Source organism: Dactylosporangium sp. NPDC051485, assembly GCF_040682015.1.
Lineage (GTDB): Bacteria > Actinomycetota > Actinomycetes > Mycobacteriales > Micromonosporaceae > Dactylosporangium.
In genome coordinates, this window is sequence record NZ_JBFAZW010000078.1 from 1 (window position 1) to 55,358 (window position 55,358).

General features: G+C 72.6%; 49 protein-coding genes and 2 pseudogenes. 25 read left to right on the forward strand and 26 right to left on the reverse strand.

From position 1 onward, the window contains the following. The 5 genes from AB0M46_RS35025 to AB0M46_RS35045 all read right to left on the reverse strand — a co-directional run. Positions 1-1,491, reverse strand: a 1,491-nt coding sequence (locus AB0M46_RS35025) for an Hsp70 family protein (protein WP_363343237.1), incomplete at its 3' end; no start/stop codon positions are given. 41 nt (positions 1,492-1,532) lie between these two features. Beyond that, the gene (locus AB0M46_RS35030; RefSeq protein ID WP_363343239.1) at positions 1,533-2,411 is read right to left on the reverse strand and encodes an amino acid ABC transporter permease; all 879 of its coding nucleotides are present in this window, start codon (positions 2,409-2,411) and stop codon (positions 1,533-1,535) included. Next, on the reverse strand, positions 2,408-3,064 hold the full coding sequence (locus AB0M46_RS35035) for an amino acid ABC transporter permease (RefSeq protein WP_363343241.1): 657 nt from the start codon (positions 3,062-3,064) through the stop codon (positions 2,408-2,410). The genes AB0M46_RS35030 and AB0M46_RS35035 overlap by 4 nt, the downstream gene beginning before the upstream one ends. Positions 3,065-3,155: 91 nt before the next feature. Continuing rightward, positions 3,156-4,124, reverse strand: a complete 969-nt coding sequence (locus tag AB0M46_RS35040; RefSeq protein ID WP_363343243.1) for a glutamate ABC transporter substrate-binding protein — start codon at positions 4,122-4,124, stop codon at positions 3,156-3,158. Between the two features lie 117 nt (positions 4,125-4,241). Next, entirely contained in the window at positions 4,242-4,985 is a 744-nt protein-coding gene (locus tag AB0M46_RS35045; protein WP_363343245.1) for an amino acid ABC transporter ATP-binding protein, read from the reverse strand. A 251-nt stretch (positions 4,986-5,236) separates the two neighbouring features. Between AB0M46_RS35045 and miaB the strand changes: the two genes are divergently transcribed. Then, a complete protein-coding gene (gene miaB / locus AB0M46_RS35050; protein WP_363343247.1) occupies positions 5,237-6,700 on the forward strand; it encodes a tRNA (N6-isopentenyl adenosine(37)-C2)-methylthiotransferase MiaB in 1,464 nt (487 codons plus the stop codon). 356 nt (positions 6,701-7,056) lie between these two features. On the opposite strand, the gene AB0M46_RS35055 is transcribed toward miaB, so the two are convergent. Next, positions 7,057-8,265, reverse strand: coding sequence for a DUF349 domain-containing protein (locus AB0M46_RS35055; RefSeq protein ID WP_363343249.1), 1,209 nt, complete (start codon positions 8,263-8,265; stop codon positions 7,057-7,059). Positions 8,266-8,461: 196 nt separating this feature from the next. Between AB0M46_RS35055 and AB0M46_RS35060 the strand changes: the two genes are divergently transcribed. The 3 genes from AB0M46_RS35060 to dapF are packed head-to-tail and all read left to right on the forward strand — an operon-like array spanning position 8,462 to position 10,926. Then, positions 8,462-9,154: a class III extradiol dioxygenase subunit B-like domain-containing protein gene (locus AB0M46_RS35060; RefSeq protein ID WP_363343251.1), complete on the forward strand. Its 693-nt coding sequence runs from the start codon at positions 8,462-8,464 to the stop codon at positions 9,152-9,154. 10 nt (positions 9,155-9,164) lie between these two features. Further along, complete coding sequence (miaA, locus tag AB0M46_RS35065) at positions 9,165-10,067, forward strand: tRNA (adenosine(37)-N6)-dimethylallyltransferase MiaA (protein ID WP_363343253.1); 903 nt, start codon at positions 9,165-9,167, stop codon at positions 10,065-10,067. 4 nt (positions 10,068-10,071) lie between these two features. Beyond that, positions 10,072-10,926 carry a diaminopimelate epimerase gene (dapF, locus tag AB0M46_RS35070; RefSeq protein WP_363343255.1) on the forward strand — a complete coding sequence of 285 codons (855 nt, stop codon included), beginning with the start codon at positions 10,072-10,074 and terminating at the stop codon, positions 10,924-10,926. Here dapF and AB0M46_RS35075 read toward each other — a convergent pair. Continuing rightward, positions 10,917-12,362 carry an NAD-dependent malic enzyme gene (locus AB0M46_RS35075; RefSeq protein ID WP_363343257.1) on the reverse strand — a complete coding sequence of 482 codons (1,446 nt, stop codon included), beginning with the start codon at positions 12,360-12,362 and terminating at the stop codon, positions 10,917-10,919. The genes dapF and AB0M46_RS35075 overlap by 10 nt on opposite strands. A gap of 84 nt (positions 12,363-12,446) precedes the next feature. On the opposite strand from AB0M46_RS35075, the gene hflX reads away from it, so the two are divergent. Together hflX and AB0M46_RS35085 are read left to right on the forward strand one after the other, a co-directional pair. Continuing rightward, positions 12,447-13,895 carry a GTPase HflX gene (gene hflX, locus AB0M46_RS35080; RefSeq protein ID WP_363343259.1) on the forward strand — a complete coding sequence of 483 codons (1,449 nt, stop codon included), beginning with the start codon at positions 12,447-12,449 and terminating at the stop codon, positions 13,893-13,895. A gap of 87 nt (positions 13,896-13,982) precedes the next feature. Next, the gene (locus AB0M46_RS35085; protein ID WP_363343261.1) at positions 13,983-15,743 is read left to right on the forward strand and encodes a hypothetical protein; all 1,761 of its coding nucleotides are present in this window, start codon (positions 13,983-13,985) and stop codon (positions 15,741-15,743) included. Between the two features lie 785 nt (positions 15,744-16,528). Here AB0M46_RS35085 and lexA read toward each other — a convergent pair. Continuing rightward, positions 16,529-17,209 (reverse strand): transcriptional repressor LexA, encoded by a 681-nt coding sequence (gene lexA, locus AB0M46_RS35090; protein ID WP_363343329.1) that lies wholly within the window; start codon positions 17,207-17,209, stop codon positions 16,529-16,531. 441 nt (positions 17,210-17,650) lie between these two features. On the opposite strand from lexA, the gene AB0M46_RS35095 reads away from it, so the two are divergent. The 6 genes and pseudogenes from AB0M46_RS35095 to AB0M46_RS35120 all read left to right on the forward strand — a co-directional run bounded on the left by AB0M46_RS35095 (position 17,651) and on the right by AB0M46_RS35120 (position 24,347). Beyond that, positions 17,651-17,950 carry a LysM peptidoglycan-binding domain-containing protein gene (locus AB0M46_RS35095; RefSeq protein ID WP_363343263.1) on the forward strand — a complete coding sequence of 100 codons (300 nt, stop codon included), beginning with the start codon at positions 17,651-17,653 and terminating at the stop codon, positions 17,948-17,950. Positions 17,951-18,230: 280 nt separating this feature from the next. Continuing rightward, positions 18,231-18,653, forward strand: a pseudogene (gene nrdR, locus AB0M46_RS35100) (transcriptional regulator NrdR); the annotation flags it as partial. A 456-nt stretch (positions 18,654-19,109) separates the two neighbouring features. Next, on the forward strand, positions 19,110-21,968 hold the full coding sequence (locus tag AB0M46_RS35105) for a vitamin B12-dependent ribonucleotide reductase (protein ID WP_363343265.1): 2,859 nt from the start codon (positions 19,110-19,112) through the stop codon (positions 21,966-21,968). A 68-nt stretch (positions 21,969-22,036) separates the two neighbouring features. Then, entirely contained in the window at positions 22,037-23,020 is a 984-nt protein-coding gene (locus AB0M46_RS35110; RefSeq protein WP_363343267.1) for a hypothetical protein, read from the forward strand. Next, positions 22,993-23,505: an AAA family ATPase gene (locus AB0M46_RS35115; protein WP_363343269.1), complete on the forward strand. Its 513-nt coding sequence runs from the start codon at positions 22,993-22,995 to the stop codon at positions 23,503-23,505. The genes AB0M46_RS35110 and AB0M46_RS35115 overlap by 28 nt, the downstream gene beginning before the upstream one ends. Next, positions 23,505-24,347 (forward strand): HNH endonuclease signature motif containing protein, encoded by an 843-nt coding sequence (locus tag AB0M46_RS35120; protein ID WP_363343271.1) that lies wholly within the window; start codon positions 23,505-23,507, stop codon positions 24,345-24,347. Before AB0M46_RS35115 ends, AB0M46_RS35120 begins: the two co-directional genes overlap by 1 nt. On the opposite strand, the gene AB0M46_RS35125 is transcribed toward AB0M46_RS35120, so the two are convergent. Then, a complete protein-coding gene (locus tag AB0M46_RS35125) occupies positions 24,326-25,324 on the reverse strand; it encodes an ADP-ribosylglycohydrolase family protein (protein WP_363343273.1) in 999 nt (332 codons plus the stop codon). The genes AB0M46_RS35120 and AB0M46_RS35125 overlap by 22 nt on opposite strands. 8 nt (positions 25,325-25,332) lie before the next feature. Then, entirely contained in the window at positions 25,333-27,213 is a 1,881-nt protein-coding gene (locus AB0M46_RS35130; protein ID WP_363343275.1) for a hypothetical protein, read from the reverse strand. Between AB0M46_RS35130 and AB0M46_RS35135 the strand changes: the two genes are divergently transcribed. The 3 genes from AB0M46_RS35135 (at position 27,214) to AB0M46_RS35145 (ending at position 31,615) form a co-directional block, all read left to right on the forward strand. Continuing rightward, the gene (locus AB0M46_RS35135; RefSeq protein ID WP_363343277.1) at positions 27,214-28,488 is read left to right on the forward strand and encodes an acyltransferase; all 1,275 of its coding nucleotides are present in this window, start codon (positions 27,214-27,216) and stop codon (positions 28,486-28,488) included. Between the two features lie 1,885 nt (positions 28,489-30,373). Continuing rightward, positions 30,374-30,751 (forward strand): GNAT family N-acetyltransferase, encoded by a 378-nt coding sequence (locus tag AB0M46_RS35140; RefSeq protein WP_363343279.1) that lies wholly within the window; start codon positions 30,374-30,376, stop codon positions 30,749-30,751. 144 nt (positions 30,752-30,895) lie between these two features. Next, positions 30,896-31,615 carry an NAD(P)H-binding protein gene (locus AB0M46_RS35145; RefSeq protein WP_363343281.1) on the forward strand — a complete coding sequence of 240 codons (720 nt, stop codon included), beginning with the start codon at positions 30,896-30,898 and terminating at the stop codon, positions 31,613-31,615. A 62-nt stretch (positions 31,616-31,677) separates the two neighbouring features. On the opposite strand, the gene AB0M46_RS35150 is transcribed toward AB0M46_RS35145, so the two are convergent. Next, positions 31,678-32,706 (reverse strand): lysylphosphatidylglycerol synthase transmembrane domain-containing protein, encoded by a 1,029-nt coding sequence (locus AB0M46_RS35150; protein WP_363343283.1) that lies wholly within the window; start codon positions 32,704-32,706, stop codon positions 31,678-31,680. A 115-nt stretch (positions 32,707-32,821) separates the two neighbouring features. On the opposite strand from AB0M46_RS35150, the gene lhgO reads away from it, so the two are divergent. Together lhgO and AB0M46_RS35160 are read left to right on the forward strand one after the other, a co-directional pair. Beyond that, the gene (gene lhgO / locus AB0M46_RS35155; protein ID WP_363343285.1) at positions 32,822-34,003 is read left to right on the forward strand and encodes an L-2-hydroxyglutarate oxidase; all 1,182 of its coding nucleotides are present in this window, start codon (positions 32,822-32,824) and stop codon (positions 34,001-34,003) included. Positions 34,004-34,013: 10 nt separating this feature from the next. Continuing rightward, on the forward strand, positions 34,014-34,550 hold the full coding sequence (locus AB0M46_RS35160) for a hypothetical protein (protein ID WP_363343287.1): 537 nt from the start codon (positions 34,014-34,016) through the stop codon (positions 34,548-34,550). A gap of 4 nt (positions 34,551-34,554) precedes the next feature. Here the strand turns inward: AB0M46_RS35160 and AB0M46_RS35165 are convergent, their stop codons facing one another. Genes AB0M46_RS35165 through AB0M46_RS35175 form a run of 3 tightly spaced genes read right to left on the reverse strand, consistent with a single transcriptional unit; the run spans position 34,555 to position 36,603 of the window. Next, entirely contained in the window at positions 34,555-35,514 is a 960-nt protein-coding gene (locus tag AB0M46_RS35165) for a hypothetical protein (protein ID WP_363343289.1), read from the reverse strand. Positions 35,515-35,524: 10 nt separating this feature from the next. Next, the gene (locus tag AB0M46_RS35170) at positions 35,525-35,926 is read right to left on the reverse strand and encodes a helix-turn-helix domain-containing protein (protein WP_363343291.1); all 402 of its coding nucleotides are present in this window, start codon (positions 35,924-35,926) and stop codon (positions 35,525-35,527) included. Further along, positions 35,923-36,603: a metal-dependent transcriptional regulator gene (locus AB0M46_RS35175; RefSeq protein ID WP_363343293.1), complete on the reverse strand. Its 681-nt coding sequence runs from the start codon at positions 36,601-36,603 to the stop codon at positions 35,923-35,925. The genes AB0M46_RS35170 and AB0M46_RS35175 overlap by 4 nt, the downstream gene beginning before the upstream one ends. Positions 36,604-36,674: 71 nt before the next feature. On the opposite strand from AB0M46_RS35175, the gene AB0M46_RS35180 reads away from it, so the two are divergent. Continuing rightward, positions 36,675-37,460 (forward strand): sulfurtransferase, encoded by a 786-nt coding sequence (locus AB0M46_RS35180; RefSeq protein WP_363343331.1) that lies wholly within the window; start codon positions 36,675-36,677, stop codon positions 37,458-37,460. After that, entirely contained in the window at positions 37,461-38,636 is a 1,176-nt protein-coding gene (locus AB0M46_RS35185; protein WP_363343295.1) for an acetoin utilization protein AcuC, read from the forward strand. Positions 38,637-38,644: 8 nt separating this feature from the next. Here the strand turns inward: AB0M46_RS35185 and AB0M46_RS35190 are convergent, their stop codons facing one another. Further along, positions 38,645-38,914 (reverse strand): DivIVA domain-containing protein, encoded by a 270-nt coding sequence (locus tag AB0M46_RS35190; RefSeq protein ID WP_363343297.1) that lies wholly within the window; start codon positions 38,912-38,914, stop codon positions 38,645-38,647. A 39-nt stretch (positions 38,915-38,953) separates the two neighbouring features. Here AB0M46_RS35190 and AB0M46_RS35195 point away from each other — a divergent pair, with 39 nt between their 5' ends. Further along, the gene (locus tag AB0M46_RS35195) at positions 38,954-41,563 is read left to right on the forward strand and encodes a GNAT family N-acetyltransferase (RefSeq protein ID WP_363343299.1); all 2,610 of its coding nucleotides are present in this window, start codon (positions 38,954-38,956) and stop codon (positions 41,561-41,563) included. Positions 41,564-41,569: 6 nt separating this feature from the next. Here the strand turns inward: AB0M46_RS35195 and AB0M46_RS35200 are convergent, their stop codons facing one another. The 9 genes from AB0M46_RS35200 to AB0M46_RS35240 all read right to left on the reverse strand — a co-directional run bounded on the left by AB0M46_RS35200 (position 41,570) and on the right by AB0M46_RS35240 (position 48,252). After that, the gene (locus tag AB0M46_RS35200) at positions 41,570-42,541 is read right to left on the reverse strand and encodes an aldo/keto reductase (RefSeq protein ID WP_363343301.1); all 972 of its coding nucleotides are present in this window, start codon (positions 42,539-42,541) and stop codon (positions 41,570-41,572) included. A 62-nt stretch (positions 42,542-42,603) separates the two neighbouring features. Next, positions 42,604-43,602 carry an RNA polymerase sigma factor SigB gene (gene sigB, locus AB0M46_RS35205; protein WP_363343303.1) on the reverse strand — a complete coding sequence of 333 codons (999 nt, stop codon included), beginning with the start codon at positions 43,600-43,602 and terminating at the stop codon, positions 42,604-42,606. A gap of 118 nt (positions 43,603-43,720) precedes the next feature. Next, complete coding sequence (gene dtd / locus AB0M46_RS35210) at positions 43,721-44,143, reverse strand: D-aminoacyl-tRNA deacylase (protein ID WP_363343305.1); 423 nt, start codon at positions 44,141-44,143, stop codon at positions 43,721-43,723. Beyond that, positions 44,143-45,606 carry a methyltransferase gene (locus AB0M46_RS35215; protein WP_363343307.1) on the reverse strand — a complete coding sequence of 488 codons (1,464 nt, stop codon included), beginning with the start codon at positions 45,604-45,606 and terminating at the stop codon, positions 44,143-44,145. The genes dtd and AB0M46_RS35215 overlap by 1 nt, the downstream gene beginning before the upstream one ends. 17 nt (positions 45,607-45,623) lie before the next feature. Then, positions 45,624-45,965 (reverse strand): hypothetical protein, encoded by a 342-nt coding sequence (locus AB0M46_RS35220; protein WP_363343308.1) that lies wholly within the window; start codon positions 45,963-45,965, stop codon positions 45,624-45,626. Positions 45,966-46,027: 62 nt separating this feature from the next. Then, positions 46,028-46,450, reverse strand: a complete 423-nt coding sequence (locus AB0M46_RS35225; RefSeq protein WP_363343310.1) for a hypothetical protein — start codon at positions 46,448-46,450, stop codon at positions 46,028-46,030. A gap of 27 nt (positions 46,451-46,477) precedes the next feature. Further along, positions 46,478-46,960 carry a hypothetical protein gene (locus AB0M46_RS35230; protein ID WP_363343312.1) on the reverse strand — a complete coding sequence of 161 codons (483 nt, stop codon included), beginning with the start codon at positions 46,958-46,960 and terminating at the stop codon, positions 46,478-46,480. A 43-nt stretch (positions 46,961-47,003) separates the two neighbouring features. After that, the gene (locus AB0M46_RS35235; protein ID WP_363343314.1) at positions 47,004-47,480 is read right to left on the reverse strand and encodes a heme-degrading domain-containing protein; all 477 of its coding nucleotides are present in this window, start codon (positions 47,478-47,480) and stop codon (positions 47,004-47,006) included. Between the two features lie 193 nt (positions 47,481-47,673). After that, positions 47,674-48,252, reverse strand: coding sequence for an HhH-GPD-type base excision DNA repair protein (locus AB0M46_RS35240; RefSeq protein ID WP_363343316.1), 579 nt, complete (start codon positions 48,250-48,252; stop codon positions 47,674-47,676). 191 nt (positions 48,253-48,443) lie between these two features. Between AB0M46_RS35240 and AB0M46_RS35245 the strand changes: the two genes are divergently transcribed. The 3 genes and pseudogenes from AB0M46_RS35245 to AB0M46_RS35255 all read left to right on the forward strand — a co-directional run bounded on the left by AB0M46_RS35245 (position 48,444) and on the right by AB0M46_RS35255 (position 52,724). Beyond that, a complete protein-coding gene (locus AB0M46_RS35245) occupies positions 48,444-50,117 on the forward strand; it encodes a methyl-accepting chemotaxis protein (protein ID WP_363343318.1) in 1,674 nt (557 codons plus the stop codon). A gap of 1,019 nt (positions 50,118-51,136) precedes the next feature. Beyond that, a pseudogene (locus AB0M46_RS35250) lies at positions 51,137-51,727 on the forward strand (DUF262 domain-containing protein); the annotation flags it as partial. Positions 51,728-51,833: 106 nt separating this feature from the next. Further along, on the forward strand, positions 51,834-52,724 hold the full coding sequence (locus tag AB0M46_RS35255) for a hypothetical protein (protein ID WP_363343320.1): 891 nt from the start codon (positions 51,834-51,836) through the stop codon (positions 52,722-52,724). A gap of 181 nt (positions 52,725-52,905) precedes the next feature. On the opposite strand, the gene AB0M46_RS35260 is transcribed toward AB0M46_RS35255, so the two are convergent. Further along, the gene (locus AB0M46_RS35260) at positions 52,906-53,958 is read right to left on the reverse strand and encodes a thiamine pyrophosphate-dependent dehydrogenase E1 component subunit alpha (protein ID WP_363343322.1); all 1,053 of its coding nucleotides are present in this window, start codon (positions 53,956-53,958) and stop codon (positions 52,906-52,908) included. A 265-nt stretch (positions 53,959-54,223) separates the two neighbouring features. Between AB0M46_RS35260 and mscL the strand changes: the two genes are divergently transcribed. Both mscL and AB0M46_RS35270 read left to right on the forward strand, forming a co-directional pair. Then, on the forward strand, positions 54,224-54,670 hold the full coding sequence (mscL, locus tag AB0M46_RS35265) for a large conductance mechanosensitive channel protein MscL (protein WP_363343324.1): 447 nt from the start codon (positions 54,224-54,226) through the stop codon (positions 54,668-54,670). A 38-nt stretch (positions 54,671-54,708) separates the two neighbouring features. Continuing rightward, entirely contained in the window at positions 54,709-55,056 is a 348-nt protein-coding gene (locus tag AB0M46_RS35270) for a DUF3099 domain-containing protein (protein ID WP_363343326.1), read from the forward strand. A 58-nt stretch (positions 55,057-55,114) separates the two neighbouring features. Here AB0M46_RS35270 and AB0M46_RS35275 read toward each other — a convergent pair. After that, a partial coding sequence (locus AB0M46_RS35275) for a PfkB family carbohydrate kinase (protein ID WP_363343327.1) occupies positions 55,115-55,358 on the reverse strand: 244 nt, incomplete at its 5' end.

Sequence of the window (55,358 nt, forward strand, 5' to 3'; positions counted from 1 at the left end):
ATGCTGCGGGTAGCCGTCGGGCTGGGCCACGGGCTGCGGCGGCCGGGCCACGGGCGGCGCGACGACGGGCTGCGCCGGCCGGGCCACGGGCTGGGCGACCGGCTGCATCGGCTGGGCGACCGGCGGCCGCTGCTGCGGCGGGTACCCGGCGGGCCGCTGCGCGGGCGGCGGCGTCACCGGACCGGCCCCGTAGGGCGAGGCCGGCTGCGACGGCACCGCCGGCATCGAGCCGGTCTGCAGCAGCGGCGGCAGGTGCGGCGACTCCTCCGGCATCGTGAACGCCGGCGAGACCGGCTGCCCAGAGACCGGCGCGGCCGAGACGGGCGCGTTGCCCGCCGAGCCGCCCGACGTCGGTGCGCCCGAGATCGGCGACGGGGGACCGCCGGCCGCCCCGGCCACCGCGGCGCGCCCGGTCGGCGGGGCCAGGTGCAGGGCGCCCTCGGCGACGACCAGTTCGGGCTGCTCGATCGCGGTCGGGGCCAGCCCCATGGCCCGGTGCAGCAGCGTGGCCGCGAGCGGGATCCGGCTCGACCCGCCGACCAGGAACAGGGCCGACACCTTGTGCTCGCCCAGCGCCGACGCGGTCACCGCGATCTGCGTCGCCGTGACCGTGCGGTCGAGGATCGGGCGGGCCAGCTGCTCCAGCTGCTCGCGGCCGATCGGCACGCTCTCGTCGAAGAGGGGCACGTGGACGTATGTGGTGGCGGCCCGGCTCAGCATCTCTTTGGCCAGCCGGGCGTCCTCCCAGAGCTGCCAGGCGGCCCGCCGGTCGGCCTCGGTCTCCGGGTTGGTGAGCCGCTGCCAGGAGTCGCCCTCGCGGCCGATGAAGTGCCGGCCCAGGTAGGCGACCACGGCCGCGTCGACGTCCAGGCCGCCGGCGTCGGGGAGGCCCTCGCTGGCCAGCACGTCGAAGCCGCCGCCGGCGTTGCGGCGCACCACGCTCGCGTCGAAGGTGCCGGCGCCGAAGTCGTAGACGACCGCGATGCCGCCGACGGGCACGTGGGTGCCGACGGTGGAGACGAAGTACGAGGCCGCGGCGACCGGCTCGGAGGACAGCAGCGGCGCCGCGAGCCCCGCGGCGACGGCCGCCTGGGTGAGCGTCTGGCGCCGCTGGGGCGGCCAGGCCGCCGGATGGGTGATCATCACGTTGGCCGGCTTGGCCCCGGCGACCCGCTCGGCCTCGAGCGCCACCCGGCGCAGCACGCTCGTCACGAGCTCGCCGACGGGCACGTCCCGCTCGCCGAGCCAGACGACGCCCTCCTCGATCCGGCGCTTCGGGTAGGGCTCGAACCGGTGCGGCTGCAGCCGCGCGGAGTGGACCGCGTCCCGGCCGGTCAGGATGCTGCCGTCGGCGTTGACGTACACCGCCGACGGCAGCAGGGGAGATCCGTCGAAGAGCAGGGGCTTGGTTCGCCCGTCCGGCCACCGCAGGACGGCGACCGTGTTCGAGGTGCCGAAATCGATGCCCAGCCTGAAGCCCGTGTCCGCCACTCGCGCAGCGTACGCATCGGCCGCAAGCTTGCCAATCGGCCTCAGGCGTTCGGTGCGCTGCCGGTCCCGGCGCCCGTTTCCAGAACCGGCACGGTGTCCACCGTGGTCTTGCGCCTGCGGCCGCGGGTCAGCCGCTTCTGCAGCCAGAAGGCGAGCCAGGACAGCAGGCCGCACGTCGTGATGTAGATCGCCGCGACGACGAGGTAGCTCGGGACGTACGGCAGGCCGAAGGGCAGCCGGCCGCCGATCTGCTTGCCGACGTACAGCAGCTCCGGCAGCTGGATGATGAAGCCCAGCGCCGTGTCCTTGAGCAGCACCACGAGCTGGCTGACGATGGCCGGCAGCATGGCCCGGACCGCCTGCGGCAGCAGGATCAACGACATCACCTGGGTCTTGCGCATGCCCAGCGCGTACGCCGCCTCGGACTGGCCCCTGGCCACCGCGAGGATGCCGGCCCGGAAGATCTCGGCCAGCACCGCGCCGTTGTAGATCGTGAGGCCGATCACCAGCGGCCAGAACGGCCCGACCTTGTAGCCCAGCTGGATCGGCCCGTAGTAGGCGAAGAAGATCAGCACGAGCAGCGGGATGGCCCGGAACAGCTCCACGAGGAACGAGGCCGGGGCCCGGAAGTAGGCGTGGTCGCTCAGGCGGGCCGCGGCCAGCAGCGTGCCGAGCACCAGCGCCAGGACCGCCGCGGTGCCGGCCGCGCGCAGCGTGGTGAGGTAGCCGTCGACCAGTTGCTGCTGGATGGCGGCATACTCGAACTGCTGCCACTTGATGGAGTCGAACTGGCCGGTGTCGTTGAAGCGCATGACGATGTACGCCAGCAGCGCCACGATCCCGATAATGCTCACGCCGCCGAGGAGCCGGTTGCGCAGCCGCGCCTTCGGCCCGGGCAGGTCGTACAGGACGTTGCTCATCGCGCGACCCCCCAGCGTCGCTCCAGCATCCGCTGCGTGACGACCAGCGGCGCCACCAGGATCAGGAACCCGATCGTGACCCACAGCAGCACGTAGATCTGGTTCTCGCCGCGCTCGGACAGGTACGCCTGGATCGCGCCCGCCTCGGCCACCGAGAAGCCGGCCGCGATCGTGGTGTTCTTCAGCATCGCGTTGAAGACGCTGATCATCGGCGGGACCACCGTGCGGAAGGCCTGCGGCAGCACGACGTTGCCCAGCACCTGGGTGAAGGTCATGCCCAGCGCGCGGGCCGCCTCGGCCTGCCCGACCGGCACCGTGTTGATGCCCGAGCGCAGCGCCTCACAGACGAACGCGCTGGTGTAGGCGGTCAGCGCCACGCAGGCGCTGGGGAAGTAGTCGAGGTTGACGTCGAGCTTCGGCACCGCGAAGACCAGCAGCGCGAAGACCAGCGTCAGCGGGCAGTTGCGCAGCAGCAGCACGTAGCCGGTGCCGAAGCCGCGCAGGGCCGGGACCGGCGAGACGCGCATCGCGGTCAGCAGGGTGCCGAGGACCAATGAGCACACCCCGGCGATCAGGAACAGCTCGATCGTGGCCAGGAAGTGCGACCCGATGACGTCCCAGTTGTCCGTGAGGACGTGAAGAAACTCGTTCATCCGCTGCCCATCTTCATCCGCTGCCCATCGCAAGACGGTTGCTCAATGGAAGGGACGCCGCCCCGGGCGTGGGGCGGCGTCCCGTGTCAGGTCAGTACTTCTCGAGGGCCGGGGCCGTGGCCGCCGAGCCGGACTTGCCCAGCGTGCCGTCGTAGATCTTCTGCCAGGTGCCGTCCTGCTCGGCCTTCTCCAGCGCGGCGTTGACGAAGTCGCGCAGCGCCTTGTCGTCGTGGGCCAGGCCGATGCCGTACTTCTCCGGGTACGGCCTGCCGGTCGCCGGGTCGGTGAACGGGCTGCCGACGACCTTGAGCAGGCTCTGGTTCTGCGCCGCGTAGCCCTTGAGGATCGCGTCGTCGGTGGTGACGGCGTCGACCTTCTTGTCGATCAGCTGGGAGACGCACTCGGAGTAGGTCTTGAACTCCACGATGTTGCCGGCGTCGGTGAGCTTCTGGTCGCGCACCCGCTGGATCGGCGTCGAGCCGGTGGCGGAGCAGACCTTCTTGCCCTGCAGCGAGGACGAGCCGGTGATGGACGTGTCGTCCTTGCGCACCAGCAGGTCCTGCGCGGCGACGAAGTACGGGCCGGCGAACGAGACGTCGGCCTTGCGCTTCTCGGTGATCGAGTAGGTGCCGACGTAGTAGTCGACCTCGCCGCCCTTGATCGCCGTCTCGCGGTTGGCCGAGGCGATCTCCTTGTACTCGATCTTCGCCGGGTCGACGCCGAGCTTCGACGCGATCAGCTGGGCGATCTCGATGTCGAAGCCGCAGCGCTTGCCCGAGGCGTCCTTGTAGCCCAGGTTCGGCTGGTCGAACTTGACGCCGATGACGACCTTGCCGGCCGACTTGATCTTCTCGAACGTCGGGCTGCCGGCGATCGCGACGCCGCTGGCCGGCGCGAACGAGGTGCCCGACGAGGTGCACGCGTCGCTGGCCGCCTGCGGCGCGGCGCCCGAGCCCGCGGGGGTCTCCGGGGTCGGGGTGCCCTCCTTGCCGCAAGCGGCGAGGCCGAGCGAAAGCGTGGCGACGGCGGCCGTCATGGCCACAATCCGCGTGATACGCATGGTGTGCGGTGCTCCTTCCATAACCTCATGGCCGTCCGGTGTGGGGCCGGCGGCCGGGCTGGCGCACCGGGGCCGATGCGCCTGATTCAGGTACCGAGGTGTGCGAAAAGTCCGATTTCAGTGGGTCAGGATCTTCGACAGGAAGTCCTTGGCCCGCTCCGAGCGCGGGCTGGCGAAGAACTCGGCCGGCGAGGCCTCCTCGACGAGCTGGCCGTCCGCCATGAACACGACCCGGTTGGCCGCGTGCCGGGCGAAGCCCATCTCGTGGGTGACGACGACCATCGTCATGCCCTCGCCCGCCAGGGTGGTCATCACGTCGAGCACCTCGCCGACCATCTCCGGGTCGAGCGCGCTCGTGGGCTCGTCGAAGAGCATCGCCTTGGGCTGCATGGCCAGGGCGCGCGCGATCGCCGCGCGCTGCTGCTGGCCGCCGGACATCTGCGCCGGATACTTGTCCGCCTGCTTGGCGATGCCGACCCGCTCCAGCAGGCCCATCGCCCGCTCGCGGACGGCCGCGGGCTTCTCCTTGCGTACCTTGACCGGGCCGAGCATCACGTTCTCGAGGACGGTCTTGTGCGCGAACAGGTTGAACGACTGGAACACCATGCCGACCTCGCTGCGCAGGCGCGCCAGCGGCCGGCCCTCCTCGGGCAGCCGCACGCCGTCGAACACGATCTCGCCCTGGCTGATCGGCTCGAGCCGGTTGATGGCCCGGCAGAGCGTCGACTTGCCGGAGCCGGACGGCCCGATCACCACGACGACCTCGCCCCGCCCGATCGACAGGTTGATGTCGCGCAACACGTGCAGCTCGCCGAACCACTTGTTCACGCCGCTGAGCACGATCAATGGCTGGTCCGTCATCTTCCGCCCCACTACATAGACGATGCCCGTCTCCCTCTCCGGTGCGAACGACGTTAGCGAGGCAAAGGGTCATGATCTGCCGCGTAGTGGTCACGGGCCGATAACGACGGACGTTTTGCCCCGACCTGTGGCCGACCGGCCGGGTTCGATCGCGCCGGGCAGCCACGTGCATTGGGCAACGTGGCCGCATCAGGCTGCCGGGGCTCGTGGATACGGCCGGTGAGCACGTGGGGGGCTAGTATTTCCGTGCCATGACTGAGACCCGTACGTTTCGCGTGATCACCTACGGCTGCCAGATGAACGCTCACGACTCCGAGCGCATCTCCGGGCTGCTGGAGGAGGCCGGCTACGTGCCGGCGGCCGGCGACGGCGAGCCCGACGTCGTCGTGTTCAACACGTGCGCGGTGCGGGAGAACGCCGACAACCGGCTGTACGGCAACCTCGGCCACCTGCGTCCCACGAAGCTCGCCCACCCGGGCATGCAGATCGCCGTCGGCGGCTGCCTGGCCCAGAAGGATCGCGGCGACATCGTGAAGAAGGCCCCCTGGGTGGACGTGGTCTTCGGCACCCACAACATCGGCTCGCTGCCGGTGCTGCTGGAGCGGGCCCGGCACAACGCCGCCGCCGAGGTGGAGATCCTCGAGTCGCTCGAGGTGTTCCCGTCCACGCTGCCGACCCGCCGCGAGTCGACCTACGCCGGCTGGGTGTCGATCTCCGTCGGCTGCAACAACACGTGCACGTTCTGCATCGTGCCGGCCCTGCGCGGCAAGGAGAAGGACCGCCGGCCGGGCGACATCCTGGCCGAGGTGCGCGCCCTGGCCGCCGAGGGCGTGCTCGAGGTGACCCTGCTGGGCCAGAACGTGAACTCCTACGGCGTCGAGTTCGGCGACCGCTACGCCTTCGGCAAGCTCCTGCGCGCGTGCGGCGACGTCGAGGGCCTGGAGCGGGTGCGCTTCACCAGCCCGCACCCGAAGGACTTCACCGACGACGTGATCGCCGCGATGGCCGAGACCCCGAACGTCTGCCACTCGCTGCACATGCCACTGCAGTCGGGCTCCGACACGGTCCTGCGCGCGATGCGCCGGTCGTACCGGTCGGAGAAGTACCTCGGGATCATCGACAAGGTGCGCGCCGCGATGCCGGACGCCGCCATCACCACCGACATCATCGTCGGCTTCCCGGGCGAGACGGACGCCGACTTCGAGCAGACCCTCGAGGTGGTCCGCGCGGCCCGCTACTCCAGCGCCTTCACGTTCCAGTACTCCAAGCGCCCCGGCACGCCGGCGGCCACGATGGAGTCGCAGATCCCGAAGGCGGTCGTGCAGGAGCGCTACGACCGGCTGATCGCCACCCTCGAGGACATCTCGTGGGCGGAGAACAAGAACCTGGTCGGCTCGACGCTCGAGGTGCTGGTCGCCGTGGGTGAGGGACGCAAGGACGGGTCCACCGGGCGGCTCTCGGGCCGGGCCCGGGACGGCCGGCTGGTGCACTTCGCGGCCGACCCCGCCGCCGGCATCCGGCCGGGCGACATCGTGCACACGACCGTCACGTACGCGGCGCCGCACCACCTCAACGCCGACGGCCCGCTCGTCTCGCACCGCCGCACGCGGGCCGGCGACGCCTGGGAATCGGGCCAGGTGACCCGCACCCCGGGCGTGAAGCTGGGCATGCCGACGATCGGCACCCCGCCCGCGCAGCCCGCCTCCCACTGCTGACACGGGCTGCCGCCGAGCTCGCCCGTTCCGGCAGATCGACGCCTCGGCAGTCGGGCCGAAGCGGCGCGGAACCCGGCTGACTGAAACCCGAGACGGTGGGCTCAGTCCCGATGGGTGCCGCCTCCGTCGCTGTCGCGTCCCGGATTCCCGGCGTGTTCAGTCGGCGTGGACGTGGGAGGACCGAGAAGCGACCGGTGAACCGGCCGAGGGCCGCGATGCAGGTCTTGAGGGGGTTCGGGTGGAGCGGAGCTCCCCCGGCATTTGGGTAGAAAAGCGTTGACCACTACACGCAGGCGGCGTGTAGTGGTCAACTTTTCTATGTCGGACGGGTCAGGGCCCGCCACTGGAGAAGTCCGTCAGCTGGTGTGCTCCGCCATCGCCAGGAACTTGCGCTTCGACTCCAGGGCCTTCTCGGCCTCCTTGATGCGGCGCTGGTCGCCGGCGGCCTGGGCGCTGGCCAGCTGCTGCTCGGCGCGGGCCACCTGCTCGCGCATCTGGGCCAGCAGCGGGCTGGCCTCCGGCGGGGTGCGCCGCCAGGCGGCGTCCATGGCCGCCTTGACCTTGTCCTCGACGGTGCGGAGCCGGCGGTCCAGGCCCGCCTGGGCCTCGCGCGGGACGCGCCCGACGTCGTGCCAGGTGCCCTGGATCTCGCGGAGCCGGTTCTGGGCGCCCTTCGGGTCGGCGTCGATGTCGAGGGCCTCGGCCTGGGCGAGGAGCTCCTGCTTGCGCTCCAGGTTGCCCTTGAACTCGGCGTCGCGCGCCGAGAACACCTCGCTGCGCCGCTTGAAGAAGGCGTCCTGAGCGCCCCGGAAGCGCTCCCAGAGCTTCTGCTCGGTGTCCTTCGCGGCGCGCGGGGCGGCCTTCCACTCGGTCATGAGCTCCTTGAGCCGGGCGGCGGTCGCGTTCCACTCGGTGGACTCGGACAGCTGCTCGGCCTCGACGACGAGCTCCTCCTTGCGGCCCTGCGCCTGCTTGCGGTTGGAGTCGAGGGTGGCGAAGTGGGCGCCCCGGCGGCGGGTGAAGGCGTCACGCGCGGCGGCGTAGCGCTTCCACAGCTCGCTCTCGGCCTTCTTCTCGACGCCGTGGATCGACTTCCACTCGTCGAGGATCTCCTTGAGCCGGTCGCCGGCCGTCTTCCAGCCGGTCGCCTCGGCCGCGATGACCTCGGCCTCCTCGACCAGGGCGGTCTTGCGGGCGAGCGACTCGGCGCGGGCCGCGTCGCGGGCGGCCCGGGCGGCGCCGGCCTTCTCCTCGGCGACCAGGACAAGCTTGTCGAGGCGGGCGGAGAGCCCGTCGATGTCGCCGACCACGTGCGCCTCGTCGAGGCCGCTGCGCAGGCGCCGGATGGTGGACAGTGACTGGCCGGCATCTGCGGCGCCGCTGCCGAGACGGGCCTCGATCAGGTCGACCTCGGTCACCAGGTCGGCATACCGGCGGGCGAAATGGGCCAGGCCTTCCTCGGGCGTGCCCGCCTGCCATGACCCGATGGGGCGCTCACCTGCGGCCGTCTTCACGAAGACATTGCCGTCGGCGTCGATCCGTCCAAACTCCGTAGGGTCGCTCATCAGCCCATCCTCGCTCCCGGCGCCCGTAGGATCGGGTATCCCACCGTCACGCCGCCATCGCACAGCAAAGTTCCCCAGGGCATTCTCACAGGTGTGCCCCGGGGCCGGTCGAGTGCCTGCGGCCGAACCGTGACCATTCCGGTGCCATTCACGGGTCGAACGACCGCGCAGAGACCGTCCCCGATAACGTTAGGTCGTGTCACTCGTCGTCGCCGCGGTCTGTCCACATCCACCACTACTCGTGCCGGAGGTGGCCGCCGGGGCGGCGAGCGAGCTGGACGACCTGAGGGCTGCCTGCCGCGCCGCGGTGGCGCACCTGGCGAATGCCTCGGTCGACTCGCTCATCGTTGTCGGTTCCGATACGAGAACGGTACGCCGTGTCGCGCCGTTCGGGGGAACCCTGTCCCCGTGGGGCATCGATCTGCCGGTGGGTGATCCCTCGGGGGAGCAGCTCCCGCTGAGCCTGCTCATCGGGGCGTGGCTCGCCCCGGGGGCCGGAAACTTCCAGAGCGTGGCCGCCGACGCGACCCCGCGGCAGTGTGCCGAGCTGGGCCGGGAGCTGGCCGGCGAGGCCGATCGGGTCGCCCTGCTGGTGCTCGGCGACGGGTCTGCGTGCCGTACCGAGAAGGCTCCCGGCTTCTTCGACGAGCGCGCCGAAGGCTTCGACGCCGCCGTCGCGTCCGCCCTGGCCGGGGCCGACGCGGACGCGCTGGCCGCGCTCGACCCCGCGACGGCGGCGCAGCTGTGGGCCGCGGGCCGGGCGCCGTGGCAGGTGCTGGCCGGGGCGGCCGACCGCCAGATGGCCGGTGAGCTGCTGTACGACGCGGCCCCGTACGGTGTCGGCTACTTCGTCGCCACATGGAGTGAACGGTTGGCTACCACCGAATGAGCATCGCCGCATGAACCGTGTCATCGCGATCGTCGGGCCCACCGCGGCGGGCAAGTCGGCCCTGAGCCTGCGGCTGGCCGAGGAGCTCGGCGGGGAGGTCGTCAACGCCGATTCCATGCAGCTGTACCGCGGGATGGACATCGGCACCGCGAAGCTCACCCCGGCCGAGCGCCGCGGCGTGCCCCACCACGTCCTGGACATCTGGGACGTCACCGAGCCGGCCAGCGTGGCCGTCTACCAGGGGCTGGCCCGCGAGGCCATCGACGACATCGCCGCCCGCGGCCGGGTGCCGCTGCTCGTGGGCGGCTCCGGCCTGTACGTGCGGGCCGTCCTGGAGGACTTCGACTTCCCGGGCACCGACCCGGACCTGCGCGCGGAGCTGGAGCGGGAGCTGGCCGAGGCCGGGCCGGCGCCGCTGTACGCCCGGCTGCTGGCGGCCGACCCGGTCGCGGCCGGGCGCATCCTGCCCAGCAACGGGCGGCGGATCGTGCGCGCCCTGGAGGTCAACGCGCTGACCGGCACCGCGTTCACGGCCCAGCTGCCGCCGCCGCGGCCGGTGTACGACGCGCTGCAGCTCGGCGTCGACGTGGACACGGCCGTCCTCGACGAGCGGATCGCGGCCCGGGTCGACGCGATGTGGGCGGCGGGCCTCGTCGAGGAGGTGCGCGTGCTGGCCGGCCACGGGCTGCGGGACGGTCGCACGGCCGGCGGCGCGCTGGGGTACCGCCAGATCCTGAACCATCTCGACGGGCTGTGTTCCGACGAGGAGGCCCGGGCCGAGACCGTGCGCGCCACCCGGCGGTTCGTGCGCCGGCAGCGCTCCTGGTTCCGCCGGGACGGGCGGATCGTCTGGCTCGACGGCGCGGCGGCGGACATCACCGAGGCGGCGCTGCGGGCCGTGCGGCAAGATTGACGCCATGCGCTTCGCGAAAGGCCACGGCACGGGCAACGACTTCGTCATCCTGCCCGACCCGGACGGCACCCTGCCGCTGACCCCGGCCCTCGTCGCCGCCCTGTGCGACCGGCGCCGCGGCATCGGCGCCGACGGCGTGCTGCGCGTGGTGCGCAGCGCGGCCCACCCGGAGGCCGAGGCGTCCGCGGCCGGCGCCGAGTGGTTCATGGACTACTGGAACGCCGACGGCTCGCAGTCGGAGATGTGCGGCAACGGGGTGCGGGTCTACGCGCGGTACCTCGCCGAGGCCGGCCTGGTCGACCCCGAGGGCTCGTTCGACCTGGTCACCCGCGCGGGGGTGGTGCCGGTCACCATGGGCGAGGAGATCTCGGCCGGGATGCCGGTGCCGCGGGTCTACGTGCAGAGCGAGGCGGCCTCGTTCGGCGCGAGCTTCATCGGCACGGCGGTGGACGTGGGCAACCCGCACCTGGTCTGCGCGGTCGACGAGCCGACCCTGGAGGGGCTCGACCTGACCCGCGCGCCGTCGATCGACCCGCTGATCTTCCCGGCCGGGGTGAACGTCGAGTTCGCCGCGGCAGGCCCGGCCCCGACCGGCTCCGACCTGTATCGGCGGATGCGCGTGTACGAGCGCGGCTCCGGCGAGACCCAGTCGTGCGGCTCCGGCGCCTGCGCGGTGGCCGCGGTCGCCCTGCACCATGCGGGCCTGGACAGCGGCGTGGTCGTGATCGACCTGCCCGGCGGCCGGCTGACCGTGACGTCGACGCCGACCGAGTGCCTGCTGCGGGGGCCTGCGGTCGTCGTCGCGCATGGCGACGTCGACGCGCAGGCCATCCGCCAGCTGGCGCCGACCTACTCCTGAGCCTCCCCGGCGCTGCCGTCGGGGGTCGAGTCGAGCTGCGGTCCCTTCGCCGCGGCCCGCACGGCGGCGGCGACGGCCGGGGCCACCCGCGCGTCGAACACGCTCGGCACGATCACCGTCGGGTTGAGCTTGTCCTCGCCGACGGTGTCGGCGATCGCCCGCGCCGCGGCCAGGGCCATCGCGTCGGTGAACTCGCGGGCCTGGGCGTCGAGCATGCCGCGGAACACGCCCGGGAACGCGAGCACGTTGTTGATCTGGTTCGGCTGGTCGGAGCGGCCGGTGGCGACGATCGCGGCGTGCTCGCGGGCCTCCCGCGGGTCGACCTCCGGGTCGGGGTTGGCCAGGGCGAACACGATCGAGTTGGGCGCCATCGTGGCGATGTCGGCGCCGGTGAGCAGGTTGGGTGCGCTCACCCCGATGAAGACGTCGGCGCCGGCCAGGGCGCCGCGCAGGTCGCCGCGGTAGTCGCCCTTGTTGGTGTTCTCGACCAGCCACTGCCAGCTGCCCGACAGCCCGGTCATGCCCCGATGCAGGGCGCCCGGCCGGTCGGTGGCGATGACGTCGCCGACGCCCTGGCGCAGCAGCAGTTTCATGATCGCGGTGCCGGCCGCGCCCGCCCCGCTGACCACGACCTTCACCTTGCTGATCGGCTTGCCGACCACCCGCAGGGCGTTGGTGAGGGCGGCCAGCACGCAGATCGCGGTGCCGTGCTGGTCGTCGTGGAACACCGGGATGTCCAGCTGCTCGCGCAGCCGCTCCTCGATCTCGAAGCAGCGCGGGGCGGCGATGTCCTCGAGGTTGATCCCGCCGTAGGCCGGGGCGATCGCCTTGACGATCGCGATGATCTCCTCGGTGTTCTGGGTGTCGAGCACGACCGGCCAGGCGTCCACCCCGCCGAAGCGTTTGAACAGGGCGGCCTTGCCCTCCATGACGGGCATGGCGGCGTACGGCCCGATGTTGCCCAGCCCGAGCACGGCGGAGCCGTCGGTGACCACGGCGACGGTGTTGCGCTTGATCGTGAGCCGGCGGGCGTCGTCGGGGTTCTCGGCGATGGCCAGGCAGACCCGGGCCACGCCCGGGGTGTAGGCGCGGGACAGCTCGTCGCGGTTGCGCAGGGCGACCTTCGGCGCGACCTCGATCTTGCCGCCGAGATGGAGCAGGAAGGTGCGGTCCGACACTTTGCGCACGTCGACCCCGTCGAGCTTCTCCAAGCAGGCCACGACCTGCTCGGCGTGCGCGGAGTCGGCGGTGTCGCAGGTGAGGTCGACCACGACGTTGAGGTTGTCGGAGTCGACGACGTCGACCGCGGTGACGATCCCGCCGGCTTCGCCGACGGCAGTGGTGAGGCGGCCGATCGCGGAGGCATCGGCGATGACGGAGACACGGATGGTGAGGGAGAACCCGGCGCTGGGTAGTCTGTGTGTGGCAGGTGTCACCAGCCCATTCTCACCCTCCGCGTCGCCCCGGCCTGGCGCCGGGGTGTGGATATCAAGTGCCGTCGCGCCCTCGAGGTGTCAGGATTGACGGGTTATCCGCACACGGAGGAGATCATCTTGCGCGCACAGACGACCTATTCCGCAGACGAGTTCGACGCGGACGAGGTCTTCGACGACGGAGATCTCGCCCTCCAGGAGCGTCATGCCCTGCGCCGCGTCGCCGGGCTGTCCACCGAACTCGCCGACGTCACCGAGGTCGAGTACCGCCAGCTGCGCCTCGAGCGCGTCGTGCTGGTCGGGGTCTGGACCGAAGGCACCGTCACCGACGCCGAGAACTCGCTGACCGAGCTGGCGGCGCTCGCCGAGACGGCCGGCAGCCAGGTGCTCGACGGCCTCATCCAGCGCCGCGGCCGGCCCGACCCGTCCACCTTCATCGGCCGGGGCAAGGTCGACGAGCTGCGCGCCGTGGTGCACAGCAGCGGCGCCGACACCGTCATCTGCGACGGCGAGCTCTCCCCGTCGCAGCTGCGCACGCTGGAGTCGCAGGTCAACGTCAAGGTCATCGACCGCACGGCGCTGATCCTGGACATCTTCGCCCAGCACGCCAAGAGCAAGGAGGGCAAGGCCCAGGTCGAGCTGGCGCAGCTGCAGTACTTCCTGCCGCGCCTGCGAGGCTGGGGTGAGGCGCTCAGCCGCCAGGCCGGTGGCTCGGCCAGCGGCAACGGCGGCGTGGGCCTGCGTGGCCCCGGTGAGACCAAGCTGGAGATCGACCGGCGGCGCATCCGCACCCGGATCGCGCGGCTCAAGCGGGAGATCGCCGCCATGGCCACCATCCGCGACACCAAGCGGGCCACGCGGCGGCGCAACCGGGTGCCGGCCGTGGCGATCGCCGGCTACACCAACGCCGGCAAGTCCAGCCTGCTCAACCGGCTGACCGGTGCGGGCGTGCTGGTGGAGGATGCGCTGTTCGCCACCCTGGACACCACCACGCGGCGGGCCCGGGCGGCCGACGGGCGGGTCTACACGCTGTCGGACACCGTCGGGTTCGTCCGTCACCTGCCCCACCAGCTCATCGAGGCCTTCCGGTCGACCTTGGAGGAAGTTGCCGAGGCAGATCTGGTACTGCACGTCGTCGACGGTTCGCACGCGGACCCCGAGGCCCAGGTCCGGGCCGTCCGCGAGGTGCTCGCCGAGGTCGGCGCCGACGCCGTGCCGGAGCTGCTCGTCATCAACAAGGTCGACGCGGCCGACGAGGAGACGCAGCTGCGGCTCAAGCGGCTGTGGCCGGACGCGGTCTTCGCCTCCGCCCGCACCGGGGCCGGCCTGGACGACGTCCGGGACGCGGTCGAGCGCAAGCTGCCGTGGCCGCCGCTGGAGCTGACGGCGGTGGTGCCGTACGAGCGCGGCGACCTGGTGGCCCGCGTGCACTCGATCGGCGAGGTGCTCGAGACCTCGCACCTGGCCGAGGGCACCCGCCTGCGGGCCCGCGTCACGGAGGGCCTCGCGGCTGAGCTCGCGCCCTTCGTCGTCTGACTACGCAGCGTTGCGCTGCCCGATCACCGCGAGTGACAGCCGGACCGGGCACCCCCAATCCCGGTCCGGCTCTGCCAGACTTGCGGGATGCGACTCCGGGTGGTGCTCAGTGCGGCTGCGGTGATCTGCGCATCGGCGAGTGTGTCGGCCCCAGCCGCGGCACACGCGCCGTCGGCCGGAGCCTCGGCCGCCGCGGGCACTACGGTGTGCACCCCGAACGGTAAGGAAGTCAACGAGATCTCGGGCCTGGTAGCCATCGAAGGCGGCTACTACGCGATCCAGGACAGTCAGACGGCGCCGGCCAAGCCCCGGATCTTCCAGCTCGACGCCTCCTGCAAGCTCGTCAAGACCATCGACTACCCGACCCGGGCGATTGACCCCGAAGACGCCGCGATGGACAAGAACGGGACGCTGTATATCGCCGACATCGGCGACAACGACGCGGCCAGCGGCGGCTCCGACACCCCACGCGCGAAGGTGGCCATCTGGACCTTGGCGCCGGGCGCGAAGTCGCCCACGATCAGCCGGATGGCGTATCCGGACGGCCTGAAGCACGACGCCGAGGCCCTCCTCATCAACGGCGACGGCCTGCCGGTCATCATCACGAAGTCCCCGCCGAGCGAGGTGTACATCCCCGAGAGCCCGCTCGTGCCCGACAACGTGGTGAAGCTCAAGAAGGTCGGCACCTTCACCGCCCAGGAGACCAAGACCCCCAACCCGCTGGGCATGCTCGGCTGGAAGCTGGTGACCGGCGCCGCGGGGTCCCCGGACGGCTCGAAGGTCGTGGTCCGCACCTACTCCGACGCCTACGAGTTCGACGTCGCGGGCGGCGACGTGGTGAAGGCCATCACGACGGGCAAGCCGCGCATCACCCCGCTGCCGAACGAGGCGCAGGGCGAGGCCATCACCTACACGCTGGACGGCAAGTTCTTCATCACCGCCTCCGACCAGGAGTCCTCGAAGAAGACGCCGTCTCTGCTCAAGTACACGCCGTCGACCGCCGCGGCGGGCGGCACCGGCGACACCACGAAGCCGGACGAGGCCAAGAAGCCCGACAAGTCCTTCCTGAAGTCCCTGAGCCTGCAGGACATCACCTACGCGGTCGGCGCCATCGGCGTGATCGGCCTGGGCCTGGTCGTCGCGGGCGTGATCGGCATCCGCCGCTCCCGGGCGGCCCGCCGCGCCGCGGGCCTGACCGGCGGCTCGGGACGCCCCGACGCCGACGACCTCGCCGCGGTGGGCCCGCCCGGCAGCGTCTACGGCGGCGGCCCGGATCGCGGCGACAACGTGTACGGCGGCGGCCCGGATCGCAGCGACAACGTGTACGGCGGCGGCAACGCCTACGGCGGCCAGGGCCGCGACGACCGGGGCGGGCCGGGCGGCGGCAACGTCTACGGCGGTGGCGGCTCGGACCGCGGCGGCCCGGGTGGCGGCAACGTCTATGGCGGCGGCCCGGACCGCGGCGATGTTTACGGCGGCGGCCAGGATCGCGGCGACGCCTACGGCGGCCGCGGGGGTCCGGATCGCGGCGACAACGTGTACGGCGGCGGCAACGTCTACGGCGCCGGCGGCGGTGGCGGGGACCGCGGCGGCCGGGGTGGCGCCGGCGGTGGCGGCGGGGACCGCGGCGGCCGAGGCGGCCCCAGTGGCCCCGGCGGTGGCGGTGGCGGCGTCTACGGCGGTGGCGGCGGTGGCGACCGCGGCGGCTACGGCCCGTCGTCCGGCTACGACCAGGAGTCCCCGAGGGGCTTCTCCCAAGGCCCACCCCCGCCCGCGTACGGTCAACGCGGCGGTTACGGCCCGGGGGACCAGGACGGCTACGACCGCGGCTACGCCCCGCACCGCTGACCCGGCCCGCCTCACCACCGCGTCGGGCGGAGCTTCACGGCCGCGCCTACGCCCCGGCGCCGCTGACCGGCCCGCCTCGGCGCCGCGCCGAGCGGCGTGTTTGCGCCGCGGCCGTGCCTTTGCGCCGCTGATCGGATCGGGTCGGGCGCGGCCGTGGCTGGGCTCTCGCATCGCTGATCGGGTCGGGCGCGATGCTGCGCCCGGTGGAGTGTGACGGTCGCGGCTGCGCTCTTACGTCGCGTCGCTGATCGGGGTCGGGCGCGGGGCTGCGCCGGGTGGAGTGTCGCGGTTGCGCTCTCGCGTCGCGGATCGGGCCCGCTCAGCGCGGTGGCGGATGGGGCGCTGCGGCGCGGTTAGGCCCTCGCGCTCGTGATCGGGTCGGCTCGACGCTGCGGCGGTTGGGTGGCCACGGTTGCGGTTGCGCTCTCGAGTCGCTGATCGGGCGTCTCGGCGCTGTGGTGGATAGGGGCGCGGCGGTGTCCTGGCGTCCGGTGCTGGTTGGTGCGGTGCGGCTGGCCGGTGCGATCAAGGACGGTGGGATGCGGCTGGCCTGCGGGCGTGTCCGCGTGCCGATCCGCCCCAGTGCCGACCGGCTGCCCCTGACCCGCCGGGCGTCGTCCTGCACGGTTCGTGACCGGTCTCGGGGACGTCGGAGGGCGCGGGGCTGCCGGTCCGGCGGGCGTGATCCCCGCAGGTGGCGCGGCGGGGCGAACGGCTGCCGGGAAGCGCCGCGGGGTTGGCGGGTGGAGGCCGGGGGGCGTAGGTGGGCCCCCCGGGCGGGAGGGTCAGATGCGGCGTACCACCGTGACCACGCGGCCCAGGATGGTGGCGTGGTCGCCCGGGATGGGGTCGAAGGCGGCGTTCTGGGGCATCAGCCAGACGTGGCCGTCGCGGTTGCGGTAGGTCTTCACCGTGGCCTCGCCCTCCAGCATGGCGGCGACGATCTCGCCGTTGTTGGCGTTGGGCTGCTGGCGCACGACGACCCAGTCGCCGTCGCAGATGGCGGCGTCGAGCATCGAGTCGCCCTTGACCTGGAGCATGAAGAGGGTGCCCTCGCCGACGAGCTCGCGGGGGAGGGGGAAGACGTCCTCGACGGCCTGCTCGGCGAGGATGGGGCCGCCGGCGGCGATGCGGCCGAGGACCGGGACGTAGGCGGGGGCCGGGCGGGCGGCGCGGGCGGCTTCCTCGTCGACGGAGACGAGCTCGCTCGGGGGGCGGACGTCCACGGCGCGCGGGCGGTTGGGGTCGCGGCGCAGGTAGCCCTTGCGCTCGAGCTCCTTGAGCTGGTAGGCGACGCTGGACGGGGAGACCAGGCCGACGGCCTCGCCGATCTCGCGGACGCTCGGCGGGTAGCCGTTGCGCTCCACGGCGGCGCGGATGAACTCCAGGATGCGGCGCTGGCGGACGGTCAGGTCGGCGGCGAAGAGGTCGGGGAAGGCGCTGACCACCGCGGTGACGGCGCGCATCTCCGGCTCGCCGCCGCGGCGGCGGGTGGCGCGCCTCGCGCCGGCGCGGGCACCGATGGCGGTGACCTCGGCGCCGGGGGCCGCGTCGAGCTCGGCGGGCTCGCTGGCGGGTGCGTCGGTGCGGTCGTCGGCTGACACGTCGTCCTCCCTCGTGTTGGCAGGTGCGGGCTGGCGCCGCGCCTGCGACGGGCCGTGGGGTGGTCCGTCACCCGGGCTTCCCGCGGGTGCGGGGGAGCCGGTTGTCGCATGGGTCCGGTGATCCCGATCAAGCGCCTTGATCGTGTGTGGATCACCGTATCGCCGAGGTACCACAGTTTCAAACATCTGTACTACGTGGCGCGCCGATTTTTCGGTGTGTCTTCTCGACATCGGGCTTCCGGCTCTGATAAACCCATCGTACGGTTGTTCTATAGAACGCATGTACGTACGAAAGGAGCCGACATGGGACGACGGGCGCCGATCCGGCTCACGCGGCGTGGGCGGGTCGTCCTGTTCTGCTTCCTGCTCGCCCTCGCCGGCGGCGCGGTCGCCCTGATCTCCGCGCCGGGGCAGGCGGCCGACCCGCCGGGGCCGGCGCCGACGGTCATCGTGCAGCCGGGGGACACGCTCTGGCGCATCGCGACCGAGCACAAGGGCTCGCGCGGGCGGGACGCGACGGTGGAGGACATCCGGCGTCTCAACCACCTGGACGGCTACAGTGTCGACGCCGGACAGCGGCTGGTCCTGCCGCGCACCCGCTGAGCTGCGCGGATTTCCCGGCGGTGGCGTCCAGCGGGCTGAGATGCGCGACACAAACGTGTCGGGATCCGCGTTTGACTTGCGTCGGCGTAGGCGTCGGCATAGCGTCTACCCCTAGATGTAGTAGTTACAGGGGTGTAAGTCGTCCACAGGTTGTGGAAATGGCAGGCACCTCTCACCGAACGTAGTCATTGGGGCGGGGCTCGCGGCATGGAGCACCGTCGAGACTGGCGTGCCCTTTTATCCGGATTTTTCCGGCGTACCATGAGAGAGGTCCATCGACATGCGGTGCCCGTACTGCCGGCACGCCGACTCCCGGGTGGTCGACTCGCGGGAGGCCGAGGATGGCCAGATCATCCGGCGGCGGCGGTCCTGCCCCGAGTGCGGGCGGCGGTTCACCACCGTCGAGGAGGCGGTGCTCGCCGTGGTCAAGCGCAGCGGGGTGACCGAGCCGTTCAGCCGGTCGAAGATCATCGCTGGGGTGCGCAAGGCCTGCCAGGGGCGGCCGGTCGACGAGGACGCCATCGCGCTGCTGGCGCAGAAGGTCGAGGAGACGGTCCGCGCGCGGGGCGCCGCCGAGCTGCCGAGCCACGAGGTGGGGCTGGCCATCCTGACGCCGCTGCGCGACCTGGACGAGGTCGCGTATCTGCGATTCGCCAGCGTGTACCGGTCGTTCGACTCGCTCAACGACTTCGAACGCGAGATCGCCGCGCTGCGGGCGGGCCAGGGCCGGCAGCAGGAACAGGGACATCGGCACCATGAGCAGCACGCCCAGGGGGAGGGTCCGCCGGCCCCGGCGGCCCGGACGGGGGCCGAGCCCGGCGACGGGGCGCTCAGCGCCACCGGCGCGGGCCGAGCCGCCACCCGCGCCACGGGCTGAACGCACGGCACGCCGGCGAGCAGGAGCACGGCAAGGATCACCCGCGCGACGGGCAAAAGTCACCCGTGGAGCTCACCCGGCCGGCGACGAGAGTCGCGCCGGGCCTCTCCGTGGGGACGGGGGAGTCCGGCCCGGAGAGCGGACAAAACGGGATAGCGCCCGCCGAAAGCACAGTACCGCCACAAAGCACCGTAACGAACTGCGCCGATCGGCACGCTCATGCGGTACCGATGGCAAACACCACGACGAACGAGGACACACACGCTGATGAGGGGGCCGCGGATGGCGGGGGAGACGAAGACGAAGACGTCGTCGGCACGCAAGGACCTGCGGGAGGGGCTGCGGGTCGAGCGGGTCTGGACGACCGACGGGGTGCACCCGTACGACGAGGTGGCGTGGGAGCGCCGCGACGTCGTCATGACGAACTGGCGGGACGGCTCGATCAACTTCGAGCAGCGGGGGGTCGAGTTCCCGACGACGTGGAGCGTCAACGCCGCGAACATCGTCACCACGAAGTACTTCCGCGGCGCGGTCGGCACCCCGCAGCGCGAGCAGTCGCTGCGCCAGCTGATCGACCGCGTGGTCTCCACCTACACCAAGGCCGGCCAGGAGCACGGCTACTTCGCCACCGACAAGGACGCCGAGATCTTCGGCCACGAGCTGACCTGGATGCTGCTGCACCAGGTGTTCAGCTTCAACTCGCCGGTCTGGTTCAACGTCGGCACGTCCTCGCCGCAGCAGGTCAGCGCCTGCTTCATCCTCGCCGTCGACGACTCGATGGACTCGATCCTCGACTGGTACAAGGAGGAGGGGCTGATCTTCAAGGGCGGCTCCGGCTCCGGCGTGAACCTGTCCCGGATCCGCTCGTCCAAGGAGCTGCTCACCAGCGGCGGCACCGCCAGCGGGCCGGTCTCGTTCATGCGCGGCGCCGACGCGTCGGCCGGCACGATCAAGAGCGGCGGGGCGACCCGGCGCGCGGCCAAGATGGTCATCCTCGACGTGGACCACCCCGACGTGGAGGAGTTCATCGAGACCAAGGCCCGCGAGGAGGACAAGATCCGGGCCCTGCGCGACGCGGGCTTCGACATGGACCTCGGCGGCGCCGACATCGTCAGCGTGCAGTACCAGAACGCCAACAACTCGGTCCGCGTCTCCGCCGAGTTCATGCGCTCGGTCGAGGACGACACCGAGTTCGGGCTGCGGGCCCGGCTCGACGGCAGCGTCGTGTCCACGGTCAAGGGCAAGGAGCTGTTCCACAAGATCGCTCAGGCGGCGTGGGAGTGCGCCGACCCCGGCATCCAGTACGACGACACGATCAACGACTGGCACACCTGCCCGGAGACCGGGCGGATCACCGCGTCGAACCCGTGCAGCGAGTACATGCACCTCGACAACTCCAGCTGCAACCTCGCGTCGCTGAACCTCCTCAAGTACCTCAACGCGGACGGCTCCTTCGCGGTCGAGCGGTTCGTGAAGTCGGTCGAGCTGGTCATCACGTCGATGGACATCTCGATCTCCTTCGCCGACTTCCCGACCGAGAAGATCGGCGAGACCAGCCGCGCGTACCGTCAGCTGGGCATCGGCTACGCCAACCTCGGCGCGCTGCTCATGGCCAGCGGCCTGGCCTACGACTCCGACGGCGGCCGGGCCGTCGCCGCGGCGATCAGCAGCCTCATGACGGGCACCGCCTACCGCCGCTCGGCCGAGCTCGCCGGCGTGGTCGGCGCCTACGACGGCTACGCCCGCAACGCCACCGCGCACACCCGGGTCATGCACAACCACGCCGCGGCCAACGGCGAGATCGCCATCGTCGGCGCCGTCGACGCCGCGATCAAGGAGGCGGCCACCGCGCAGTGGGCGCTGGGCAACGAGATCGGCGCCAAGAACGGCTGGCGCAACTCGCAGGCCAGCGTGCTCGCCCCGACCGGCACCATCGGCCTGATGATGGACTGCGACACCACCGGCGTCGAGCCCGACCTGGCCCTCGTCAAGTTCAAGAAGCTGGTCGGCGGCGGCTCGATGCAGATCGTCAACCAGACCGTGCCGCGCGCCCTGCGCACCCTGGGCTACCAGGAGGAGCAGGTCGAGGCGATCGTCGAGCACATCTCGGCGCACGGCCACGTGGTGGACGCCCCGGGCCTGCGCCCGGAGCACTACAGCGTCTTCGACTGCGCGATGGGCGAGCGGACCATCGCCCCGATGGGCCACGTCCGCATGATGGCGGCGATCCAGCCGTTCATCTCCGGGGCCATCTCCAAGACGGTGAACATGCCGGAGTCGGCCACCGTCGAGGACGTCGAGGAGATCTACTACCAGGGCTGGAAACTCGGCCTCAAGGCCCTCGCGATCTACCGCGACAACTGCAAGGTCGGCCAGCCGCTGTCGGCGGTCTCCTCCTCGAAGGCTTCGGCCGCCGAGGAGAAGGAGGAGCAGCCGGCCGAGGTCGTCGTGAAGACCGAGAAGGTGATCGAGTACCGCCCGGTGCGCAAGCGGCTGCCGAAGAAGCGGCCCAGCTCGACGGTCTCCTTCTCCGTGGCCGGCGCCGAGGGGTACCTGACGGCCTCGTCCTACCCGGACGACGGCCTGGGCGAGGTCTTCCTCAAGATGTCGAAGCAGGGCTCCACCCTGGCCGGCGTGATGGACGCCTTCTCGGTGGCGATCTCGATCGGCCTGCAGTACGGCGTGCCGCTGGAGACCTTCGTCTCGAAGTTCGTGAACATGCGCTTCGAGCCGGCCGGCATGACCGACGACCCGGACATCCGCCTGGCCAGCTCGGTCATGGACTACATCTTCCGCCGCCTGGCGCTGGACTTCCTCGACTTCGACACCCGCTCGGAGCTGGGCATCCTGACCTCGGCGGAGCGCGCGGCCCAGCTGCGCGCCGAGGCCGGCGGCGAGGACGTCGACCTCACCGAGATGCGCCAGTCGGCCCCGGTGGTGAAGCCGGCCGCTGCGGACAAGCCGGCGGCCAAGACCGAGGTGGAGCCCCCGCGGCGGATCGGCTCCTCGACGGAGCTGCTGGAGCTGGTCCAGGGCAAGGCCGCCGACGCGCCGCTGTGCTTCACCTGCGGCACGAAGATGCGCCCGGCCGGCAGCTGCTACGTCTGCGAGGGCTGCGGCTCCACCAGCGGCTGCAGCTGACGCCCCCACCGCCTGACGAGATGCCTCCCACCCACACCGGGTGGGAGGCATCGCATTTGGAGCACTGCATGCTGTTCACGCAGGTCGAGCGCGGGCACGGCAACGTGCCGAGGGCCCGCCGGCAGGCGTTTCTGGTGAAGGACAACTGGAACGACTTCGGCTACGTCACCATGTTCCAGCTCGTCGTCGGCGACGATGGCCGCCGGCACGACATCGGCGCCGTCAAGATCGGGGGCTTCGGCGTTCCGGCCGGGTGGGTCGCATGGCCCGAGCTGGAGAGGCGGTTCGAGTCTCTCGACGAGCGGTACTTCTCCCTGGGCCAGGACGACACGTACTACGAGACGCTGGAGCAGCTCGGCCCGGACATCCGCGTCGAGGTGCTCACCGCGCTGAGGGACCTGGCGTACGACCCGGCGCTGCTGGAACGCGCGGAGAGCGAGCACGTCACCACGACGTCGCTCCTGCGAGAGAAGTCCGTGGGACTGGTGCGCGGTCAGTTCCGCCGGATCGCCAACGGCGGGGCCCGGGTCACCCCGTACGACTTCGCATTCGGGCTCCCCGGCTGGTCGCGGGCGCTGGACTTCACCGTGGACCCGCACCGGCAGCCGCCGACGAACATTCACGTGCTCATCGGACGCAACGGGGTCGGCAAGTCGTACCTGCTGCGCAGCCTCGTGCGCGGCGTCGCGGATCGGCATGCCGAGTCGTCATTGCCCGTGGATACGTTCAACGGCGTGGTCGCGGTGTCGTTCAGCGCGTTCGACGAGCCCGTCACCATCCCGCGGGAGGATCAGGCCGTCCCGTACAAGCACGTCGGGATGCACCAGCCGTCGGGGCCGCCGCTGGACCGCGACGAGCTGGCCGAGGTGTTCGCCAGGAGCCTCGAGGCATGCCTGACGGGCCGGGCGGCCGAGCGGTGGACGAGGGCCGTCAACGCCCTGCGGTACTCCGGATCCGGTTCCTGGAGGACGACGCCTGGTGGACGCCGCGGTTCCTCGACGCCTCCGCCGAGCGGCGCCGGGCGATGGCGACCGAGCTCTTCGGCGGCCTGAGCTCCGGCCACGCGATCGTCCTGCTGACCATCACCAGCCTGGTGGAGCAGGTCCACGAGCGCACCCTCGTCGTGCTCGACGAGCCGGAGGCGCACCTGCACCCGCCGCTGCTCGCCGCGTTCGTGCGGGCACTGTCCGACCTGCTGCTCGACCGCAACGGCGTCGCCGTCGTCGCGACCCACTCGCCGGTGGTGCTGCAGGAGGTCCCCGCCTCCTGCGTGTGGCTGATCCGCCGCAACGGCCAGTTCGTCACGCCGGAGCGGCCCACGCTGGAGACCTTCGGGGAGAACGTCGGCACGCTGACGCACGAGGTCTTCTCGCTGGAGGTTACCGACTCCGGCTACCACCGGATGATCCGCGCGGCCGTGCGCGAGGGCATGTCGTACGAGGCCGTCCTCGCACACTTCGGCCAGCGGCTGGGCACCGAGGCGAGGGCCATCGCCCTGACGCTGGTCGCCATCCGGGACAGCGGCGGAGACGTGTGATGTGGTCCGTTCCCCGCCCCGGCACCGACGCCGGGTACCTGTATCGGACGTGCGTCGCCACCGTCAGCGACGATGACCGCCGGGCGACGCTGGAAGGGTTCGAGGCCGGCGTGGTCAAGGCCGCGGACCGGTATGCCGTCGAGGCGGCCGCCGCGGCCCTGCACAACCTGGCGGATCTCGCGGACCAGCCGGCGGATCCGGACGATCGCAAGGCCCTGCGACGTGTCTACACCCGCAGCCTCGTCGACACCAAGGCCGGCCGGTCGCACTACGACGCGCTGCTCGCCGCGGCCCCGCTCGGCCGCTGTCCGTTCTGCGGTCATCGGGACGTGGCCACCCTCGACCACCAGTTGCCGAAGTCCTCCTACCCGCTGCTCGCCGTCGTTCCCGACAACCTCGTCCCGGCCTGCTCCGACTGCAACCACCTCAAGAACAACAGGGTGGCGACCACGGCGGCCACGCAGGCGTTGCACCCGTACTTCGAGCACGCCGAGCACGCCCGATGGCTCTTCGCACGGGTCGGGTCCCTCGATCCCGGCACGGTGGTGGTCTTCCACGCGGATCCGGACCCGGCCTTCGCCCCGGCGATGCGCGAGCGGATCCGCCACCAGTTCACCGAGTACCGGCTGGCGGCCCTGTACGGCATGCAGGCGGCCCGGGAGATGGCCGGCAGGCGCGCGCAGCTGGCCGGCCTCCAGCGGGCGGCCGGCCCGGCCGGCCTCGCGCGGCACCTGCGCGAGACCGCCGAAAGCTGGTCGAAGGAGTCGCTGAACTGCTGGCAGCACGCCCTGTACGACGCGTTGGCGGTGGTGGCCGCGGGTCAGGACCAGGCGGCCGCGTAGCGGTTCAGGTCGTTGCGGTACTCGATGCGCTCGTACCAGTCCGACGGCCAGGCGTCCTCGCCGTGTACGGCGCCGGCCATGCCGCCGGCCAGGGAGGCGATCGAGTCCGAGTCGCCCGAGGAGGCGGCGCCGCGGGCGAGGGCGTCCAGCGGGGAGTCGGGGAAGAGCAGCAGGCAGTAGAGGGCGGTGGCCAGGGCCTCCTCGGCGACCCAGCCGGCGCCGCCGGCGATGCAGGGGTCGGTGTCCGGGCCGACGTAGCGGACCTGGTCCTCCAGGCCGGTGAGGACCGAGAGGCACTCGTCCCAGCCGGTGGCGATGAACTGCGCCGGGGTGTCGACCAGCGGGCGGCGCCACAGGTCGTCGCCGAGCCAGTCCATGCGGTACACCTCGCGCTGGGACTCGCAGCGGGCGCGCAGGGCCGCCGGGAGCTCGGCGATCGGGAGGCCGTCGAGGAGCCAGCGCACGGCCAGGGCGGACAGTTCGGAGGCGGCCAGGCCGGTCGGGTGGCCGTGGGTCAACGCGGCCTGCAGCTGGGCGGCGCCGGCCCGCTCGTCGTCGGTCAGGCCCGGGGCGAGGCCCATCGGGGCGACCCGCATGTTGGCGCCGCAGCCCTTGGAGCCGCGGACCGTGGCCTTCCACCACGGCTGGCCCTCGTTCAGGGCGGCGCAGGCGGCCAAGCAGGTGTTGCCGGGGGCGCGATCGTTCTCGTCGCTGGCCCACCAGTGCAGGAACCGGCCACGCAGGCGCGGCTCCAGGGAGTCGGCGGTCAGCGGGGGGCGTTCGAGAGCGCTCAGCAGCCCGCCGGCGACCGCCAGGGTCATCTGGGTGTCGTCGGTCACCAGGCCGCGCGGGGGCAGGTCGCGGGGGCCTCGTGCGCCGTACCGCTGGATGATCTCCTCGTAGCGCATGAACTCGGTCGGGGCGCCGAGGGCGTCGCCGAACGCCAGGCCGAAGAGGGCCGCCTTCACCTTGGACACATAACAGGCTAAACCCGCACCACCTCCACGCGCGACCCCGGGTGGCCGGCGGCGACCGCCTCGGCGCGGGCGCGGGCGGCGTCGGAGAGGGCGAGCAGGCGCACCGGGCCGGGGACCGCGGCCACCGAGGCCTCCAGGCGGTCCGGTGACGTCATCGGCAGGTGGTGGTAGACCGCGCCCGCGGTGGCGCCGCTGGTGCGCTGCAGCATCGAGAGGAAGAGCGTCATGCGGTACGACTGGTAGCCCGTGTCGTCGCCGACCACGATGACGGGCGCGGGGCCGCCGAACCGCGCGACCGCGCGCAGCAGCACCCCGGCCTGGGCCCTGCGCTCCGCGCTCGCGCCCTGCAGCCAGGCGCGTCCCCAGTTGCCGCCGGCGCCGGGATGGTACGGGCCGCCGCGCCCGGCGCCCGTCAGCGCGACGATCGCGAGCAGTGCCGGCACGGCCACCGGCAGCGCGCGGTGCCGCGGCGGGGCGGCCGGGGGCGGCAGGCACAGCGCGATCGCGCCCACGCCGGCCAGCAGGAGGGCGAAGACGAGGTACAGCGCCTTGTTCGCGTAGTAGCCGCTGCCCACGCCGAAGAGGCGCTGGCCGGCCAGCAGGACGCCGGCGTTGGCGGCGCAGGGGACGAAGACCAGCGCGTAGCGGCGCCAGATGCGGCTGTGCCGGCCCCGGCGGGTGAGCAGGCCGGTGGCCACCAGCGCGGCCAGGGCGAGCAGCGCGCCGCGGCTGAGCACCAGCTGCCCGGCGGTGAACAGGGCGCTCACCTGGTCGGTGAAGAGCAGGCCGCGCACCATCGGGACGGCGGCGCTCATCCCGGCCAGGGCGGCCAGGGCCAGCGCGACCGGGCGGCGGGCCAGGCGCCGCCACCGGGTGGCGAGCCAGATGAGGGCGGCCAGGCCGAGCGGCGGCAGGTACAGGTAGTAGGTGAAGCCGACGGCGGTGAGCAGCGCGGCGGTGAGCAGCAGCTGGTCGCGGGTGCGGGCCAGCGGGCGGACCAGCAGGGCCAGCAGCAGCACCGCCTCGGCCAGGCCGAGCACCTGGCTGGGGTAGCCGAACCTAAGCAGCTCCAGCATCTCCCCGGCGGCGCAGGCGGCGGCCAGCGCGGCGGCGAGCGTGAGCCGGCGGGCGGGGGTCAGCGCGCCGGCCGCGATCCACTGGGCCGCCCACAGCAGGGCGAGGGCCAGCAGCGCGTAGCCGCCGAGGACGTACGCCAGGTAGTGGGTCAGCATCGCGGTACCGCTGCCGGAAGCGCGATGCGAGGACCGGGCGAAGCCGTCGAGCAGCGCGGCCACCAGGTGCGAGCCCTGCGGGTAGTCGATCATGCCGCCGTAGACCATGGTGCCGGCGCGGGCGCGGTCGGCGAACAGGTAGCCGCCGGTGCGCCCGATCGCGTCGAACACGGAGGCGTGCCGGGCCAGGTCCTCGCCCTCCAGCGCGATGGCGAGCCGCCCGGCCGCGCCGGCCTTCGCGACGGGCCAGGCGGCGACCAGCGCGACCAGCGCGGCGGCGGCCACGGTCAGGGCGTCGGACCGGCAGGGCCGGGGCAGCGCAGGCCGGCGGCCGGTGCGGGCGGCGAGCAGGATCAGCGCGGTGGCCGCGGTGCCGGCGACGGCGACCGGGTGCAGGCCCCAGGGCCAGTACGCGAACACCAGCCCGGCGGCGCAGGTCGCGCCGAGCAGCAGCCCGGTCGCGAGCATCAGCCGGTCGAGCAGGCCGCGGCCGCCGCGCAGGAGCGACGCGGTGGCGAGCAGCAGCAGGGGCGGCACGACGATCGCGGCGTGGGCGGCGTACAGCCCGGCCACGGCCAGCCAGGCGCCCGGGACGAGAAGATGAACACGTTTGGGGGTGGTGTTCGGCACGAACGGTACAACGTCGTTGTACCCCACGTGGTCACCCTTCGCGACCGGTACGACCCCGCCGCCAACGGGCTGGGCCTGCTCCGGCTGGCGCTGGCCCTGGCGGTGCTGGTCGCACACGCGTGGCCGCTCGGCCTCGGCCGGCCGGGCCCGCTGCACGGGCTGAGCGGCGGCCAGGCCGACCTCGGCGGCCTCGCCGTCGACGGGTTCTTCGTGCTCTCCGGGTTCCTGGTCGCGGCGAGCGCCCGCCGCGGGGGCGCGCTGCGCTTCGCGTGGCGCCGCTTCCTGCGCATCTACCCGGCCCTGTGGGTGTGCCTGCTCGGCACGGCGCTGGTCGCGGCGGCGGCCGGCCACGGCGGCGGGTGGGGCTACGTGCGGGGGAACTGGACCGGGACGACGCACCAGTGGGGCCTCGGCGCGCTGTTCCGTGACACGCCGTACGGCCGGCTGGTCGGCACCGGCGTGGTCAACGGCTCGCTGTGGAGGCTGACCTACGAGCTGCTCTGCTACGCGGGCCTCACCCTGCTCGTCGCGGCCGGCCTGCCCCGCCGCGCCCCGTGGCTGGTCCCGGCGCTGGCCGCGGCCGCGTTCACGGCGAGCGCGGCCCACCCGCGCGGCGGCCTCGCGCTGCCGGCGTTCGGCTATGTCGACGCCCAGCTCGCCTGCCACCTGGGCCTGCTGTTCCTGCTCGGCGCGAGCGCGCAGCTCTACGCCCACCGCGTGCCGCTGCACCCGCTAGGCGCCGCCGCGGCCGGGCTGCTGCTGGCCGGGAGCCTCCTCGGCGGCGGATACTTCCCGGTGGGGTGCACGGCGCTGGCCTACCTGCTGCTGTACGCCGCCTGCACCATCCCGCCGCGGCTGCACCGCGTCGGACGGGAGCACGACTACTCGTACGGCATCTACCTCTACGCGTTCCCGATCCAGCAGCTCGTCGCCGACCTCGGCGGCGCGGCCTGGGGCGTGGCCGCCTACATCGCCCTGTGCCTCGCGCCCGTCCTGCTGCTCGCGGCCGCGTCCTGGCACCTGGTCGAGCGCCCGGCGCTCGCCCTGAAGGGCCGGCGCGCCCTAAGGTCTGTATCGAAGTCCGGTCGTATTGCCGGGCTTGGTCGACAGTTCGGGGTGTGCGTCTCGTCGTTCCGGTGTGGTCCTGGCCACTGGTGTGGTGGGGCTCATCCGGGGTTGTCGAGGGCTTGTTCCGAAGGTTCGCCGAGCGCCCTGCCGCCGGCTGTGCTGGCTGGTGGTGGGCTGCGGCCGCCGCGGCCGTCCACCAGTGTGGTGGGGGTTGGGGTGGTGGGTTCCGGTTGACTCGGTCAGGGCTCCTTGCAGCCCTACGTTGATGGTCTCGACCCCGTACCGGTCGAGGGTCGCCCGCGCCGCATCCCAGTCGACCCGGGCGGTGGCGGGCTGGGCGGGGTCGGTGAGCACGGTGTGCGCGCCGATGAGGGCGGCGACGAGGTCGCGGTCCCCGGCCAGCCCGCAGCCTGGGCAGGAGTGGCGGCGGTCGGCCAGGCCCTTCGGGACTCGCTGGCTGCAGAGGCAGTGTTGGGTCCAGGCGGTGTGCCGGGTTCCGGCCCGCACCAGCCCCGGCCCGCGGCCGGTGTGGGCGGTGACGGCGGTCGTTTCGCGGCGCAGCGCGGTCAGCAGCATGCCGGGGGTGAAGGCGTGGATGCCGCGGCCCCACCGCCGGGCCCAGACACGGATAGCGGCGTCCTCGACCACCAACCCAGCGCCATGGACGGCGACCAAAGCCGCGGCAGTGATCCGGGCCCGGGTGTGCCCGGCTTTGGTGCGGGCGGCACCGTCGGCGGCGGCCCGCCCCCGGAGCCGCCGGTAGGTGTTCGACGTGATGTCGTGCCGGTAGGCGCGGACCGGTATCCCGGCCGTGTTGGCCACCCGTGGCCCGCCGGGCGCGGTGACCTGTACCGGTGGGAGCCCGGCGGTGCGGCGGCGGTCGGCGCGGCGTTGCTGGCGTGGTGAGAGCCGGTACTGGCCGGGGTTCGCGGCGCGGCGGGACCGGTCCAGGGCCCGCTGCCGGCGCCGCTGCCGCAGCCGCTCCTCCACCAGGGCGGTGTCGTGGTCGCCGGTGCGGGCGACACGGCTGGCCGCGATGCTGCCGTCCGGGCCGGTGGGGACGGAGACGACGGTCAGGTTGGAGACGTTGACGTCCACGCCGCCCTGCCGTTGGAGTTGGGCGGCCGTCTGACGGCGCTGGGTGACGGCGGGTGAGGTGTAGCCGGGGCCGAGGACCATCAGGTGTGCCTCGTACCGCCACCCACCCGGGCTGCCCGGATCACGGTGCCGGACCAGGTCGATCTTGTGCCATCGGCCGGGGTCGGCGAGGTAGTGCTCCAGGACCGGCCGGCGGCCGGGGCCTTGCGGCAGCCGCACCGGCACGACCGGGTCGCCTCCGCCGAGGCCGGTGCACACGATCGCGATCGGGCCGTCGTGGTCCCACCACGACCGCACCGGCTTCCCGCCGCCGACGGCGGTGACGGACGGCATCCGGCGCGGCTGCCACAACCGGCCACCTTGCCCGAACACGGTGCAATGCCCGGCCAGGCTCCCCACGAGCCGGAACGTCTCCCACTTCCGGGCACGGGTATGCGAACGAGCCCGGCCCGGGATCATCGAGAATTCCCACCAACCGCCAGAGCGGGGCCGGCCATGCCGGCGGCCGGTGACGTCGGGGAACAGGTGCCGCTCGGTGGCTTCCCACACCCCGTCGGCCAGGTGCATGGCCAGGGCCTTCGTCAGGTACCGCCGCAGGTGCGGCGCACCGTCCAGATGCCGGTAGGCGGCATGTTCCAGACCGCTACGAGACAACCCCAACCGGCCCCGGACCGCGTCCGGGCCCGCCGCCGCCTGCTCACAGCGGGCAGCCCAGTAGGCGTCGACCCGGGACCGGGCGTCACGCTGGACCGCCCGCCGGACCGCGAACGCGGCCCCGAACACCCGCTCCAACACCAGCCGCACCCGCGGCTCACGCACATCCAACGGCAGACGCAACACCGACACCGGACCCTCGTGCCGCCACGGCACCGCCCGATTCGGCCCACGACGCCGCGGCCCCGCCCCCGCCACACATCGACACTACCCAATGCCACCGCTCAGCCGGACACCCACGACGACACCTACTGCGGACAGTAGCGTTGATGACACAGACTTTGATACGCCCCCTAGCCTTGGCCCGGTGACTATCTCCTATGCCTGGCGCGGCGAGTTCACCGACCCGGAGCTCGCCGGGGTGGAGTCGGCCGGGCGCGACTGGTGGGCCCGGGTCAACGCGCACAGCCTCGGCTGGGTCTGCGCCCGCGACCCGGGCGGCGCCCTGGTCGGCTTCGTCAACGTGGCCTGGGACGGCGGCGAGCACGCCTTCGTCCTCGACACCTGGACCGACCCGTCCCGCCGCCGCGCCGGCATCGGCACCGGCCTGGTCGCCGCGGCGCGCGAGGGGGCCAGGGCCGCCGGCTGCGCCTGGCTGCACGTCGACTTCGAGCCCCACCTGCGGGCCTACTACTTCGACGCCTGCGGCTTCACGCCAACCGACGCCGGGGTGATCCCGCTGTAGAACGTGCGGCACCGCCCCGGGTCGGCGATAGCCCGCCGGGTGGTCGCATGGTCCCGGCCGTGGTCGAGCGCTCCTGGTCATCCTGCGCGATGAGACGCGGGCCACACTGTGTCACGTTCCGGCGGCCGCCTCGTCCATCCCGGCATGACAATCCTCGTCACCGGTGCCACTGGCCACCTCGGCCGGGCCCTCATGCCGGCCCTGCACGCCCGGGGCCTGGACGCTCGCGGCCTGAGCCGCACGGCCCCCGGACACGTTCGCGGCAACCTCCTGACCGGCGAGGGCCTCCCCGCGGCCCTGTCGGGCGTCGACCTGGTGATCCACGCCGCTACCGACGGCCGCCGCGACGTTGCTGCTGCCGAGCAGCTTCTGCGGGCCATGGACCCGGAGCAGCGCCTGCTCTACGTCTCGATCGTCGGCGTCGATCGCGTGCCCCTGCCGTACTATCGCCAGAAGCTCGCCGTCGAGCACCTGGTCCGCGCCCGCGGTGGCTCGATCCTGCGGGCCACGCAGTTCCACGATCTGGTGTTCGGGATGGCCCGGGCGCTGACCGCGGCCCCGGTCGGGCTGTGCCCGTCCTTCGACATCCAGCCCGTCTCCGTCGGCGACGTGGCCGCGCGCCTGGTCGACCTCGCCGGCTCGACCGGGCCGGTGTACGAGGACATGGGCGGGCCGGAGGTTCGCTCGGCCCGGGACCTGATCGCGGCGTACCTGCGTGCCACGGGCCGCCGGCGCCTGTTGGTGCCGCTCCGGCTGCCGGGACGCATCTTCGGCGGGCTCCGGTCGGGCGGTCACCTGGCTCCGGGTCACGCGACCGGGACGTTGACCTGGGAGTCGTACCTGGAAGCGCGTCTTTCGGGCTGAGCTGTCCGATCGTGCGGCCGGGGACCCGCGGCCCGGTAGCGGGCCCGCGTGGAGGAACCGGGTCAGGACTCCAGGGCCGGGTCGGGGTCCTCGGCGACCGGGGCCGTGTGGCGGATGCGGCGCAGGCCCACCGCGGCCGAGACCCCCGCGGCGGCCACGTCGGCGATGGTGAACAGCAGCCGCGAGACCAGCGTCAGGGCCCACGCGGTCGGAAACGGGATGCCCAGGCCGGCCAGGGCGATCGCCATGAGGAACTCGCGGGCGCCGAGGCCCGACGGGGCGATGATCACGAAGGTGCTGATGCTCATGGCCAGCGCCATCGCGAAGATGCTGCCGAGGAGGCCGTGCACGCCGGGGAGGTGGGACCGGACCAGCAGCCAGACGTGCACACCCGCGGTGAGGAAGCCCGCCGCGCTCCAGGCGCTGGCGACCAGGACGGCGCGCCAGGTGATGGGGCGGTCCAGGGCCGGGCGGCGCATGAGCCGCATCGCGCGGTTGACCAGCCACGTGAGCAGCGGCGGGTAGCAGCAGACCAGGCCGAACGGGAGGAGGATCACGGCGCACCAGACGGCCACGGCGGCGAAGGTATGGTGGTTGGTGGCGTCGGCGCCGTCGAAGGCCACGCCGAAGCCGGGGGCGGTCAGGATCAGGCCGACGGTCACGCCCAGGCCGGTCACCACCGCGGAGCCGATGAAGACCTTGGCCCGGGAGACGCCCACGCGCCGGCCGAGCTCCATCTGTACGACATAGGCCCACACGGTGCCGGGCAGGTACTTGCCTAGGGCGCCGACGAGCTGGATCGGGGCGGCGTCGCGGACCCGTAGCGGGCGGTCCAGGCTGACGACCATCGAGCGCCAGGCCATCATCGTGGCCCACAGGCAGGCCACCGCGGCGACCAGCGAGGCGCCCAGCGACGGCCAGGACAGGCTGCGGAAGGTGGCGGACACGTCGGACCACTGGCGGACGGTGGTCGCGACGATGAAGTACGCGATGCCGAGCGCGGCCAGGATTCGCACGACCTGCACCAGGCGGGCCCGCCAGGGCTTCTTGGCGGGAGCGGGTGCGGCGGGAGTGACCAGCCCGTCGTCCATCGCAGCTCCGGAAATCGTCTCGGGCGCTCCACTCACGGTCGGTCACGCTAGCACGCCATGTTCGCGCCCTAAGATGCAGCGATCCGACAGCGGTCGCGGAGCCCGAGGAGGCAGCGTGCGGTACGTGGTCATCGGTGGGGGGATCGTCGGGCTGGCCACCGCCCACCGGCTGGTGCTGGACCGGCCCGACGCCCGGGTCACCGTCGTGGAGAAGGAGGCGGTCTGGGGGGTCCACCAGACCGGGCACAACTCGGGCGTCATCCACGCCGGGGTCTACTACAAGCCCGGTAGCCTCAAGGCCACGCTCTGTAAGGCCGGCAGCGCCTCGATGGTCGAGTTCTGCGCCGAGCACGGGATCTCGCACAAGGTGACCGGCAAGCTCATCGTCGCCACGGATGAGTCCGAGCTGCCCCGGCTGCGTGCGCTGTTCGAGCGGGCCCAGGCCAACGGGCTGCCGGTGCGCATGGTCGGGCCGGGGGAGGCGCGGGAGTACGAGCCGGAGGTCGCCTGCATCGAGGGCATCCACGTGGCGTCGACCGGGATCGCCGACTACAAGGCCGTGTGCGCGAAGCTCGCCGAGATCACCGAGAAGGCCGGCGCGACGCTGCGGCTCAACTCCGCCGTGATCGGCATCCGGGCGGGCGAGCGCGAGGTGGTGGTGCGCACCACGACCGGCGACATCGTGGCCGACGTGCTGGTCAACTGCGCCGGCCTGCACGCCGACCGGGTGGCCCGGATGGCCGGGATCCGCCCGCCGGCGCGGATCATCCCGTTCCGCGGCGAGTACTACGAGCTGCGCCCCGACCGCCGGCACCTGGTGAACGGCCTGATCTACCCGGTGCCGGACCCGCAGTTCCCGTTTCTTGGCGTACACCTGACCCGGATGGTCGACGGGAGCGTCCACGCCGGCCCGAACGCGGTGCTGGCGATGGCCCGGGAGGGCTATACGTGGGGGAAGATCCGCCCCCGGGACGTGGCCGACGCCGCCACCTACGGCGGGCTGTGGCAGCTGGCCCGCAAGCACCTGCGGTACGGCATCACGGAGGTTCGCCGCTCCCTGTCGAAGCGGCGCTTCGCGCAGAGCCTCGCCCGGCTGGTGCCCGCCGTGACGGCCGAGGACCTGGTGCCGGCCGAGGCGGGGGTCCGGGCCCAGGCCATCACGCCGGGCGGCGACCTCGTCGACGACTTCCTGATCGTGACCGAGGGGCGCCAGGTCCACGTGCTCAACGCACCGTCCCCGGCCGCGACGAGCTCGCTGGAGATCGCCAAGTACATCACCGCCCGCCTGCCGGTATAGGGTGCCCGTCGTGCGCAGGGGACTGATGGCTGTCTTCGCCCTCTCCGCCGTCCTCGTCGCCGGTTGCGACGACGCCGGCGCGAGCCCGTCCGCCAAGGCGTCGACCGCACCGGCCGCGGCCGCCGGCGGCGCCTGCCAGCTGCTCGACTTCGGCATGGTCAACGCCAAGCTGGGGCTGAACCTGAGCGTGGCCGCGGGCGCGCAATCGGACAACACGTTCAGCTGCGTCCTGCAGGCCAGCGGGGCCAGCTATCCCGACCTCGTCCTCTCGGTGAGCACGACGACCATCGGCGCGGACGTCTTCGCCTCGATGATCGCCCCGAAGGACGCGACGGCGGTCGACGGCCTGGGCGTGGCCGGGTACCAGATGCAGACCCCGGCGGCGGGCAAGGCCGGCCCGGGGGTCGAGGTGGGCTGGCTGGCCGGCAACAAGCGGATCATCGAGCTGTCGCTGCGGCTGGCGCCCGGCACCGCCGACGACAAGGCCGCCGAGGCGGTGCCGAAGGTCGTGGAGCTGGCCAAGCTGATCGACCTCAGCAGCCTGTAGTCCGCTACGGCAGCGCCGCCAGGCGGGCGGCGCCGAAGCGGCGGCCCGGATCGCCGAAGTAGCGCCACGGCCACACCGCGGCCCGTTCGCCCGAGCGCAGCAGGTGGGCGCGGGCCCGGCCCAGGTCGCCGGCCCGGTGGTACACGGCGGCGAACGCCTGGTGGGCCGACATCGACCACGGGTGGTCGTCCGGGCCGGCCAGCAGCCGGTCGGCGGCCGAGTCGACCTCGTCGCGCACCACCGGGTCGGCGAAGTAGCGCCAGGCCCGCCAGAACCGGCCGGGCGCCATGCCGCGCAGCACCCCGTCGACGTACCCCTCGACGTGCGCCAACGCCACCAGCGCGTGCAGCGGATGCCCGTCCGGGCGCCCCGCGACACGGGCCTGGGCGAAGGCCAGGACGCGGTCGGGGGAGCCGTACCAGCGCCGGGTCAGGCCGACGAGATGGCGGGCGTGGGCGAGGTACAGGCCGGGGGCGAGCACGCAGGCCCGCTTGAACACGTCGGCGGTCTCGGTGGCGTGCAGCGGCGCCCCGATCACCACCCCGGTCAGCTCGCTCCACGGCACCGCGTCGCCGGGCGACAGCGCGGCCGCCCGGCGCAGCGCCGTGCGGGCCTCCGCGACGAGCGCCTTCTGGGCGATGATCCGCCGGTCGATGCGCTTCTCCCGCCGGTTGCTGCGCCAGTCCCGCCCGGGCGACTCGCGCACGCCCCAGGCCGCGGCTGCGAGGGCGGCGCCGAGCAGCAGCCACCGCTCCGGCCGGTACGACTGGCGCGCCGCGAACTCGCGCAGCGACTCGATCTCATTGACCCCGGCGGCGCCGAGCACGCTGACGGCCTGCTCCCGCCGGTGTACGTCACCCTCGCCCGCGACCAGTTCCAGCGCCGCCGTCGCGTCGCCGTCCTCGGCCAGTGCCCGGACGGCCTTCTCGAGCCCTTCGTCGTCGAAGGCGAGATCGATCTCCACGTGGAAAAGCCTAGGCAGATCCGGCTTCCCGCTCGTCGTATCGAACCCGGGCGGCCGCAATATCACCCCGATGCCGGGCCGCCCATCCGGAGAGGGCGACCAGCGCCGCCCGCAGCTCGAGCGCCATGGGGGTCAGCGAGTACTCGACCCGGGGCGGCACGACGGGATACATGGTCCGCACGACCAGCCCGTCGCGCTCGAGGTTGCGCAGCGTGAGCGTCAGCATCCGCCGCGAGATCCCGGGAATGGCCCGCTCGAGCGCACTGAACCGGATGGGCCCGTCGGCGGCCGCGAGCAGAATGCCCACGCTCCACTTGGACCCGACCCGGTCGATGACGTCCTCGACGGAACAGGCCGACGACGGGCCGCACGAGACTGGCGGACCGGACGACGGAACTTCTTCGGGGCTCACGCCGCCGCGACGAACACCCGCGAGGCGACCTCCCGCGGGATCCGGATCCGCTCGCCCTCCCGGTCGATGCTCACCCCGTCCCGCTCCTGCGCCACCATCACCGTCGCCCCCGGGTCGATCCCGGCGGTGTGCAGCTGCCGCAGCACGTCGGCGTCCGTCTGCACCGACTCGCAGATCCGGCTCACCACGACGGCCCCGGCCAGCCCGGGGAACGCCAGGTTGCGCTCGCGCTCGGCGGCCGCGTCGGCCTCCTCGCTGCCCTGCAGCGCCTCCAGCCCGGGGATCGGGTTGCCATACGGCGACCGCGTCGGGCGCCCCAGCAGCTCGTAGACCCGCTGCTCGACGCCGTCGCTCATGACGTGCTCCCAGCGGCACGCCTCCTCGTGGGCCTCCTCGTACGGCAGGCCGATCACGTTGACGAGCAGCAGCTCGGCGAGGCGGTGCTTGCGCATGACGGCGACCGCGTGGTCGCGCCCCTGGTCGGTCAGCGCCAGGTGGCGGTCGCCCTCCACGATGAGCAGGCCGTCGCGCTCCATACGGGCCACGGTCTGACTGACGGTTGGGCCGCTCTGGTGCAGCCGCTCCGCGATTCGGGCACGCTTGGGCACGACGCCCTCTTCCTCGAGCTCGAGGATCGTCTTGAGGTACATCTCAGTGGTGTCAACCAGGTCGTTCACTGCCTGCCCTCCCGGTACGCGATGCTACCCGCTGCGTACGACAAGATTGGAGCGTGACAGCCAACCGGGCGATCTTGAACGTCGCTGTGCTCGCCGAGCTGGTGCGGTCAGCCCAACCGCCGACACTTCTCGATGTGCGCTGGACCCTCGCGAAGGACGGCCGGGCCGCCTACGCGGCCGGTCACCTGCCTGGCGCGGTCTTCGCCGACCTCGACGAGGACCTATGTGGGCCGCCGGGCGCCGGGGGGCGCCATCCGCTGCCCGAACCCGCCGCGCTGGAGGACGCGCTGCGGGGGCTTGGGGTCCGCGCCGGTCACCCGGTGGTGGTGTACGACGCAGGCGGCTGCAATCCTACCGGTGCCGCGGCGCGGGCCTGGTGGACGCTGCGCTGGGCGGGCATCGACGACGTTCGGGTCCTCGACGGCGGCTACGCGGCCTGGCTGGCCGCCGGGCTGTCGATCACGACCGATCCGGTGACCCCGGAAGTGGGCGACGTCACGGTCCGGCCGGGTGGAATGCCGGTGTGGACCGAGGCCGAGGCGGCCGATCCGGGGCGGGTGCTGCTGGATGCTCGGATCCTCCCGCGGTACCGCGGCGAGATCGAACCCGTCGATCCGGTCGCCGGCCACATTCCCGGCGCCCGCAGCCTGCCCGCCGCCGAGACGGTCGACGAGCAGGGCCTGCTGCGCCCGGTCGAGGCCCCCGGCGGGCCGGTCGGCGCCTACTGCGGCTCCGGCGTGACCGCCGCCCAGCTGGTCCTCGCGCTGCACGAACAGGGGGTGCCGGCCGCCCTGTACGTGGGCTCCTGGAGCCACTGGATCACCGACCCGGACCGGCCCGTCGCCAAGGGGGACTGAATGAGCACGCTGGTGGTCTGGGACGAGCGGCTCCTGCAGTACGACATGGGCGATCATCCCCTCGACCCCGTCCGGGTCGAGCTGACGATGGCCCTGGCCCGCGCCCTCGGCGTGCTGGACCGGCCCGGGGTGGTCCTGGAGCGGGCGGAGCCGGCCACCGACGCGATGCTGGCCACCGTGCACGACCCGGACTACATCGCCGTGGTGAAGGCGGCGTCGACCGGGCGCCGGGTCGGCATCATGGGCCTCGGTACCACGGACAACCCGACGTTCGAGGGCATGCACGAGGCCAGCGCGCTCATCGCCGGGGCCACCCGGCGCGCGGCGGAGGCGGTCTGGCGCGGGGAGGCCGACCGGGCGGTGAGCATCTCCGGCGGCCTGCACCACGCGATGCCGGACCGGGCGTCGGGCTTCTGCGTGTACAACGACCCGGCGGTGGCGATCAAGCGGGTGCTGGAGCTCGGCGCGCAGCGGGTCGCCTACGTCGACATCGACGTGCACCACGGCGACGGCGTCCAGGAGATCTTCTACGACGACCCGCGGGTGCTCACGGTCAGCCTGCACGAGTCGCCGCGCACGCTGTTCCCCGGCACCGGCTTCGCGGACGAGACCGGCGGCCCGGACGCGCCCGGCTCGGCGGTGAACGTGGCCCTGCCGCCGGGCACCACCGACTCCGCCTGGCTGCGGGCGTTCCACGCCGTCGTGCCGGGCGTGCTGCGGGCCTTCCAGCCCCAGCTGCTCTTCACGCAGTGCGGCGCCGACACGTACCGCCACGACCCCCTCGCCAACCTGCGGCTCACCGTCGACGGCCAGCGGGCCGCCTACCTGGCCCTGCGCGACCTGGCCGCCGAGGTCGCCGGCGGCAAGTGGGTGGCCAGCGGGGGCGGCGGGTATGCGCTGGTCGAGTGCGTGCCGCGGGCCTGGACCCACCTGCTGGCGGTGCTCACCGGCGAGCCGATCGACCCGCCGCGGGCGATCCCGCAGTCCTGGCGCGACCTGGCCGCGGCCCGCCGCCCCGGGCATCCGCTGCCGGAGACGATGACCGACGGCGGCACGACCACCTTCTCGCCGTGGATCCCGGGCGACACCCCGTCCGACGTCGACCGCGCGATCATGGCCACCCGGCGGGCGGCGTTCCCGTTCTTCGGCCTCGACCCGCACGACCCCCGGGACTAGCCGGGGACCTAGTGCTGGACGGCGGCCTCCAGCCGGGCCAGGCGCTGCTTGATCCGGTCGAGTTCGGCCAGCATCTCGGTCTCCGCCGCCGTGGACGTGCCGAATGCGGCCTCCAGCTGGGCGCTGCTGCGCAGCGAGGTGATCTCATCGCGCAGCGCGACGAGGGTCTGGGCGACCACGTCGAGGAACTGGTCGACCTCGTCCTCGTCGTAGCCGCGCTTGCCGAACGGCGCCTTGGCGAACCGCAGGCTCTGCACATCCGCCGGGGTCAGCATCATGCGAGACACGGTAACCCAAGCGGGTGGGAAAATAGGCGGGTGAACGACGTTTCGGCCCGCGCGGCCGACGTGCTGCTTGCGGACGGGACCACCGTCCACTTGCGACCGATCCGCCCCGACGACGCGGACCGGATCGTCGCGCTGCACTCCCGCTTCTCGGAGCGGACCAGATATCTGCGGTACTTCTCGGCGTACCCCCGCATCCCCCAGCGCGACCTGGACCGCTTCGTCAACGTGGACCACCACGACCGCGAGGCGTTCGTCGTCGAGCACGCCGGGGAGCTGATCGCCGTCGGGCGCTACGACCGGCTCGGCAGCGGCTCCCACCAGGCCGAGGTCGCGTTCGTGGTCGAGGACGCCCACCAGGGCCGGGGCATCGGCTCGGTGCTCATCGAGCACCTCGTCGCCGCGGCCGGCACCGAGGGCATCACCGAGTTCGAGGCCGACGTCCTGCCGGTCAACCAGGCGATGCTGCGCGTCTTCATGGCCGCCGGCTTCCACATCGAGCGCCAGTTCGCCGACGGCGTGGTGCACCTGTGGTTCCCGATCGCCGTCACCCCCGACTCGCTGCGCGTGCAGCAGGCCCGCGAGCAGCGCGCCGAGGCCCGCTCGATCGGCCGGCTGCTCAACCCGCGCGGGGTGGCCGTCTACGGCGCCCGCTCCGACGGCACCGGCATCGGCGCCGCCCTGCTCGCGCACCTCAAGGCCGCCGGCTTCGCCGGGAACCTGGTCCCGGTCCACCCGTCCGCCACGGTGGTCGGTGCCCTTCCCGCCGTTTCGAGCCTCAGCGGTACGCCGGGAGTCGACCTCGCCGTCGTCGCCGTCCCGGCCGGCAGCGTCCCCGAGGTGGTCGCCGACTGCGCCGCGGCCGGCGTCCACGGGCTGGTCATCGTCTCCGCCGGCTTCGCCGAGTCCGGCCCGGACGGCGCCGAGGCCCAGGCCGCGCTGCTGCGGGCCGTGCGCGACCACGGCGTGCGCCTGGTCGGCCCGAACTGCCTCGGCGTGGCCAACACCGACCCGGGCGTGCGGCTCAACGCGACCCTGGCCCCGCTGCTACCGCGCGCCGGCCGGGTCGGCTTCTTCAGCCAGTCCGCCGCGCTGGGCACCGCCCTGCTGGCCGAGGCCGACCGCCGCGGCCTGGGACTGTCCACGTTCGTGTCGGCCGGCAACCGGGCCGACGTGTCCGGCAACGACGCCCTGCAGTACTGGCGCGAGGACCCGCACACCGACGCGGTGCTGCTGTACCTCGAGACCTTCGGTAACCCGCGCAAGTTCGCCCGCATCGCCCGCGAGCTGGCCCGCCGCAAGCCGGTCGTGGCCGTCGCCAGCCCGGTCCGCCCGCCGGCCCTCGACGCGGTGACCGTCGGCCCCGACGCCCGGGGCGTGGCCGCGCTCTTCGCCAGCTCCGGCGTCATCCGCGTCGACACGGTGTCCGAGCTCTTCGACGTGGGCCTGCTCGTCGCCGGCCACCCGCTGCCGACCGGCGACCGCATCGCCGTGGTCACCAACGCGGCGGCGCTGGGCGTCCTCACCGTGGCCAAGGCCCCCGCCGCCGGCCTGCGCATCGCCGAGGGCTACCCGCACGACCTCGGCCCCGCGGTCTCCGACGTCGACTTCGTCCGCGCCGTGCACGCCGCCCTGGACGACGAGGGCGTGGACGCGGTCGTCGCCGCGTACGCCCCCGCCCTGGCCGAGGGCGACACGCTCGGCGTGGCCGACCTGCTGCGCATCTCGACGGCCGGCGCCCCGCGCCCGATCGCCGTGGTCATGCCGGCCGACCCGTCGTTCACGGTCGCCCCGGCCTACGCCGAGGACGACCCGCCCGCCCTGCCGATGTTTCCGGCCATCGAGGAGGCCGTGCGCGCCCTGGGCCGGGTGGCCCGCTACGCCGCCTGGCGCCGCGAGCCGGTCGGCGCGCTGCCCGCCCTCCCCGGCGTCGACACCGTGCGCGCCACCGACCTGGCCGCGCGCCTGGCCGCCTCCGGCACCGGCGACCGCGGCGAGGCGGACGCCCTCCTGGCCGCCTACGGCATCCCGGTCGTCCCGGCGTCCTGGGCCGCGGGGGAGCTGGTCGCCGGGGTGGCCGCCGCGGTCGGGTACCCCGTCGCGCTCAAGGTCGCCACCCGGCCCTGGCGGCACCGGATCGACCTCGGCGCCGTACGGCTGAACCTCACCTCGGCCGTCGCCGTGCAGGAGGCCTACCAGGAGCTGGAGCGCCTCTTCGGGCTGGGCGTCGAGGTCGTCGTGCAGCCGATGGTCGCCCCCGGCGTGGCCTGCGTGGTCGAGGTGGTCGACGACCCCTCGTTCGGCCCGGTGGTGGGCTTCGGGCTGGGCGGGGAGGCGGCGGACCTGCTGGGCGACCGCGCCTGGCGGCCCGTCCCGCTCACCGACCGCGACGCCACCGCCCTGGTCCGGGCCCCGAGGGCGGCGCCGCTGCTGATGGGCTACCGCGGCGCCGCGCCGGTGGACCTGGACGCGCTGGCCGACCTGCTGCTGCGGGTGGGCCGGCTGGTGGACGAGCAGCCGGCCCTGTCCTCGCTGACGCTGAACCCGGTTTTGGCCCGCCCGACCGGCCTGGCCGTCCTGCATGCCAGCGCCGATTTCACCGCCCACCAGCCCCGCCCGGACAGCGGGCCGCGCCGCCTGTAGGGCCGGTTAGTAGCCGGACGGCAGGCGGGGGGTGTAGTGCTCCTCCAGCGCCGCGGCCTCCTCGCCGGTCAGGTCCAGGTCGAGCGCGGCGACGGCGTCGGCCAGGTGGTGGGGCTTGGTGGGGCCGACGATGGGGGCGTCCACGACCGGGTTGCGCAGCACCCAGGCCAGCGCCACCTGGGCCATCGGCACGCCCCGGGCCTCGGCCACGCGCCGGACCGCGTCGACGATCGGCCGGTTCTCGCCGCCCTCGTAGCGGGCGTGCAGCGGGTCGACCTCGGCACGCCTGGTGGTGTGCTCGTCCCACGGCCGGGCCAGGCGCCCCTTGGCCAGCGGGCTCCACGGCAGCGACCCGACGCCCTGGTCGGCGAGCAGGCCGAACATCTCCCGCTCCTCCTCGCGCTGGACCAGGCTGTACTGGTTCTGCATCGACACGAACCGGGTCCAGCCGCCGAGGTCGGCCGCGTGCTGCAGCTTCGCGAACTGCCAGGCCCACATCGAGGACGCGCCGAGGTAGCGGACCTTGCCGGCCCGGACCACGTCGTGCAGCGCCTCCATCGTCTCCTCGACGGGGGTGTCCGGGTCGAAGCGGTGGATCTGGTAGAGGTCGACGTAGTCGGTCCCCAGCCGGGCCAGCGACGCGTCGATCTGCTCGAGGATGGCCTTGCGCGACAGGCCCGACCCGCCGGGGCCGTCGTGCATCGGGAAGAACACCTTGGTCGCCAGCACGATCGAGTCGCGGTCGGCGTACTTGCGGATCGCCCGGCCGACGATCTCCTCGGAGCTGCCGTGGCTGTACACGTTGGCCGTGTCCCAGAAGGTGATGCCCAGCTCGACGGCCTGCCGGAAGACCGGCTCGGCGGCCGCGTCGTCGAGGGTCCACTGGTTGCTGCCGCGGTTCGGCTCGCCGAAGCTCATGCAGCCCAGCGCGATCCGGCTGACCTTGAGGCCGGAACTGCCCGAACGGGTGTATTCCATAACCCAACCCTAAACGCGAAGAGGCCGCCCCGGAGGGCGGCCTTGCTCGCTGGATGCGGCGGTCAGGAGGCGTAGGCCTCGAGGCGCTTGGCCCGGGACGGGTGGCGCAGCTTGAGCAGGGTGACCTTCTCGATCTGGCGGATGCGCTCGCGGGACAGGCCGAACTCGCGGCCCACCTCGTCCAGGGTGCGCTGGCGGCCGTCGTCGAGGCCGAAGCGCAGGCGGATCACGGCCTGCTCGCGCTGGGACAGGGTGGACAGGACGATCTCGACCTCGGAGCGCAGCATGCCCTGCGAGACGCTGTCGGCTGGCTCCTCGCGCGGGTCGATGCGGGCCACGAAGTCGCCCAGGGCGCTCTCGCCGTCCTCGCCGACGGCCTGGTCGAGGCTGACCGGCTCCCGGTCGTACGAGATGAGCTCGATGACCTGGTACTCCTCGACGCCCAGGGCGGCGGCGATCTCGGCGACCACCGGCTCGCGGCCGAGGGCGACGGCCAGGTCGCGGCGCACCCGGACCATGCGGTTGACCTGCTCGACCATGTGCACCGGGATGCGGATGGTGCGGGCCTGGTCGGCCATGGCGCGGGTGATGGCCTGGCGGATCCACCAGGTGGCGTAGGTGGAGAACTTGTAGCCCTTGGTGTAGTCGAACTTCTCGACGGCGCGGATGAGGCCGAGGTTGCCCTCCTGGATGAGGTCCAGGAAGGCCATGCCGCGGCCGGTGTACCGCTTGGCGATGCTCACCACCAGGCGCAGGTTGGCCTCCAGCAGGTGGGCCTTGGCCGCCCGGCCCTCGCGGACCACGATCTCGTAGGTGTTCATCCACGCGGGGTGGACCGTGCCGGCGGAGAGCTTCTCCTCGGCGTACAGCCCGGCCTCGATCTTCTTCGACAGCTCCACTTCCTGCTCGGCGGTGAGCAGCTTGGTGCGGCCGATCGTGTTCAGGTAGGCGCGAACGAGATCCGCTGAGACGCCCGTGTTGTCCAGCGCCTGCTCGTGCTGGTCGTCGGCCTCGACGTCGACAGCGTTGAAATCCGTGGTGTCACTCAGCGGCTGGGCCACTTCGCTCGCCTCCCGTGTGGATTGACAAGTGGCGCGATCATTCCTGCGAGAAGTAGCTTCGCTGAGCGGGCGTGAAGTGGCGGTGAGGCGGCGCAGCCGTGGCACGAAACCGTGAGTCTCAGATCTCCAGCAGCACCGTCCGCGGTCCCACGTTCACGCTTTCGACGAGCATGTGGGTGCGAAATCGCCCGGTTTCCACGGTTGCGCCCCGGTTTCGCAGCGCGGCGCAGAACGACTCGATCAAGGGCTCAGCGACCTCCGGGCGGGCCGCGGCGATCCAGGTGGGGCGCCGGCCCTTGCGCGCGTCGCCGTAGAGGGTGAACTGCGAGACGACGAGCAGTGGCGCCCCAGTGTCGGCCGCTGACTTCTCGTCGTCGAGGATCCGCAGCTCGTGCACCTTTCGGGCGAGCGTTTCGGAAATATCGGCATTGTCGGAGTGCGTCACGCCGACCAGGACCAGGAGCCCGTCGGCGATCGAGCCCACCACGGAGCCGTCGACGGTGACACTGGCGCGACTGACGGTCTGCACGAGGGCGCGCATCAGGACGCCGGCAGGAGGATGCCGCGCTCGACGAGATGCGCCACCAGCGGTACGGCCACGTCGGCGAGGACCTCGGAAGGTACCTCGTGCGCGGCCGCCAGCACGTCCACCTGATCCTGCAGCGTGACCGACCCGTCACACGCCCCGACCAGCGCCAGCGCCACCGGGTCGACCTCCTCGATCCAGCGCAGGCCGTCGGGCAGGGCCAGCAGCTGCCGGCCCACCTCCCACCCCTCCGCGCCCAGCGAGGCCTCCTGCCGCAGCTGCAGCCCCGGCGCCGCGACCAGCCGGCTGTGCAGCAGGTCGCTGCCGCGCAGGAAGTCCTGCCGGGAGAACCAGTCGCCGATGAGCGGCCCGAGATCCCCGGACACCGGCTGGCGCAGGTCCTCGATCCGCACGGTCGGGTCGTCGTGACCCGCGGCCCGCAGGGTGATCAGCCCGAAGCCGACCGCGTCGACCTCCTGCGCGTCGAACCAGTCCAGCCAGGCCGCGGCCAGGGCCGGCTGGCGGGAGGGGTCCTCGGAGGCGTCGGCGAGCCAGAGGTTGACGTACGCCAGCGGATCCGAGACCTCACGCTGGATCACCCAGGCGTCCAGCCCGGTGCCGGCGAGCCAGTCGTTGACCCGGTCCCGCCAGTCCTGCCCGGCCACGTGCAGCCAGTTGGCCAGGAACTGCATGTGCCCGCCCGGGGCCAGCAGGCCCGGCGCGGCGGCCACCAGCTCGGCGCAGACGGCGTCGCCGGGGCGGCCCGAGTCGCGGTAGGTGTGCGCGGTCGTGCCCGGGCCGGCCACGAACGGCGGGTTGCTCACCACCAGGTCGAAGCGGCGGCCCTCGACCGGCCGGGTGAGGTCGCCCTGCAGCAGCTCCCAGTCGAGGCCGTTGAGGGCGGCCGTGGTGGCGGCGAAGCGCAGGGCCCTGGGCAGGACATCCGTGGCGGTGACCCGCTCGGCGTGGGTGGACAGGTGCAGGGCCTGGACCCCGCAGCCGGTGCCGAGGTCGAGCGCCGTGCCGACCGGGCGGCGCAGCGCGGCGGCGGCCAGGGTCGTCGACGCGCCGCCGATGCCGAGCACGTGGTCGCCCGGCAGCGGGCGCCCGGGCCGCATCCCGGCGGACAGGTCGGCCACCACCCACCAGTCGCCGTAGGGCTCCAGCTCGAGCGCGGCCCGCACGCCGTCGCCGTCGGCCTCCAGCAGTGGCAGCGCGTCCTGCAGCGGCAGCGGCGCCAGCGCGGCGGCCACCCGGGGCAGCGGCTCGGTCTGGCCGCAGATGAAGAGCCGGATCAGCGTGGCCAGCCGGCCCCCGTCCGACTCGGTGATGCGCAGCGCGGCCCGGAAGTCGTTGCGCGCGCAGGCGGCCGCGGCCTCCTCGCCGAGGAGGTCCTTGATGCCCTCCGAGGTGTACCGCGCGGAGCCGAGCGCCTCGCGAAGCCGATCAAGTGCGGTGGGTTCCAGCAATGCGTCCACACCGCCATCCTGGTACTTCAGCGTTGATCGATGCCTATGCAGGCCACGACCCGGGACGCGTCCGCGGTCAGGAACAGCTGGAAGTGGGTCGGCGGGTCCTCGACCTTGGCCTCGCCGATGCGCAGCGGCCGGTCCCCGGAGACCTGCAGCTGGGCGACGGCCTCGGCCCCGCCCAGCATCGGGTTACCGATCTTCGCCATGTGCTGGGCCCGTCGCGAGTAGCTGCGCGCCAGCTCGTGGGCCGGCACGGTGTGGTCCCACACGACGTATTCGGCGCCGGCGCGGATCGCGGCGCCGCACGCCTCGAACGCAGCCCCGGGCTCCTCGGCGAGAAGCCGGAGCAGTGCTTCACGCTCCATGCTCAATATGACCATAAAGCCGGACGAACTGCCAGGGGTGCCGCAGGTGATACGGCAGGAGGTCAGGCGCACGTCCGCAACTGTGCGCGGATCGCGGCGGGGGCCTGCTCGCACTTGATCCCGGCGAACGCCCAGCGCGCCTGCGCGTTGTCGAACTGGAAGAGGAGCACCTGGCGGTCGCCCTCGGTGCGGGCGGCGGCGTAACCCTGGGCGCAGCTCACGTCGGTGAGCCCCTTGCCGAGCTGCACGGCCGCCGCGGCCTCGCCGTTGGCGGTCAGGGCCTTCTCCAGGGCGGCGGCGTCGACCGGGCACCCGTGGGCGGGGCTCGCGCCGGGCTTCAGCGGCGCCGGTCCGGTCTGCGGCGGCGGCGAACCCTGCTCGGCGGTGGGCACGGCGGGCGGGTTGGCGTGGTTCGTCGGCCCGCCGGAGCAGGCCGCAAGGGTGGCGGCCGCTCCGGCGAGGACGGCGAGGAATGTGTATCTCACCAAAGCAATTTACGACACTCGATCGGGTTAGTTCTGGCAACCCGCGAGATGTGTCGCGACATCCGCGGGCACGGTGTCCCGGCAGACGCCGTCGGTGCCGCCGATGAGCGCGGCCCAGGCCTTCTTGGCGGTGTCGTACTTGAACAGCACCACCGCCGTGTCGACGTTGGTCGGCTGGGTCACCGCCGTGGCCCAGCCCTGGTAGCAGCTGACGTTCGTGAGCCCCTTGCCCAGCACGAGCGCCCCGGCGACCTCGGCGTTGGCCTTGAACGCCTTCTCCAGCACGGCCGCCGTCACCGGGCAGCCCGCGGCCGCGGACGTCTTCGCGGACGTCTTCGCCGACGGCGCGGCACTGCTCGGCGCGTTGGAGCTCGCCGCGGCGGCCGCGCTGGAGGGGGCCTGTGCGGGCGGCGCCGCGCTGTCGTCGGTCGTATCGTCGGAGCAGCCCGCAAGGGCGGCCGACAGCAGCAGCGCCGGCACGGCGGCGGACATCGCGATGCGTGTATTCACACGCGGCATGGTGGGGCCTGCCGCCCCGGCGCGCTTGTCGGCATCACGACACGCGATCGAGGAAGCGCCCGAGCACCTCCACCACCAGCGCGTGATCGTCGGCCTGGGGAAGGCCCGAGACCGTCACCACCCCGACGACGCCCACATTGTGGACGCGGATCGGGAACGCGCCGCCGTGGGTGGCGTAGTCGGCGGGGTCGACCCCGTAGCCGGCGTCGAACGCGGCCCCCTTGGCCGCCAGCCGCCGCCCGACCAGGTAGGAGGAGGCGTGCAGCCGCTCCACCACCCGGATCTTGCGCTCGATCCACCGGTCGTTGTCGGGCGCGGTGCCGGGCAGGGCCGCGTGGAACAGCTGCTGCCCGCCGCGGCGCACGTCGATCGTGATCGCCAGCCCGCGCTCCTTGGCCACCTCGACCAGCAGGCAGCCGAGCGTCCACGCGTCGTCGTTGTCGAAGCGCCCGAGCACCAGCCGCGCCTCCTGCGCCTCCAGCTCGCCGATCAGCTCCTGCAGGTCCGCCACCGGGGTTCTCCCTTCACATCCCAAGCCGCACTCAAGTCGGCGGCACGTTCGGTCGGGCAGATTCTGACCTGCGACGACGTGGACCGCGCGGCCGACCCGGAGCGCGACGACGCCTGGTCGCGGATCCTGAGCGGCCTGAAGACCGGCGCCCCGCTGCCGAGCGGGTCGGACTGACGCGTGCGGCCGTGGCCGGTCAGCCGCCCTTCGTGGCCTTCGCCTCGGCCTTCATCTGCTTCTTGTACTCCCGCACCTTGATCAGCGAGTCCTGGTCCACGATGTCGGCGACCGACCGGAACGAGCCCTCCTCGCCGTACCCGCCGGCGGCCTCCCGCCAGCCCTCGGGCCGCACCCCGCACTGCTTGCCCAGCAGCGCCACGAAGATCTGCGCCTTCTGCCTGCCGAACCCCGGCAACTCCAGCACCCGCCGCAGCAACTCCGCGCCGTCGGCGACACCGGCCCAGATCCCGGCCGGGTCGCCGTCGTACCGGTCGACGATCACCCGGCAGACCTCCTGCACCCGGGCCGCCATCGCCTTCGGGAAGCGATGCAACGCCGGGGGCGCGGCGAAGACCTCCACCAGCGCCTGCGCGTCGAAGTCGGCAAGCTCCTGCGCGGTCGGCTCGTGCCCGAGCCGCTGCGCCAGCACCCACGGCGAGGTGAACGCCTTCTCCAACGTGATCTGTTGATCAAGAGTTAGGCCCGCCACCAGCGCTAACGCGTCACGATCCAGCAGTGCATTCGCCTCAGCGGGAATCGGCAACGAAAACGGCATACCGACATCCTCCCTCAACCCCGGCAGGACGCGACCACAGCCGTTGTGTCGCGCACGCAGCTGTGGACCGCGCACGGCGGGTGCGCGCGTGATCTGGAAAAAGGCCCCACTATCCTCACATATCCGGCGGCCTGGCCGAACACCAGAGTGTCCGCGTCCGCTCCGGACGTGCTCACCGAAAGGTGCTGGTTGTGGCGACGTCGCACCACCGGAGCCTGCGGCAGTCCACGGTCAACCGCGCCGCCGCCGGGATCCTGCTGCTGATGACCGGCCTGCTCGTGCTGGCCGTGTGGATGGTCCACGGCGCGGTCCAGCGCCAGGACGCCGCGTACGAGCGCCAGGCGCGGTTCAAGGCGCTCGCGGTCGAGATGGACGGCGCGAACGACCGGCTGGCGACCGAGATGCGCAGCTACGCCGCCACCGGTGACCGCAAGCACCTCGACAACTACTGGCGCGAGATCGACCAGACGAAGACCATGGAGCGGGTGGTCGCCCAGTTGCGCGGACTCGGCGCGCTCAGCGACGAGCTGGCCCTGGTGGACAAGTCGAAGACGGACTCCGACGCGATGATGCGGACCGAGGCCCGCTCGCAGCGGCTGATGCTGGAGGCCGCCGGCGTTGCCGTGCAGGACATGCCGCCCGCGGTCGCGCAGGTCCAGCTCACCCCCGAGGACCAGGCGCTGGGCGGCCAGGCGAAGCGCGACCTGGCCCGGTCGATCGTGTTCGACGCCAAGTACGACCAGGACTACGCCGCGGTCGCCGATCCCATCCGGAAGTTCGAGACGCTGCTGGACGACCGCGCGGCGCAGGCGGTGCGAGACGCGCGCAGCGCCACCCGGACCTCGATCGAGCTGCTGGTCGGCCTGGCGGTGCTGCTGCCGCTGGCGATGGGCGCGGTGGTCTACCTCTACAGCGCCAAGGTCGGCAAGGTCGTCGTGCGCTACACGACGGCGCTGCGCAGCCGCGACCAGAACGACCTCAGCTTCCGGCTGGCCCCGGCCGGGACCCACGAGCTGCAGGCGCTGGGCGGCGCGTTCAACGACGAGCTGGACCGCACCCTGCACCTGGTGCGGGCCGTGGCGGGCAACGCCGAGACGCTGGCATCGGCCGCGCAGCAGCTGACCGTGACCAGCGAGCAGGTGTCGGCCAATGCCGAGCAGGCCCGGGACCGGGCGGACCTGGTCTCCGCCGCCGCCGAGCAGGTGTCGCGTAACGTCCAGACGGTCGCGTCCGGCACCGAGGAGATGGGCGCGTCGATCCGGGAGATCGCGCAGAGCGCCAACGAGGCGGCGCGGGTCGGCCACGACGCGGCGAGCTTCGCCAGCGAGACGAACGAGACGGTAGCCAAACTCGGCGAGTCCTCGGCGAAGATCGGCAACGTGATCAAGGTGATCACCTCGATCGCCGAGCAGACGAACCTGCTCGCGCTCAACGCCACCATCGAGGCCGCCCGCGCGGGAGAGAGCGGCAAGGGCTTCGCCGTCGTGGCCAACGAGGTCAAGGAACTGGCGCACGAGACGGCGAAGGCGACCGAGGACATTTCACGGCGGGTCGAGGCGATCCAGCACGACACCGGGGCGGCGGTCACCTCGATCGAGCAGATCACCAGGGTGATCGGCCGGATCAACGACTACCAGACCACCATCGCGAGCGCGGTCGAGGAACAGAGCGCGACCACCAACGAGATGAACCGCGGCGTCTCTGAAGCCGCGACCGGCTCCGAACACATCGCCGAGAACATCTCCGGCATCGCGACGGCCACCCAGACCGCCGCGGCGGGCATCGCCGAGGCCAAGCGGGCCAGCGCCGAGCTGGCCCGGATGAGCGGCGACCTGCAGGGCCTGATCCGGGACTACCACTACTGACCTCGTCGGAGCCACTTGATTGCACGTTCCAAGTGGCCCGTCCTTCACCGCGAGTGCGAAAACGGACTCGGCGGAGGGGCCGATCGCGGCGAAAGTTCGCGGCAGGGGTTCCTCGGCCGCCCGCGAGTTCATCGCGGCCATGAGCGAGCGCCGCCGGCGGCTGCGTGTCGCCTGGCGGGCGGTGTCGTCGGCACAATGCTGGAGTGGATGTTGCCGAGCTGTTGAGCCGAGCGGCAGCCGTGGTGTCCGCGAGCGCGAGCAATGAGGCCGGGCTGACGGTTGCCGACGTCCGGGAGTACCTGCAGCACAACGAGTGGGCGGCCGCCCTCGATCTCCTCGCCGACCTCGAGTGGCCCGCCGATACGGCGTGGTGGGATCTGCTGATCGAGGTCGCGGAGTCGCTGTGGCTGGCCGACGTGGCGGCCTGGTGCCATTGGCGGCGCTTTGAAAGCGTCCACGGGGTCATCCGGGCCGACCTGACGCTCGTGCCGCCCGCCGATGGTGGCCGGCGGCTGTCGGTACCCGGGAAGGGTGTGCTGCGGCCGCTGTGGCACATCGGGCAGTACATGCCCGATGGACACCCCAACCTGCTCGTCGCCCGGATCTGGGTCGAGAACGCGCCGGAGCTGGCCCCGGGAGCGACGGGCCCGGTCCGCCTGGCACCCCTGACTCCGGCGGCGTGGCGTGATCTCCGGCCATCCCAGACGATCACCATGCATGAAGGCCGGCCCGTACGCGGAACGGCCACGATCACCGAGCGCCGGCTCCCCGCTGACCCGGGCACCGCGTCTGCGCCGCTCCGGGACCCCCGCGATGCCGATGATCGCCGAGTGCTCGGCCCAGGTCCGCCAGTGGGAGACGACCGTGCTGGCCACGGCTCCCGCCACCGCCCGCGTTCGCCGCATCATCGACCGGTGGCGTGATGGCCATGCCGACATCCTGCCCGCGGGGCGCCGCGATCGTCCCGTGATTCGCCGTACCTCACGACTACGCTTGGGGCACTCGAGGCTGGAGGTGACATGGCAACGCTCGAGCGGCCGCGGATCGAACAGCGCACCCCGGAGGATCTGGTTCGCGACGTCCAGCGCGGTGTGGTTCGGATTCCCCAGTTCCAGCGGGGATTCAGGTGGGAGTCGGGCGACGTCGTCAAGCTGTTCGACAGCATTCTCCGCGGCTTCCCGATCGGCAACCTCCTGCTGTGGCGACGCCCCGCGCCCGCTCATATGCTCCACGTCGGGCCGCTGACCATCGAGGCGCCAGAGCTCGACTCGGCCTTGTGGGTGGTGGACGGCCAGCAGCGCATCACCTCGCTCGTCGGCGCCCTGATCGCGGCGCACACCGCCACGGACCTGCGCTTCCGGGTGCATCTGGACCTGGGCTCCGGCGAGTTCCACACCGCGGGCACTCGGCAGCAGCCGCCCAACACCTGGATCCCGGTCAGCTTCCTGCTCGATACCGCAACCCTGCTGCGCTGGATGCGGGAAAATGGCGAGTGGCTCTCGGACGAGCAGCTCAAGCTGGCGGAACAGGCGGCGAAGGCGATCCGGGAATACCAGATCCCCGCGTACGTGGTCACCACCGACGACGAGAAGCCGCTGCTGGACATCTTCACCCGGATGAACGATGCCGGAAAGCGGCTCACGAAGGCCGAGATCTTCCAGGCCCTGCACTCCCAGACCGCCGGACGCGCCGCTGACCCTGGCGGCGATCGGCCGCGTGCCGGCCGAACTCGGGTTCGGCGCGCTCGACGACCAACTCGTGCTGCAGTGCGTGCTTGCCTACCGCGGTGGCGACATCTTCCGCACCGACTTCGCGGGCGAGTTCGAGTCGGCCGAGGACCAGACCGAGACGTTCAGCGCGCTGGCCGCGAACCTGCGGGACGTGGTCGCGTTTCTGCGGGACGTGGCCGAGATTCCGCACGTGAGGCTGCTGCCGTACGCCAATGTGATCCCGGTGCTCGTCCGCTTCGTCAGGCTGCACGGCGCCCCGGAGGGCCGCGCGGCGACACTGCTGCGACGTTGGGTCTGGCGCGGCGCGGTGGTCGGCACCCGTGCGCGCGGCCAGAGCGTCGCCGACATGCGCGGGCAGATCAGCGCGGTGCAGCGCCCGAATCCGGTGGCGGCCGCCGGCGCCCTGCTCGAACGGGTGCCCGCGCACACCCGCTTCACCGCCGAGCTCGACAAGGTGCACTTCAACCAGGCGATGGCCAAGATCAATGCCCTCTGCCTGTTGTCCGCCGAGCCGCGCGATCCCGCAACTGGCACGCCGGTCGACATCGCCCGGCTGCTGGACGAAGGCAGCCCGCTACGGCCGATCTTCGACAACTCCGACCTCGCTCTGGTCGGCACCTTCGCCAACCGCGTCATCGCCGCCCCCGGCCCGGCCTCAACCCTGCGGACGGAACTGGCCAAGGCATCGCCTGAGGTGGCCGAGAGCCACCTGCTCGACGCAAAGGCCCAGAGCCTGCTGGCCAAGCCGTCACCCGCCGCATTTCTCGAACGGCGCGCCGACACGCTGACCGCCGCGTTCGAACGGCATGTCGATCGCATGGCGGAGTGGGGTGCGCGTGACGGCCGGTCGATCGCCGATCTGATGAGGACGGGCTGAGTGACGACACCGGAAGCCGAGGTCCGCCTGCACGGGCACCGGGTCGGACTCCTGCGTCTAGGGTTGCGGCACCTCCTGGGCGAGCGTCATGCCGATCGGCAGCGCGAGCGGGCTGCGGGTGAGGTACCCGTTGGCCATGCCGGCGTCTTGCCCTGCCTCGCCGGCCCGCGGGAGGGTTTCGTCAGCGGGCGGTGAACGAGGTGTGGTACTTCTCCAGCCACTCTCGCTGCTCGCGCAGCAGGTCCGTCTCGTGGGACAGGACCGCGCGGAACATGTCCGGGATCTGTGGGTCGGGCAGGGACAGGCAGGCGGCCCGGGTCTGTGTCGCGAGGTCGTCCGCCTCCGCGTCGAGGGTGTCGAAGAAGGCCTCGTCGGCCCAGCCGCGGGCGCGCACGAGCCGGTTCAGGCGGGTGATCGGGTCGCGCTCGCGCCAGGCGTCGACCTCGTCGTCGGAGCGGTAGCGGCGCGGGTCGTCCGAGGTGGAGTGGCCGGCCATGCGGTAGGTCGTGGCCTCGATGAAGACCGGGGGGCCTCCGCGCCGTACCGAATCCGCGGCTCTTTTGGTGACGGCGTGCACGGCGAGCACGTCGTTGCCGTCGACCAGGTGGGCCTGCAGCCCGAAGCCCTCGGCCCGGCGGTGCAGCGGCGCGGCCATCTGGCGGCTGGTGGCGGTGGAGATCGCCCACTGGTTGTTCTGGCAGAAGAAGATCAGCGGTGCGTTGGCGACCGCGGCCCAGTTCAGCGCCTCGCTCACGTCGCCCTGGCTGCTGGCGCCGTCGCCGAAGTAGCACAGGACGGCCTCGTCGGCGCCGTCGAGGCCGACGCCGACCGCGTACCCGGCCGCGTGCAGTGCCTGCGTGCCGAGCACCAGGCTGTAGATGTGGAAGCGGTAGCGGGCCGGGTCCCAGCCGCCGTGCTGGACGCCGCGCCACTGGGCCAGCAGCTCGGCCGGGCCGAGGCCGCGGCAGTAGGCGGCGGCGTGCTCGCGGTAGCTGGGGAAGACGTAGTCGCCGGGCGCGAGGGCGCGCACCGAGCCGACCTGGGCCGCCTCCTGACCGAGCGACATCAGCCACAGGCCGAGCTCACCCTGGCGCTGCAGGGCCAGCGCCTCGGTGTCGAAGCGCCGGGCGAGGACCATGTCGCGTAACAGGTCCAGGCACAGCCGAGGGGTCACGTCGAGTGGTGCCCGCTCGTCCTCACGCAGCGTGCCGTCGGGCGCCAGGAGCTGGATCATCGGCTCTCCCCGCTTCGTTTCGCTCATCATCGCCCTGACGATCGGGTGAGGTCACGCCACATGGGGGTCGCTGTGAAAAACCGCAACAGGCCGGGCAGCCGGCTGCCCGGGGGCGCGCAGGCGCGCGGGCCAGACGAGGTGGTGCCAGAGCGCGCGCCGCGACCTGCTCGACCAAGCCAGCCACGTCGTGCAACCGTCTCACGGGCGCGGAAAAAGGGGGAGAACGGATGCTGCGCCATGCCCCGTGCGGTCGTAAGGTGCCTACGTGCTCAAGGGTTTCCGGGATTTCATCTCACGTGGCAACGTCATCGAACTTGCCGTAGCCGTCGTCATCGGCGCCTCCTTCAACGGCGTCGTCACCGCGTTCACCGATGGGTTTCTCCAGCCGCTGATCAAGCTGACCGGCGGCATCGGCGTGCAGGACGCTCAGGGTCTCAGGATCGGCAAGCAGGTCCTGGACTGGCCCGGCTTCGTCAACTCCGTGATCACCTTCCTGCTCACCGCGGCCACCGTCTACTTCCTGGTCATGCTGCCGATGAACAAGCTCGCCGAGCGCCGCAAGCGGGGCATCGTGCCCGAGCCCGAGGCCCCGAGCGAGGAGATCCGCCTCCTGACCGAGATCCGCGACCTGCTGGCCACCGGCACGACCTCGCGCGAGCAGGGTCAGGCCGTGGCGGAGGCGAAGGCGGCCACCAGGCCCACGGGCATCTGACGCACCATCGTTTCCCCAATCGTGGCAGACTCGGGTTAATGGCCCGCAGGGAACGACCGCAGCTGATCACAGACGCGGCGCGCAGCCCCGAACAGGAGCTCCGTGCCCGTGAGCTGCGGTATGTCCTGATGATGCTGGTGCGCGCCGCTTGCGTGGTGGTCGCGGCGATCCTCGTCGCGACCCGCCCGCCGTTGCTCTGGCTCTGGCTGTCGCTGTGCACCGCCGGGGCCGTGGGGCTGCCGATGATCGCCGTGCTCCTGGCCAACGACGCCCCGCCCCGCAAGGACCGGCTGTGGCGGAATCGGCTGCGCCGGCGGGCCACCTCGCACCCGGATCCGGGGCATGCCCTGACCGAGGGCGAGCACAAGGTCATCGACGCCGAGTAAGGCCCGCCGGTAGGACCTTGGCCAGGTCAGGGGGCAGTGCCTGCGCCGGGTCAGCGACTCAGGGGCGGCCGCCGAGCCGGGCCACCGCGTCGGCGCCGAGCTCGTTGCCCCGCAGCAGGGCGGTTTCCGGGTCGGCGCCACCGAGCCACGCGGCCAGGAAGCCCGCCGCGAACGCGTCGCCGGCGCCCGTCGGGTCGATCACCGCGGCGACCCGTACGCCCGGCGCGTGCGCGGACCGGTCCGGGTCCGCCCCCCCCGGGCCGCCCCGGCCGGGCTTGAACACGGGGGCGGCCGCCGGGGGC

Coding starts and splice junctions, on each gene's coding strand:
- AB0M46_RS35030 (WP_363343239.1), bottom strand. CDS start 2,411: ATGAGCAACGTCCTGTACGACCTGCCCGGGCCGAAGGCGCGGCTGCGC.
- AB0M46_RS35035 (WP_363343241.1), bottom strand. CDS start 3,064: ATGAACGAGTTTCTTCACGTCCTCACGGACAACTGGGACGTCATCGGG.
- AB0M46_RS35040 (WP_363343243.1), bottom strand. CDS start 4,124: ATGCGTATCACGCGGATTGTGGCCATGACGGCCGCCGTCGCCACGCTT.
- AB0M46_RS35045 (WP_363343245.1), bottom strand. CDS start 4,985: ATGACGGACCAGCCATTGATCGTGCTCAGCGGCGTGAACAAGTGGTTC.
- miaB (WP_363343247.1), top strand. CDS start 5,237: ATGACTGAGACCCGTACGTTTCGCGTGATCACCTACGGCTGCCAGATG.
- AB0M46_RS35055 (WP_363343249.1), bottom strand. CDS start 8,265: ATGAGCGACCCTACGGAGTTTGGACGGATCGACGCCGACGGCAATGTC.
- miaA (WP_363343253.1), top strand. CDS start 9,165: ATGAACCGTGTCATCGCGATCGTCGGGCCCACCGCGGCGGGCAAGTCG.
- dapF (WP_363343255.1), top strand. CDS start 10,072: ATGCGCTTCGCGAAAGGCCACGGCACGGGCAACGACTTCGTCATCCTG.
- AB0M46_RS35085 (WP_363343261.1), top strand. CDS start 13,983: ATGCGACTCCGGGTGGTGCTCAGTGCGGCTGCGGTGATCTGCGCATCG.
- lexA (WP_363343329.1), bottom strand. CDS start 17,209: ATGCGCGCCGTCACCGCGGTGGTCAGCGCCTTCCCCGACCTCTTCGCC.
- AB0M46_RS35095 (WP_363343263.1), top strand. CDS start 17,651: ATGGGACGACGGGCGCCGATCCGGCTCACGCGGCGTGGGCGGGTCGTC.
- AB0M46_RS35105 (WP_363343265.1), top strand. CDS start 19,110: ATGGCGGGGGAGACGAAGACGAAGACGTCGTCGGCACGCAAGGACCTG.
- AB0M46_RS35110 (WP_363343267.1), top strand. CDS start 22,037: ATGCTGTTCACGCAGGTCGAGCGCGGGCACGGCAACGTGCCGAGGGCC.
- AB0M46_RS35115 (WP_363343269.1), top strand. CDS start 22,993: ATGGCGACCGAGCTCTTCGGCGGCCTGAGCTCCGGCCACGCGATCGTC.
- AB0M46_RS35120 (WP_363343271.1), top strand. CDS start 23,505: ATGTGGTCCGTTCCCCGCCCCGGCACCGACGCCGGGTACCTGTATCGG.
- AB0M46_RS35145 (WP_363343281.1), top strand. CDS start 30,896: ATGACAATCCTCGTCACCGGTGCCACTGGCCACCTCGGCCGGGCCCTC.
- AB0M46_RS35150 (WP_363343283.1), bottom strand. CDS start 32,706: ATGGACGACGGGCTGGTCACTCCCGCCGCACCCGCTCCCGCCAAGAAG.
- AB0M46_RS35185 (WP_363343295.1), top strand. CDS start 37,461: ATGAGCACGCTGGTGGTCTGGGACGAGCGGCTCCTGCAGTACGACATG.
- AB0M46_RS35190 (WP_363343297.1), bottom strand. CDS start 38,914: ATGATGCTGACCCCGGCGGATGTGCAGAGCCTGCGGTTCGCCAAGGCG.
- AB0M46_RS35200 (WP_363343301.1), bottom strand. CDS start 42,541: ATGGAATACACCCGTTCGGGCAGTTCCGGCCTCAAGGTCAGCCGGATC.
- dtd (WP_363343305.1), bottom strand. CDS start 44,143: ATGCGCGCCCTCGTGCAGACCGTCAGTCGCGCCAGTGTCACCGTCGAC.
- AB0M46_RS35220 (WP_363343308.1), bottom strand. CDS start 45,965: ATGGAGCGTGAAGCACTGCTCCGGCTTCTCGCCGAGGAGCCCGGGGCT.
- AB0M46_RS35240 (WP_363343316.1), bottom strand. CDS start 48,252: ATGCCGTTTTCGTTGCCGATTCCCGCTGAGGCGAATGCACTGCTGGAT.
- AB0M46_RS35260 (WP_363343322.1), bottom strand. CDS start 53,958: ATGATCCAGCTCCTGGCGCCCGACGGCACGCTGCGTGAGGACGAGCGG.
- AB0M46_RS35270 (WP_363343326.1), top strand. CDS start 54,709: ATGGCCCGCAGGGAACGACCGCAGCTGATCACAGACGCGGCGCGCAGC.